The organism is Pseudomonas sp. MPR-R2A5 (assembly GCF_058793055.1).
Window position 1 is genome coordinate 163012 of the sequence record NZ_JBXAFK010000005.1, and the last position, 53791, is coordinate 216802.

62 protein-coding genes and 1 tRNA gene (2 of these 63 running past the window's edge) are annotated in these 53791 nt (G+C 56.9%); 45 read left to right on the plus strand and 18 right to left on the minus strand.

What is annotated here, in order from left to right; translation table 11 throughout:
* From dapA to AC1Q6I_RS06125, 6 genes are all read left to right on the plus strand, one after another.
* Positions 1 to 524 carry the 3' portion of a 4-hydroxy-tetrahydrodipicolinate synthase gene (gene dapA, locus AC1Q6I_RS06100; RefSeq protein ID WP_024074000.1) on the plus strand. Its footprint begins 355 nt before the window's first position, so only the last 524 of its 879 coding nucleotides appear in the window; its start codon lies off the left edge, out of view; the stop codon is at positions 522 to 524.
* Between the two features lie 17 nt (positions 525 to 541).
* The gene (bamC, locus tag AC1Q6I_RS06105) at positions 542 to 1657 is read left to right on the plus strand and encodes an NlpB/DapX family lipoprotein (RefSeq protein WP_024074001.1); all 1116 of its coding nucleotides are present in this window, start codon (positions 542 to 544) and stop codon (positions 1655 to 1657) included.
* Positions 1658 to 1661: 4 nt separating this feature from the next.
* Positions 1662 to 2420 (plus strand): MBL fold metallo-hydrolase, encoded by a 759-nt coding sequence (locus AC1Q6I_RS06110; RefSeq protein ID WP_024074002.1) that lies wholly within the window; start codon positions 1662 to 1664, stop codon positions 2418 to 2420.
* Between the two features lie 27 nt (positions 2421 to 2447).
* A complete protein-coding gene (gene purC, locus AC1Q6I_RS06115; RefSeq protein ID WP_024074003.1) occupies positions 2448 to 3161 on the plus strand; it encodes a phosphoribosylaminoimidazolesuccinocarboxamide synthase in 714 nt (237 codons plus the stop codon).
* An 84-nt stretch (positions 3162 to 3245) separates the two neighbouring features.
* A tRNA-Ser gene (locus AC1Q6I_RS06120) sits at positions 3246 to 3335 on the plus strand.
* A 250-nt stretch (positions 3336 to 3585) separates the two neighbouring features.
* Entirely contained in the window at positions 3586 to 4137 is a 552-nt protein-coding gene (locus tag AC1Q6I_RS06125) for a YfbU family protein (RefSeq protein WP_102624467.1), read from the plus strand.
* A 40-nt stretch (positions 4138 to 4177) separates the two neighbouring features.
* On the opposite strand, the gene AC1Q6I_RS06130 is transcribed toward AC1Q6I_RS06125, so the two are convergent.
* The 12 genes from AC1Q6I_RS06130 to AC1Q6I_RS06185 form a co-directional block, all read right to left on the minus strand.
* A complete protein-coding gene (locus AC1Q6I_RS06130) occupies positions 4178 to 5395 on the minus strand; it encodes an Arm DNA-binding domain-containing protein (protein ID WP_102624466.1) in 1218 nt (405 codons plus the stop codon).
* Positions 5392 to 5607: an excisionase family protein gene (xisR, locus tag AC1Q6I_RS06135; RefSeq protein ID WP_102624465.1), complete on the minus strand. Its 216-nt coding sequence runs from the start codon at positions 5605 to 5607 to the stop codon at positions 5392 to 5394. Before xisR ends, AC1Q6I_RS06130 begins: the two co-directional genes overlap by 4 nt.
* A gap of 305 nt (positions 5608 to 5912) precedes the next feature.
* The gene (locus tag AC1Q6I_RS06140; protein WP_102624463.1) at positions 5913 to 7904 is read right to left on the minus strand and encodes a DNA cytosine methyltransferase; all 1992 of its coding nucleotides are present in this window, start codon (positions 7902 to 7904) and stop codon (positions 5913 to 5915) included.
* Complete coding sequence (locus AC1Q6I_RS06145) at positions 7904 to 8233, minus strand: hypothetical protein (RefSeq protein ID WP_256581201.1); 330 nt, start codon at positions 8231 to 8233, stop codon at positions 7904 to 7906. Before AC1Q6I_RS06145 ends, AC1Q6I_RS06140 begins: the two co-directional genes overlap by 1 nt.
* The gene (locus AC1Q6I_RS06150) at positions 8230 to 8772 is read right to left on the minus strand and encodes a phosphohydrolase (RefSeq protein ID WP_102624462.1); all 543 of its coding nucleotides are present in this window, start codon (positions 8770 to 8772) and stop codon (positions 8230 to 8232) included. The genes AC1Q6I_RS06145 and AC1Q6I_RS06150 overlap by 4 nt, the downstream gene beginning before the upstream one ends.
* Positions 8769 to 8990: a hypothetical protein gene (locus AC1Q6I_RS06155; protein ID WP_102624461.1), complete on the minus strand. Its 222-nt coding sequence runs from the start codon at positions 8988 to 8990 to the stop codon at positions 8769 to 8771. Before AC1Q6I_RS06155 ends, AC1Q6I_RS06150 begins: the two co-directional genes overlap by 4 nt.
* Positions 8987 to 9385 carry a FliH/SctL family protein gene (locus AC1Q6I_RS06160; protein WP_102624460.1) on the minus strand — a complete coding sequence of 133 codons (399 nt, stop codon included), beginning with the start codon at positions 9383 to 9385 and terminating at the stop codon, positions 8987 to 8989. Before AC1Q6I_RS06160 ends, AC1Q6I_RS06155 begins: the two co-directional genes overlap by 4 nt.
* Before the next feature lie 64 nt (positions 9386 to 9449).
* The gene (locus AC1Q6I_RS06165) at positions 9450 to 9794 is read right to left on the minus strand and encodes a pyocin activator PrtN family protein (RefSeq protein WP_102624459.1); all 345 of its coding nucleotides are present in this window, start codon (positions 9792 to 9794) and stop codon (positions 9450 to 9452) included.
* Entirely contained in the window at positions 9791 to 10258 is a 468-nt protein-coding gene (locus AC1Q6I_RS06170; protein WP_102624458.1) for a hypothetical protein, read from the minus strand. The genes AC1Q6I_RS06165 and AC1Q6I_RS06170 overlap by 4 nt, the downstream gene beginning before the upstream one ends.
* Positions 10259 to 10420: 162 nt before the next feature.
* Positions 10421 to 10711: a phage antirepressor KilAC domain-containing protein gene (locus AC1Q6I_RS06175; protein ID WP_102624456.1), complete on the minus strand. Its 291-nt coding sequence runs from the start codon at positions 10709 to 10711 to the stop codon at positions 10421 to 10423.
* Positions 10712 to 10720: 9 nt separating this feature from the next.
* The gene (locus AC1Q6I_RS06180; RefSeq protein WP_102624455.1) at positions 10721 to 11284 is read right to left on the minus strand and encodes a hypothetical protein; all 564 of its coding nucleotides are present in this window, start codon (positions 11282 to 11284) and stop codon (positions 10721 to 10723) included.
* A 265-nt stretch (positions 11285 to 11549) separates the two neighbouring features.
* The gene (locus AC1Q6I_RS06185) at positions 11550 to 12206 is read right to left on the minus strand and encodes a LexA family transcriptional regulator (protein WP_102624454.1); all 657 of its coding nucleotides are present in this window, start codon (positions 12204 to 12206) and stop codon (positions 11550 to 11552) included.
* Between the two features lie 98 nt (positions 12207 to 12304).
* Here AC1Q6I_RS06185 and AC1Q6I_RS06190 point away from each other — a divergent pair, with 98 nt between their 5' ends.
* The 21 genes from AC1Q6I_RS06190 (at position 12305) to AC1Q6I_RS06290 (ending at position 28241) form a co-directional block, all read left to right on the plus strand.
* Positions 12305 to 12493, plus strand: a complete 189-nt coding sequence (locus tag AC1Q6I_RS06190; RefSeq protein WP_102624453.1) for a Cro/CI family transcriptional regulator — start codon at positions 12305 to 12307, stop codon at positions 12491 to 12493.
* Positions 12494 to 12766: 273 nt separating this feature from the next.
* On the plus strand, positions 12767 to 13276 hold the full coding sequence (locus tag AC1Q6I_RS06195; protein ID WP_102624452.1) for a phage regulatory CII family protein: 510 nt from the start codon (positions 12767 to 12769) through the stop codon (positions 13274 to 13276).
* A gap of 207 nt (positions 13277 to 13483) precedes the next feature.
* Positions 13484 to 15706 (plus strand): VapE domain-containing protein, encoded by a 2223-nt coding sequence (locus AC1Q6I_RS06200; RefSeq protein ID WP_102624450.1) that lies wholly within the window; start codon positions 13484 to 13486, stop codon positions 15704 to 15706.
* Positions 15703 to 16062, plus strand: coding sequence for a PA0613 family protein (locus tag AC1Q6I_RS06205; RefSeq protein ID WP_256581202.1), 360 nt, complete (start codon positions 15703 to 15705; stop codon positions 16060 to 16062). Before AC1Q6I_RS06200 ends, AC1Q6I_RS06205 begins: the two co-directional genes overlap by 4 nt.
* A gap of 515 nt (positions 16063 to 16577) precedes the next feature.
* Positions 16578 to 16877: a hypothetical protein gene (locus tag AC1Q6I_RS06210; protein ID WP_102624449.1), complete on the plus strand. Its 300-nt coding sequence runs from the start codon at positions 16578 to 16580 to the stop codon at positions 16875 to 16877.
* A 241-nt stretch (positions 16878 to 17118) separates the two neighbouring features.
* Positions 17119 to 17343, plus strand: a complete 225-nt coding sequence (locus AC1Q6I_RS06215; RefSeq protein ID WP_102624448.1) for a hypothetical protein — start codon at positions 17119 to 17121, stop codon at positions 17341 to 17343.
* 63 nt (positions 17344 to 17406) lie between these two features.
* A complete protein-coding gene (locus AC1Q6I_RS06220; RefSeq protein WP_102624447.1) occupies positions 17407 to 17751 on the plus strand; it encodes a phage holin family protein in 345 nt (114 codons plus the stop codon).
* 19 nt (positions 17752 to 17770) lie between these two features.
* Entirely contained in the window at positions 17771 to 18502 is a 732-nt protein-coding gene (locus AC1Q6I_RS06225) for a hypothetical protein (protein ID WP_146015739.1), read from the plus strand.
* Between the two features lie 245 nt (positions 18503 to 18747).
* Positions 18748 to 19206 carry a hypothetical protein gene (locus AC1Q6I_RS06230; protein WP_126589380.1) on the plus strand — a complete coding sequence of 153 codons (459 nt, stop codon included), beginning with the start codon at positions 18748 to 18750 and terminating at the stop codon, positions 19204 to 19206.
* Positions 19169 to 21238, plus strand: coding sequence for a phage terminase large subunit family protein (locus AC1Q6I_RS06235; RefSeq protein WP_207238092.1), 2070 nt, complete (start codon positions 19169 to 19171; stop codon positions 21236 to 21238). The genes AC1Q6I_RS06230 and AC1Q6I_RS06235 overlap by 38 nt, the downstream gene beginning before the upstream one ends.
* 3 nt (positions 21239 to 21241) lie before the next feature.
* Positions 21242 to 21463 (plus strand): DUF6148 family protein, encoded by a 222-nt coding sequence (locus AC1Q6I_RS06240; protein ID WP_065899722.1) that lies wholly within the window; start codon positions 21242 to 21244, stop codon positions 21461 to 21463.
* Positions 21460 to 23070 carry a phage portal protein gene (locus AC1Q6I_RS06245; RefSeq protein ID WP_102624445.1) on the plus strand — a complete coding sequence of 537 codons (1611 nt, stop codon included), beginning with the start codon at positions 21460 to 21462 and terminating at the stop codon, positions 23068 to 23070. Before AC1Q6I_RS06240 ends, AC1Q6I_RS06245 begins: the two co-directional genes overlap by 4 nt.
* A gap of 2 nt (positions 23071 to 23072) precedes the next feature.
* Entirely contained in the window at positions 23073 to 24437 is a 1365-nt protein-coding gene (locus tag AC1Q6I_RS06250; RefSeq protein ID WP_102624444.1) for a S49 family peptidase, read from the plus strand.
* A gap of 42 nt (positions 24438 to 24479) precedes the next feature.
* A complete protein-coding gene (locus AC1Q6I_RS06255; RefSeq protein ID WP_102624443.1) occupies positions 24480 to 24896 on the plus strand; it encodes a cytoplasmic protein in 417 nt (138 codons plus the stop codon).
* A gap of 66 nt (positions 24897 to 24962) precedes the next feature.
* A complete protein-coding gene (locus tag AC1Q6I_RS06260; RefSeq protein WP_102624442.1) occupies positions 24963 to 25910 on the plus strand; it encodes a Mu-like prophage major head subunit gpT family protein in 948 nt (315 codons plus the stop codon).
* 35 nt (positions 25911 to 25945) lie between these two features.
* The gene (locus AC1Q6I_RS06265; protein WP_065927362.1) at positions 25946 to 26194 is read left to right on the plus strand and encodes a hypothetical protein; all 249 of its coding nucleotides are present in this window, start codon (positions 25946 to 25948) and stop codon (positions 26192 to 26194) included.
* On the plus strand, positions 26184 to 26393 hold the full coding sequence (locus AC1Q6I_RS06270; RefSeq protein WP_102624441.1) for a hypothetical protein: 210 nt from the start codon (positions 26184 to 26186) through the stop codon (positions 26391 to 26393). The genes AC1Q6I_RS06265 and AC1Q6I_RS06270 overlap by 11 nt, the downstream gene beginning before the upstream one ends.
* Positions 26386 to 26673, plus strand: a complete 288-nt coding sequence (locus tag AC1Q6I_RS06275; RefSeq protein ID WP_102624440.1) for a hypothetical protein — start codon at positions 26386 to 26388, stop codon at positions 26671 to 26673. The genes AC1Q6I_RS06270 and AC1Q6I_RS06275 overlap by 8 nt, the downstream gene beginning before the upstream one ends.
* Before the next feature lie 5 nt (positions 26674 to 26678).
* Positions 26679 to 27131: a hypothetical protein gene (locus tag AC1Q6I_RS06280; protein ID WP_102624439.1), complete on the plus strand. Its 453-nt coding sequence runs from the start codon at positions 26679 to 26681 to the stop codon at positions 27129 to 27131.
* Between the two features lie 10 nt (positions 27132 to 27141).
* On the plus strand, positions 27142 to 27897 hold the full coding sequence (locus AC1Q6I_RS06285) for a hypothetical protein (RefSeq protein WP_219730512.1): 756 nt from the start codon (positions 27142 to 27144) through the stop codon (positions 27895 to 27897).
* Positions 27894 to 28241, plus strand: coding sequence for a hypothetical protein (locus AC1Q6I_RS06290; protein WP_207238093.1), 348 nt, complete (start codon positions 27894 to 27896; stop codon positions 28239 to 28241). The genes AC1Q6I_RS06285 and AC1Q6I_RS06290 overlap by 4 nt, the downstream gene beginning before the upstream one ends.
* Before the next feature lie 302 nt (positions 28242 to 28543).
* On the opposite strand, the gene AC1Q6I_RS06295 is transcribed toward AC1Q6I_RS06290, so the two are convergent.
* Entirely contained in the window at positions 28544 to 29179 is a 636-nt protein-coding gene (locus AC1Q6I_RS06295; RefSeq protein WP_146015740.1) for a cysteine peptidase family C39 domain-containing protein, read from the minus strand.
* 17 nt (positions 29180 to 29196) lie between these two features.
* The gene (locus tag AC1Q6I_RS06300) at positions 29197 to 29889 is read right to left on the minus strand and encodes a DUF4019 domain-containing protein (RefSeq protein WP_102624437.1); all 693 of its coding nucleotides are present in this window, start codon (positions 29887 to 29889) and stop codon (positions 29197 to 29199) included.
* A 150-nt stretch (positions 29890 to 30039) separates the two neighbouring features.
* On the opposite strand from AC1Q6I_RS06300, the gene AC1Q6I_RS06305 reads away from it, so the two are divergent.
* The 9 genes from AC1Q6I_RS06305 to AC1Q6I_RS06345 all read left to right on the plus strand — a co-directional run bounded on the left by AC1Q6I_RS06305 (position 30040) and on the right by AC1Q6I_RS06345 (position 41227).
* Entirely contained in the window at positions 30040 to 32811 is a 2772-nt protein-coding gene (locus tag AC1Q6I_RS06305; protein ID WP_102624436.1) for a coiled-coil domain-containing protein, read from the plus strand.
* 8 nt (positions 32812 to 32819) lie between these two features.
* On the plus strand, positions 32820 to 33470 hold the full coding sequence (locus AC1Q6I_RS06310; RefSeq protein WP_102624435.1) for a DUF2460 domain-containing protein: 651 nt from the start codon (positions 32820 to 32822) through the stop codon (positions 33468 to 33470).
* Entirely contained in the window at positions 33467 to 34327 is an 861-nt protein-coding gene (locus AC1Q6I_RS06315; protein ID WP_102624434.1) for a phage/gene transfer agent baseplate hub protein, read from the plus strand. The genes AC1Q6I_RS06310 and AC1Q6I_RS06315 overlap by 4 nt, the downstream gene beginning before the upstream one ends.
* The gene (locus AC1Q6I_RS06320) at positions 34324 to 34782 is read left to right on the plus strand and encodes an NlpC/P60 family protein (protein ID WP_158244437.1); all 459 of its coding nucleotides are present in this window, start codon (positions 34324 to 34326) and stop codon (positions 34780 to 34782) included. Before AC1Q6I_RS06315 ends, AC1Q6I_RS06320 begins: the two co-directional genes overlap by 4 nt.
* Entirely contained in the window at positions 34766 to 37276 is a 2511-nt protein-coding gene (locus tag AC1Q6I_RS06325; RefSeq protein ID WP_158244436.1) for a phage tail protein, read from the plus strand. Before AC1Q6I_RS06320 ends, AC1Q6I_RS06325 begins: the two co-directional genes overlap by 17 nt.
* Before the next feature lie 12 nt (positions 37277 to 37288).
* Complete coding sequence (locus AC1Q6I_RS06330; RefSeq protein WP_102624432.1) at positions 37289 to 39613, plus strand: hypothetical protein; 2325 nt, start codon at positions 37289 to 37291, stop codon at positions 39611 to 39613.
* Positions 39614 to 39632: 19 nt separating this feature from the next.
* Positions 39633 to 39887: a hypothetical protein gene (locus tag AC1Q6I_RS06335; protein ID WP_102624431.1), complete on the plus strand. Its 255-nt coding sequence runs from the start codon at positions 39633 to 39635 to the stop codon at positions 39885 to 39887.
* A gap of 405 nt (positions 39888 to 40292) precedes the next feature.
* Positions 40293 to 40718, plus strand: a complete 426-nt coding sequence (locus tag AC1Q6I_RS06340; RefSeq protein WP_102624429.1) for a cell wall hydrolase — start codon at positions 40293 to 40295, stop codon at positions 40716 to 40718.
* The gene (locus tag AC1Q6I_RS06345) at positions 40718 to 41227 is read left to right on the plus strand and encodes a lysis system i-spanin subunit Rz (RefSeq protein ID WP_102624428.1); all 510 of its coding nucleotides are present in this window, start codon (positions 40718 to 40720) and stop codon (positions 41225 to 41227) included. Before AC1Q6I_RS06340 ends, AC1Q6I_RS06345 begins: the two co-directional genes overlap by 1 nt.
* A gap of 244 nt (positions 41228 to 41471) precedes the next feature.
* Here AC1Q6I_RS06345 and AC1Q6I_RS06350 read toward each other — a convergent pair whose 3' ends face one another.
* Positions 41472 to 41843: a winged helix-turn-helix domain-containing protein gene (locus tag AC1Q6I_RS06350; protein ID WP_102642553.1), complete on the minus strand. Its 372-nt coding sequence runs from the start codon at positions 41841 to 41843 to the stop codon at positions 41472 to 41474.
* Positions 41844 to 42079: 236 nt separating this feature from the next.
* Here AC1Q6I_RS06350 and AC1Q6I_RS06355 point away from each other — a divergent pair, with 236 nt between their 5' ends.
* Complete coding sequence (locus AC1Q6I_RS06355) at positions 42080 to 43213, plus strand: diguanylate cyclase (protein WP_102642554.1); 1134 nt, start codon at positions 42080 to 42082, stop codon at positions 43211 to 43213.
* A gap of 298 nt (positions 43214 to 43511) precedes the next feature.
* On the opposite strand, the gene AC1Q6I_RS06360 is transcribed toward AC1Q6I_RS06355, so the two are convergent.
* Positions 43512 to 44729, minus strand: coding sequence for an EAL domain-containing protein (locus AC1Q6I_RS06360; protein WP_102625542.1), 1218 nt, complete (start codon positions 44727 to 44729; stop codon positions 43512 to 43514).
* 333 nt (positions 44730 to 45062) lie between these two features.
* On the opposite strand from AC1Q6I_RS06360, the gene AC1Q6I_RS06365 reads away from it, so the two are divergent.
* Entirely contained in the window at positions 45063 to 45650 is a 588-nt protein-coding gene (locus AC1Q6I_RS06365; RefSeq protein WP_102625541.1) for a recombinase family protein, read from the plus strand.
* 170 nt (positions 45651 to 45820) lie between these two features.
* On the opposite strand, the gene AC1Q6I_RS06370 is transcribed toward AC1Q6I_RS06365, so the two are convergent.
* Complete coding sequence (locus AC1Q6I_RS06370) at positions 45821 to 46024, minus strand: hypothetical protein (protein ID WP_102625540.1); 204 nt, start codon at positions 46022 to 46024, stop codon at positions 45821 to 45823.
* Positions 46025 to 46570: 546 nt separating this feature from the next.
* Here AC1Q6I_RS06370 and AC1Q6I_RS06375 point away from each other — a divergent pair.
* Genes AC1Q6I_RS06375 through AC1Q6I_RS06390 form a run of 4 tightly spaced genes read left to right on the plus strand, consistent with a single transcriptional unit; the run spans position 46571 to position 49045 of the window.
* Positions 46571 to 47128: a cytochrome b gene (locus AC1Q6I_RS06375; protein WP_102625539.1), complete on the plus strand. Its 558-nt coding sequence runs from the start codon at positions 46571 to 46573 to the stop codon at positions 47126 to 47128.
* 43 nt (positions 47129 to 47171) lie between these two features.
* On the plus strand, positions 47172 to 47723 hold the full coding sequence (locus tag AC1Q6I_RS06380) for a tetratricopeptide repeat protein (protein ID WP_024074005.1): 552 nt from the start codon (positions 47172 to 47174) through the stop codon (positions 47721 to 47723).
* A gap of 60 nt (positions 47724 to 47783) precedes the next feature.
* Complete coding sequence (locus AC1Q6I_RS06385) at positions 47784 to 48281, plus strand: RNA polymerase sigma factor (RefSeq protein WP_041161116.1); 498 nt, start codon at positions 47784 to 47786, stop codon at positions 48279 to 48281.
* Entirely contained in the window at positions 48278 to 49045 is a 768-nt protein-coding gene (locus tag AC1Q6I_RS06390; protein WP_069075460.1) for an anti-sigma factor family protein, read from the plus strand. The genes AC1Q6I_RS06385 and AC1Q6I_RS06390 overlap by 4 nt, the downstream gene beginning before the upstream one ends.
* Here AC1Q6I_RS06390 and AC1Q6I_RS06395 read toward each other — a convergent pair.
* On the minus strand, positions 49034 to 50008 hold the full coding sequence (locus tag AC1Q6I_RS06395) for a LysR family transcriptional regulator (protein ID WP_069075459.1): 975 nt from the start codon (positions 50006 to 50008) through the stop codon (positions 49034 to 49036). The genes AC1Q6I_RS06390 and AC1Q6I_RS06395 overlap by 12 nt on opposite strands.
* A gap of 158 nt (positions 50009 to 50166) precedes the next feature.
* Between AC1Q6I_RS06395 and AC1Q6I_RS06400 the strand changes: the two genes are divergently transcribed.
* From AC1Q6I_RS06400 to AC1Q6I_RS06410, 3 genes are all read left to right on the plus strand, one after another.
* Positions 50167 to 51486, plus strand: coding sequence for an MFS transporter (locus tag AC1Q6I_RS06400; RefSeq protein ID WP_102625538.1), 1320 nt, complete (start codon positions 50167 to 50169; stop codon positions 51484 to 51486).
* A gap of 13 nt (positions 51487 to 51499) precedes the next feature.
* Entirely contained in the window at positions 51500 to 52729 is a 1230-nt protein-coding gene (locus tag AC1Q6I_RS06405; protein WP_102625537.1) for a Zn-dependent hydrolase, read from the plus strand.
* A 68-nt stretch (positions 52730 to 52797) separates the two neighbouring features.
* Positions 52798 to 53791 carry the 5' portion of a histone deacetylase family protein gene (locus AC1Q6I_RS06410; RefSeq protein WP_024074011.1) on the plus strand. 32 nt of this gene lie beyond the right edge of the window, so the window shows 994 of its 1026 coding nt (coding positions 1-994); it begins with the start codon at positions 52798 to 52800; the stop codon falls past the right edge of the window.

The following is a 53791-nucleotide window of genomic DNA, read 5'->3' on the forward strand; positions in this document are numbered from 1 at the left end:
TCCGTACCATTGCCGAAGCCGTCGATATTCCGCAGATCCTCTACAACGTACCGGGCCGCACCGCGTGCGACATGAAGGCTGAGACCGTGATCCGCCTGTCCACCGTGCCGAACATCATCGGCATCAAGGAAGCCACCGGCGACCTGCAACGTGCCAAGGACATCCTGGCCGGCGTGCGCAGCGACTTCCTGGTGTATTCCGGTGACGACGCCACTGCAGTCGAGCTGATCCTGCTGGGCGGCAAGGGCAACATTTCCGTGACCGCCAACGTGGCCCCCCGCGCCATGAGCGACATGTGCGCAGCCGCCCTTGCTGGCGATGCCGTGACTGCCCGTGCGATCCACGAGAAGCTGATGCCACTCAACAAGACACTGTTTATCGAATCCAACCCTATTCCCGTGAAATGGGCGCTGTTCGAGATGGGCATGATGCCGGACGGTATCCGTCTGCCGCTCACCCGTCTGAGCGAAGCCTTTCACGAACCGCTGCGACAGGCCCTGCGCCAGTCCGGCGTCCTGGTTTAATTGAGGAAGCACTACGCATGAAGCGATTGGCCGGACTTTCCGCACTTGCCTTGATTATCTCCAGCACCAGTGGCTGCGGTTGGATCTGGGGCCCGGAAGGCTACTTCCGTGACCGCGGCAGCGATTACCTGGAAGCACAAGCAACCAAACCGATGCAATTGCCACCGGACGTCAATGTTGCCAAGCGCCTTGACCCGTTGCTGCCGATCCCGCGTAACGTGGCCGACGACACCACCAAGGGTGAGTACGTAGTGCCACGTCCACAGCCGATCTCGGCCGTGGCGGATGCCAGCGACTACAGCTTGCAGAAGAGCGGTGACTCGCGTTGGATCGTGGCGCAGCGCCCACCTGCCGAAGTCTGGCCGGTGGCCGTGCAGTTCTTCCAGGACAACGGTTTCCGCATCGACGAGCAGCGCCCGCAGACCGGTGAGTTCACCACCGCATGGCAGCAAGGCAGCGAGCTGTCCGCCAACATGGCCAAGCGCCTGCAGGCCGGTGGCGTCGCGGCTGACAGCGAAGCCCGTGTGCGTGTGCGCATCGAGCCTGGCGTACAGCGCAATACCAGTGAAGTCTATGTGGTCAGCGCCGAGCGTCCTGCCGGCAGCACGTCCAACGTCGAGTTCACCAACCGCTCGGTCAACACCGGCGTCGATGCCGCCTTGGTCGACGAGATGCTGGCCAGCATGAGCCGTATTTCCGAGAAGGGCGGTTCCGTTTCCCTGCTCGCGGCGCGTGATTACGACACCCCTAGCCGCGTCAGCCTCACCGAGGACGGCAGCGGCAACGTGGTGCTGAACCTGGGTGAAGACCTGGACCGTGCCTGGGCCAGTGTGGGTCGTGCTTTGGAACAAGGCCCTTGGCGCGTTGAAGACATCAACCGCAGCCTCGGCCTGTACTACATCAACGTGGCTGAAAAAGCCGAGAAGAAAGACGACGAGCCTGGTTTCTTCGGCAAGTTGTTCGGCAGCAAGCCGACCAAGGAAGAGATCGAAACCCGCGCCGAGCGTTATCAGGTTCGCCTGAGCAAGGTTGGCGAAACCGTACAAGTCACCGTCGAGAAAAACATCAACACCGTTGCGCCCGCTGAAACAGCGCGCAAAGTGTTGGGCGTGATTCAAGACAACCTGGGCTGATCCGGTGCGTTTTGCCGTTCTCGGCAGCGGTAGCCAAGGGAACGGTACGCTGGTCGCCCACGACGACACGTATGTGCTGGTTGATTGTGGTTTCTCCTTGCGGGAAACCGAGCGGCGCCTGCTGCGCCTGGGGGTTCACCCCTCGCAGCTGAGCGCGATCCTGGTGACCCACGAACATGCCGACCACGTGCATGGCGTGGGTTTGCTGTCTCGGCGCTACAATCTTCCGGTGTACCTCAGTCGCGGTACGTTGCGCGGGATGCGCAAACCCGTTGAACCCGCAGGTTTCCTGGCGGGTGGCGAGCAACTGCAGATTGGCGCGTTGAGCATCAATGTGATTGCCGTGGCGCACGACGCCCAGGAACCTACGCAGTATGTATTCAGTGATGGGGAGCGGCGCTTCGGCGTGCTCACCGACCTGGGCTCCTACTGTGCCAAGGTGCTGGACGGTTACCGGAACCTCGATGCCTTGATGATCGAGTCCAACCACTGCCGAGACCTGCTGGCTCGCGGTCACTATCCGTACTTTCTCAAGCAGCGGGTGGGTGGCGAACTGGGACATTTGAACAACCACCAGGCGGCGTACCTGGTGTACGAGTTGGGCTGGCAAGACCTGCAACACCTGGTCCTGGCCCACTTGAGCAGCAAGAACAACCTGCCGACGCTTGCCCGGCAATGTTTTGTCGACACCCTTGGGTGCGACCCGGACTGGCTGCAACTGGCCGATCAAGATTCAGGGCTCGACTGGCGACACATCGCCTAGCCCACCTCACTCAAAGCGGAGCCCATCATGGAAAAACGTGAAGAACTCTACCGCGGCAAAGCCAAGTCGGTGTACAAGACCGACGACGCCAACCGCCTGATCCTGCTGTTTCGCAACGACACCTCGGCGTTCGACGGCAAGCGCATCGAGCAACTGGATCGCAAGGGCATGGTGAACAACAAGTTCAACGCCTTCATCATGCAGAAACTCGAAGCGGCCGGCATCCCGACCCAATTCGACAAACTGCTGAGCGACAACGAGTGCCTGGTCAAGAAGCTGGATATGATCCCGGTGGAATGCGTCGTGCGTAACTACGCCGCCGGCAGCCTGGTCAAGCGCCTGGGCGTGGAAGAGGGCCTCAAGCTCAACCCTTACACGTTCGAGCTGTTCCTGAAGGACGACGCCAAGGGCGATCCGTTCATCAACGAATCCCACGTCGTGGCGTTCGGTTGGGGCACCGCTGAGCAACTGGCGCGCATGAAGGAGTTGTCCCTCAAGGTCAACGACGTGCTGAGCAAGCTGTTCGACGACGCAGGCCTCCTGCTGGTGGACTTCAAGCTGGAATTCGGTGTGTTCCACGACGGCTCTATCGTCCTGGGCGACGAATTCAGCCCGGACGGCTGCCGCCTGTGGGACAAGGACACCAAGAAGAAGATGGACAAAGACCGCTTCCGCCAGGGCCTCGGTGATGTGATCGAAGCCTACGAAGAAGTCGCCCATCGTCTCGGCGTACCGCTGTAATCGACGCAAGCATCTGATAGCACGGAAAAAAATCTCTATTCGAGCTTTGCTTCCACGAAACAGGCTGTTATGATGCGCGCCGTTGGAGAGATGCCAGAGTGGCCGAATGGGACGGATTCGAAATCCGTTGTACCTTCACCGGTACCTAGGGTTCGAATCCCTATCTCTCCGCCATTATTGAACAAGATAAAGCCCCCGTAATCATTGATGATCACGGGGGCTTTTTCGTTTACGACGTTTAGGTTAGGGCATTTTTAGGGCAAGAAACGCGGCTGTTATACCGCTCAGAGCCAGCATTTTACGTCTCCGAGAGGTTGCGTCTGCATATGGAGCGGCACTGGTGGCCGTTTGTCACTATGCTTGTTTCGGATCCCTTTTCACTGAATGGGGTGTATCCGGCGCATCCACTCTCAGAGGCAATGAAATGCAACCTACAGTGATTGAACAGCTCACAGTGCAGATGCTATGCGCGATCTACAAGAAGCTCGGGATCAATGACGGCTTTGATCCCGAGCTCGTAAGCAGTGCCATTGCATCGAATGACTTATGGGTTCTCGATTGGGCATACGATATTAGAGACGAACAAGGCCATAACCCGCCTCATGTTACGGCAGTCGTTGATACCCTGGACATGTATTCGTTTCTAGGAGATAGCTTCGAAAGACTTTCTCCCGCTGAACGGGCGATAGTCGAAGGTGAGGTGCCTCACGCGTCTTCCCTGGTTCAATTCCGTGGCTATGACGGCAATAACGAACTTGACCACAGACGGGCTGTTCGTTACCTGGTGAATGATCTGGATCGCTTTGAATCGATGAAAGATGTCGCTACTTTGAACTCGCACTGCCCAGTAGTCGAAATGTACGCGCGGATGTATGAAGTGTTTGAACCGATACGAGCTCAACTCATAAACCGTCTGATGGGGCCGCATGAAATTGTTGCCGTATTACAGGCTGCAGTTCATCCAAGTAACCGCTGAAATCGAAAAGCGTCATGCCCACCTTTACGTGGGCATGTCGTTAGTTCTCACGAAATCCAAGCATCTTTGACACTATGCCAGCCATGCTCTTGGTGTCCTTCGGTATCCATCTCCCGTAATGCTTTCGCACCATGGTTGTATCGGCGTGCCCCAGTTGCCTGGCCACCCATTCGACCGGAACGTAACTCGACAGCATCTGGCTGGCAAACGTGTGGCGGCATTGGTTGGCGCCTCGGTGGCGGACCTCTGCTTTTTTCAGATGGGCGGTGAACCAGTTACTCAATGTCTTGCCGTTCCAGAGCAAACCGCTGGTCGAGCTGCGGAAAAGGAACCTGACTCTCATCTTCTTGGACGTGATGTTGTCGCGTTGTATAACGGTGATCTCTTCGGCTACTGCTTCCTTCGCGTCGGCAACTATCTCTCGCATCAGTTCGAGGGCTGGGTCTATGAGTTCGATGGCTCGGACCCTGGAGCGCTCTTTGGGGACTTTGAATTCTCCGACGACCAATGCGCGGCGGATGTGTACCAGGCCGGCTTCAAGATCTACATCTTCAACGGCGAGCCCGATGAGTTCGGAAAGGGACAATCCGGCCCAGCAGTTGAACTCAATCATTCGGGTATCAGGTCGACGGTCGGGATCTGCTTTGCCAATCGACTCAATCTCGTTGCGACTGAAGGGGTCGGCATGCTCCAGGTCGACGTCCGATCCGACGTTTCTGATCCTATCGAGCGGATTGGCTTTCAGGATGCCGTCACCAAACGCGTCAGCCCAGACACCGCGCACGACGGTGAAGATGTCATTTACCGTCTTTGGAGCCAGCCCTTGCTTGAGCAACTGCGCCTGGAACAGCTCGATGTCGCTTTTGCTGATGTCGACGATTCGGCGTTTGCCGAACTTGTTCTCTACGTGCACGGCCTTGCTCACGTAGTTGACCACCGTGCTTGATGCTTTGAGGGCGCGCTGGACCTCCAGCCACCGGTCAATGCCTTCCTTCACTGTGCGCTTGAGTGACGGGCCGCCTGTGCCCGTGAACATGGCAGCCCTGGGCGAGTTCGGAAAGTGGGCCGCATAATCGAAGCGGCCCTCCTTGATTTCCGCGAGAATGGTACGTCGTTTGTTGTCGGCGTAGGCGATCGCGGCCTTGTTTACCTTCGAGATCCCTTCCAGGGGTTCCCGGCACCGTTGACCGTTGAAGATGAACCAGATGCGGAGTTGCTTGCCGTTCATCTCCACGCCAGTTGGCATCTTGTCGATCATGGCTTTCCTTCCATCCAGCGCTCAATGGCCTCGCGGTTGTAGACGATCACGTTAGCGGGGTCGTAACGCCAGTGCTTGCCCTCAAGCCACAGACCGCGGGAACGGTACTTGCGAACCGCTTCGGTGCTTAGGCCGAAGACTGGGTACAGCAGATCCTGGCGAAACCAGGCGCCGGGGGTGATGTTGAAGTCGAGTTTTTCTGCTGCGCTCATGCTGCCTCCCGTGTTTTCACGGTTTCTTTCTGAGTATTCATTGATGCACCTCTCCTCTTACATCCGAAACGATTGATGTGCGCGCGACGGCAGTAGCTTCTGCTCTGCGGGTTGTGCGCCGTCGGATTGGATCTCACACGCGAATCTGTGTCGTTTCCGGTTGGGCGCAGTCAGCGCCTCGGTCAGATCAGGCAGAACGTCAAGGCATTGTTCGTAGGCGTGAGGTCCCTTCCAGCTATCAGCCTTCACCACCTGGCAGTCTGTACGGGTTGCGTCCGCGCACAGGTACAGCAATAGGAAAACGTTCATATGCCAACCTCCTGCTGCACCACACTTAGCGCAATCGCCACCGGCCGCACCCAAACCGAAATGTTGCTGAGCATGAACGTCTCTCCAGCCTCGGAAAGCAGCAGCGTCATGCCGAAAACATCCGCCATTGCTCGTGCGGCCGCACGTGGTACCGCGTTGCCAATCCGCTCCCGGTGCTGGCCGTCGTTGATTCCGTCCAGCCGGAAGACTCCCGCCTGTTCAATCTTCCGAACGCGCTGCATACGCTCGATCTCATGGGCGGTCTGTGGATCTGCTGACCAGTGGTCCTCTGGATCAAACAACGATTGCAGCGCGGCCAACTCCAGCGTGGTGAAAGGGCGGTGCCAGGTGCCGTCGAGGCTGGTGACCATGCAGGTCAGCCGGTCGTTCGGCGCCGGCATGCGCTGGTCTGCAACTGACCACCGGCCATTGTCGTGGCAAGCGCTGGCGGACACGGCGCCGGCCGGGGTGTTGTAGTCGACGACACCGTAATGTCCGCCGGTCAGGTAGGCGTCGCCCTTGGTGCGTGACATGCCCGGGCGAGGATCTGTGATCGATATAGCCCCACTTGCAACCTGTTGTGAGCCGGTCACGGTCTTGGCGTTTTTGCACCAGGGCGTGATCCGCAACTTTTGCGTGCTGGCATTCGGGTGCCTTTTTTTGTAGGCGGGATCTGCCACGGCGAAAGCGCCTTGCCCGGTGGTGCTGCCGGCGATGACGGTGCCGGCCGGCTTGCTGTAATCAGTGACCAGGTACTTGCCGAAGCCCTTCGACGGTTGTCGAGGGTCAGCCACTGCCTGCCCGCCGGAGCTGGGGCCGTGCCCTGCGGTAACAGTACCGGCGGCTTGGTCGTTGCGAACTACCCGGAAGACGTTGTTGTGCCGCTCGCCGCCCATGCGTGGGTCGGCAACGCTGAACGTTCCTTGTTCTGGGCTGCGTTGGCCGGTGACCACACCACAGTGACGGTCATAGGGCAGCACGCCGTATTGGGTGTATTCGAATTTGCTGGTCGGTCGAGGGGCGGCAACGGAGAACTTGCCGTTGGTTGGGCTCGACCGGCCGGCGACCGTGCCGGCAGTGTCCTGCCAGTCGTGTACGCCCATGTAACCGGCGCGGTATTCCGGCACGATCACAAAGTCGCGCAGGTACCCGTCCTCGATCGCAAACCGGCTCAGGCTGCGCCAATCCTTGCCGGCTTCAACCAGGGCTAGGCGGACCCACGTTTTCCACTGCAACGCTGGAACCCGATGCATCGGCCCCGCCTGATCGATATCGCCGGCCAGCGGCATGCGGCTTAACACGTCACCAACGGCGCGCAGGCTGCGCTTTTCCGGTTCGTATAGGAACGCAGGTACCTTTTCGACGTGCCTGGCCACCAGCAAGAAGCGCTTGCGGCTCTGGGCCAGCCCGCCGATTTCACCGCAGTCGTGGGTGGTTTCAGCCACCGCGTAACCGTAGTGCCTGAGCAGCTTGGTGATCTGATCCAGCAGGTAGCGGCCACGGGTGGCCAGGCGCGGGACGTTTTCAAAGACGATCAGCGATACCGGGTTGTGCTTCCAGGCTTCGCACATCAGCCAAACGCAGCGCAACGTCAGCTCGTTGAGTGCCCGGTATTTGGGCGTCTGGCTCATTCTCTCGGACAGCAGGCCCGAGGCCCCTTTGCAGGGGCTGCTGATGAATACCGCGTCAGGGTCTTCATTGCCGGCGGCGCGTCGTAGATCCTCGGCGGTCGCTTCCTTCCAACCGGTGGGAGGCTGCTGGCCGTGGAACGCCGTGAATTGCTCGCGGGTGAACAGGTCTATCAGCGTGCCAGGTACGCCGGTCATCATTTGGAAATCGCGCAACCCGGCAGGGTCGACGTCGACGCCACCCAGGCAGCGCCATTCAGCTTGCACTGGTCCTAGGACCGGTTTGGAGTCGCTGAAACCAGCAGCGCCGCTGCCGAGGCCGCAGCAGAGGTGGAAGTGGGTGAGGGTTCGCTTAAGCATTACCAAGTCCTCCCGGCGGCAATACATTCATCGCAGAAGCCCACAGGCCAATCGCGGCAGGTTGGACAATCTTGGTCAGCAGCATTCGAGACTTGCGTATACCCCAAAGCAGGCTGCGCGAGCGGGCGTCCCGAAGCGGTAAGCGTTGCATTACTGACCGCTGCCCCGCGCAGCTTTTCGTGGGGTATATGTGCCTCGGCAGTGGCGCTTGAAGGAGCAATAATGCCTGCTGCTGCGCAGCAGAGACTGTTTGTTTCTGACGTGTTGACACCACTGGTGCTGCGGAGCAAAGCGGCACCGGCGCTGATGTTTTCCTGTTGATTCTTCATGCCGCTTTCCTCCGATGTTCGACAGCGAGTTGGTCCATCAGGCGCTGGTGGTAGGTGAGTCGTGCTTCTGCGGCAGGCCATGGACGGATGATTTCAGCCATGGGTTGTATGCCGACCAAGCAATCCCAGATAGCCGGATCGGTTGGCATCAGGTCGCGGCGTTCGGTGGCCAGTGCAATTAAGTCGGCCTGGTGAACGCATGCAGGGAGTTCTGCCGCGATGTCGAAGCGCTGGCACACGCGTTGCCACACCCAGTCTTCGAAGTCCTGGTATGCATGTATCCACTGCTTAAGTGGCTTGGTCATGTCGCCCAGGTACGCCTCTGGCGCGTCGTGGAGTAAGGCAGCGAGCTTGTGTTCTTCCGGCACCAGCTCGGCGACGATGCAACTGTGTTGCGCCACGCTGTAGAACTCGCGGGTGTGCCCGTTGAAGCGGCAGAGGTGTGCCAGTGAATGGGAGATGTCCCGGGGATCAATCATGTCGGCGTCAGGCTCGAACAGATCAAAACGTCTGCCGGTGTGGGTGAGGATCCAGTTCATGCGGCCTCCTTCACGAGATCGGCCAGCAGCAGGGCGTTGTCAGTTGCCTTATGCAATTCGCGCAGTGCGTCGTAACCGATCAGCGCTTTCAGTTGCCGGTCGAACTCTTTGTTATGGCGAGTCATTGCGTTCAGTTCCTTCATAGCCTTGGTGTACTGCTGTTGCAGTGTTCCAGCGGCCTGGGGCGTCAGACGCAGCATTGGGATAGCGCGACTCATGCTGCATCCTCCTGATAGAAGGAATCCAACTCGGCTGCCATGCTCAAAGCGTGGTCGCGCAGAATGAGTGCTTGGGTTGCGTGGCCTTCCGATTTGATCGCTTGAAAGAAGTCGGCGGCGAGTTTGAGTTTTCCCGCGATGGCCGTCAGGATCTGACGGTCCTGGGGTTCCCTGATCAAAATCAGTTCCAGGCGTTCGCATCGGCGCGTGGCGTTTTCGAGAGCAGTAGCGCCCGACGACTCGCCTTCCTCAATACCCTCGATATAGCCCTTACCGTGGCCGTCGTCGTAACCATCGCTCCAGCCATCCTTCAATCCGCCTCGATACCCGACCCAGTACAGAATGGCGAGTGCAATTACGAAGCTGATCAACGCGAAAATTTCAAATGCAGTCATGTGGTTTGCTCCTGCTGTTGTGTTCCGCTTGGCTGGTGGTGCAGCGGTTGCGGTGGTTCAGCTGTTATCGAAGTGTGTTGGTTAAAGAGTCATCGCTCGTCTGACTGGGTTGATTGCTTGTCAGCTCCTCGTCTGCGGCATCGGCCTGCGTATCAATGAAGATGGCCAGATGGCGGATGTCGATAAACCGGGGGCGCTTGGCGCTGGTATCCAGAGTGGTGATGGGTAGCGCTACACGGCCGCTTGCCAGTGCGCGAGTGAAGTTGTCCTGGTTGAGATTGCTGAAGTAGCGTTCTCGTACCTGTTCTACGGGTACGAGCAGATCCCCGAGAGTTCGGTACAACAGGTCAACGGTCTGACTTCTGGGCGCTATCGGCAGGCGCAGTTCGCGTTGTACGGAGGCCGTCATGCTGCATTCGCCTTATCTACTTGCGCCTTGAGCGTGCCGAGCGTCAGCTTTCCCGATTTACGTTGCGTCGGTTCTTTAGTGTGGGGTTGGTGGCTCGCTCTAATGTCACGGTTGATGGCTGCCAGTGCTGTCCGTGCCGTGCTGCCAAATGCCACGAAACGCGGCAGTGGTGAGGTGCTGTCTAGCGGTTCGAGAACGCCACCCAGCTCAACGCCCTCAATGCCGTTGCCAAGGCGCAGCATGGCGCGAGCACGGTAGTTGGGGCCGAGATCGATCACGAGTTGGTCGAGAGCAGCCGCCAGTTGTAGGTGCTCGATTTGCAGCGGTGCGCCGGTGATGGCGAGGGAAGCGTCGGCGGCGGTGGCGGCCAGGGTGAGGTTGGCTAGAATTTTCTCAGCCGTACGACGTTCTTCAGGCAGGTTCAGTAGTTCGATTAGTAGGGTATCAATCAGTTTGCGGTCCATGTGTGTTCCCTCGGGGGTGGTTCCAGGCGATCTCAACGTGGGTACGTACCAGATCACGTAGGTGCTCCGGTACTTCTGCCAGCGCAGTGATGCGTTCCTCTCGGGATCGCATCGCCGTGATCTGGCGGGCGTACTGGCGCGGCCATGCTTCAGGCTGTCTCATTACGCGACTTCTCGCGGGTCAGGCACGGCGGGTGGGGCTGGGCGCTCAATACCGATCTGCCTGGCCAGCCAGGAAATGCCAACTTCGGTCACCCGCGTGGTGCGCTTGTATTGAATGCCAAGCTTCTCGTGAAACCAGCGACTCTCACGGGTGACCAAAAAGTCTTTGGTCAAGGCAGGGTTGCTTGGCAGGTTGTATTGATCCAGCAGGCCTTTGTCGCGCATGCGTTTCATCAGCTCGCGGTGACCCAAACCTAGGCGTCCGGCTACGCGTTTGAGGGATAGGCTCATGACGACACCTCACGCGACGGCTGCGAGGCTATTGCGGTAGCCCTGCAGGAATTGATTTAGGTTTTCAGCCAAGATTGCGTAGGCGCGCTGGTTGTCGGCGGGCAGGGTGAGTAGGCAGCCGGCGTCGTCGTCGATTTCGAGCTTGGCGATATAGCCGCCGCGTGGGTGGCGCTGGATCTGTACAGAGGGCTCCAGTTCGTCAGCGATCAGATGGTAAATGCCGCGCCCACGTCGGATGGCCAGACGCAGGGTGGCCTCTATATCGCTGACAGCTTCATGCTCATCTACGTCGGGTACACCGGTAGGGAGGCGGCCATTGGCGATACCTTCGATAAAGCTCGCAACGCGCGTGGCGTTGTTTTTGCGGTGCTTATCGAGGGTGATTGATGTATTGCGCGTCCCGCAGATGCGCACCATCACCGTGATGCCGGCGGTGCACTGTTCGATCTCGACCTGAGCCGCTACGGATTGGCAGCCATCACACGAATGCAGGGTGTGATTGAACGTGCCACTAAGGTTTACCTGGGCCTGTAGACGGATGTAGGCGCTGGCGTTGAGAGATAGTCTACTCATGCTGCACGCCCTCCATCATCTGGATTGAAGGGGGTAGGCGTTGGGCTGGTGGTTGATTTGCGTTTGGTGGGGGCAAAGGCGCAGCCGTGGATTATGGCTAGGCGGCGCACCTCGAAAACGCGGCTTTCTGGGCACGTTGGGAGTACGTGCAAGGTTGCTGGTTGCATGGGAATTGCCTCGCTCTGTGGTGGGAGAGTGAGGTAATTAAAGTTCTCTTAACTTTTTAAGTCAAGATTGCTTATGTTTTTTGTTAAGAGACCTACAATTAGAGGGCTCCGGCGTGCCATACGGCCCGCCCGATGATGAGTAGATGACCAATGCTTGTATCGGTAGCGTTCTCATCGGGATAAGCGCGTTTGTCCTCGTTGTCGCTGCGAATTATCCAACCGTTGGTGAGCGTGTGGACTAAGCGCTTGATGCTGACGTCTCCGTCTGGGCGCTGAATTGCATAGATTCTGCCGTTCAACGGCTCCCGCTGGCCTTCGTCAATCAGCAGCACATCATCATCAGCAATGGTCGGGAACATGCTCATTCCTGAGCTGTAGATGACCTTGAGGTTCTTTTCCTTCAAGCCCATTCTGGTAAGCCAGTCTCGCCTAAACATTAGGCCGCCGAGGTCTTCTATGTGGTGGTTTGTGTGTCCCGGGCCTGCACCCGCCTTGGCGGTGAATTGGGGGATCAGCACATGGACCTCTTCGAGGGTACCGGCGTCATATTTGTCCCCTATGCCTTCGGCAAGCCACTGGGCGGAGAACCCAGTAGCGCGTGCGAATAGAAAAAGATTTTCAGCCTTGAGACTCCCGTCTCCCTGGGCTAACTGGCTAATTCTGGCAGCACTCAGGTTGGACTCTATGGCCAAGACGCTGGCTTTCTTTCCGCACTTGGAAATGGCGTATGCGATTCTTTCTGCTGGAGTATTCATTAAGCTAGCTTAAGGCTTACTCTGTTTGGAGTCCTTCATTTGCTTGCCAAATAAATTAAGTGTACTTACTGTATTGGGCAGGCAAACAGGAGAGCACCATGCTCACGACAGAAGTAATCGCCTTCTTCGGAGGGAAATCTAAAGTGGCTGCGGCTCTGAAAGTATCCCCTGCTGCAGTATCGCAATGGGGCACTGAGCCGCCGCAGTCACGCCAGTACCAGGTTCAAGTGCTTACCAATGGAAAGCTCAGGGCGACAGATAAAGCGTCAAGCCAGCAGGCCGCTTAACGAAGTAAAAGGCAGAGCGGCGCGGAGCAAACCAATACAACGCGCCGTTCCACCACCCCCCAAGGCACGGATGCCTTGGGTTGTCTGCTAACCCACCACGGTCTGCAGGCTGTAACGGAAGGGCACATGCGGAGCGTGTGCCTTGCCATCGGGGTGCAGCCGGGTTTTCTACCACAGAGCAACCGGCTGCATGCGACCACCTGTAAGTGACCACAGCACAACTGTACCAAACAGGCATGCAGCGGTCACTGGCAGAGTTTTTGGAGTTTTGCCATGAACCGTAAACAGTTCAATTCCATTGAGCGCGCACGGCGTTCGCTGTTGACTCTACCGCAAGCTTTGCTCCACGCCGCACGTGATTATCCGGGCGGCGCCACTGCCATTGCCGCTATCGACGGCTGCAACGCTACTACCCTCAATCATAAGCTGAGCCTGACCAATACCAGCCACATGCCTAACATCGGCGATCTTGAATTGGTGCTGGATGCCACGCGCGACCCACGCATCGTAGATGCGTTGCTGCATCCCATCGGTTGGGTGGGAATCGACGTTTCCGAGTTGAGCGACACCGACACGGCGCAGTCGCTGATGGCAGGCATTGGCGAGTTGCTTTCTCGTGAGGGGGAGTTAGCTACGCATGTATCTACCTCATTGTCCGATGACAAATTGGACGATGACGAACTGGCTGAGTTTGAACTGCTGGCCGAGCGCATGGTGCAGGCAGTGTTCAAGTTGCGCGCGGTGCTCCGCAAGATGCATGCGGAGGACCTGAGCTATGTCTGACAACGCAGATGTTGCTGATAACGTCATTGCTCTTAATCTCGCGGTGGCCATGGCCGCGCGACCTACTGCCAATCCAGGCCAATGTACACTCGAGTGCGTGGACTGCGGGGATGTCATCCTAGAGGCTCGGCGGTTGGCAATGCTTGATCGCGGCTGTACGCGCTGCACTGACTGCCAGGACCTGGCAGACCGGCGTGGGGTACGGACATGACTAATCACGAACTACTTGATGATGTGTTGGCCCAGTTGCAGGACTACGGGCTTAAACCAGAAACTCCACTGGTGATTGGTAAGCGAACGCGTTGCGAGTGCGACGGTGATAAGGCCCCGGAGAAAACCGGTTGGTATGTGATCTATGAGCATCTGACTGGTGACGGCAAAACACTGTATTGCGGCGCATTTGGCGACTGGCGTCAGGGTGAAAAAGGCAGTTGGCAGAAGATCAAGCCTAAGGGCGGGCGGCTGAGCGCTGAAGATCGAGCGGTAATGCGTGCCAGGGCCGAGGAGGGCCAGCGTAAAGCCGCCTTGGCTGAGGATAGAAAGCACCGCACTGCCGCCCGGCGCGCTGCAGGTATGTGGAAGCACCTCTCTGAAAAGGGCAGTTCGCGTTACTTGGATGCCAAGCGGGTAGTTGGCGTTGGTCTGCGTTACAGGGCGAAGAGCGGTACGGCTTTCGTGCCTATGCGCAATGTTAAAGGCGATATTGTTGGGCTACAGGTGTTGTACCCGGAAAAGCAGGCTGCTACGGGTCGGAACAAAACCTACTGGCCGTACGGTTTGGCGAAGGAAGGCGCGTTTCATCTGATTGGCCCAGAGCCTGAGCCAGGCGATGTGATTTTGATTGCTGAGGGATACGCGACCGGCGCCAGCCTGCACATGGCGACCTCGCTGACGGTATGCATTTGCTTTGATGCCGGCAATCTGCTGCCGGTGGCACAAGCTATGCGCACAAAGTATCCCGGCCGGCAACTGGTGTTTTGCGCAGATGATGATTGGAAGACGGTTGTGAATGGGCACCCGTATAACGCGGGGGTAATCAAGGCTGGCAATGCGTCGGTTGTGGTCGGTGGGCAGGTGGTTACTCCGGTATTCGATAACGACCGGGAAGACGGCTGGACGGACTTTAACGACTTGCATTGTGCTGAGGGCATGGACACAGTGCGCCGCCAGGTGTTGGCGGTGGTTCGACCCTCTACCGATGAGGGGTGGCGTGAGAAGCTGCAGTACTCTGAAAAAGGAGGATTGATCGTACACCCATTCAACGTGGCATTGATTCTGGGTAACGATAAACGCTGGGCCGGGGTAATCGCCTGGGATTCGTTCAGTTCGAAGACGCGCAAGCTGCGTACGCCTCCGTATGGCGGGGGCAAGGGGGACTGGACCGATCTTGACGACATCAGGGTGGCGCTGTGGCTTGCTGATGTTTACGGGCTACGGGTGAAGACTGCCCACGTTGTTGAGGCTGTAAGTGCGGTGGCGAATGACAACGCCTACCACCCGGTGCGAGAGTATCTTGAAAGCCTTGAGTGGGATGGCGTGCGACGCCTTGAGCGTTGGTTGCAGGATCGGCTGGGTGTTATGGATAGTTCGTACACCCGCAAGGTGGGCAAGCGCTGGCTGATTTCTGCGGTGGCACGCGTGTGTCGACCTGGCTGCAAGGCTGACTCAATGTTGATTTTGGAAGGCTTGCAGGGCGAGGGGAAATCTACGGCTGCGCGAGTATTGGGCGGCGAGTGGTTCATGGATACATCGTTTGACCTGAGCAGCAAAGACGCCTATCAGGCGATCCGGGGCAAGTGGATTGTTGAGATGGCTGAGCTGGACTCACTGAACAAGGCAGAGTCGACCAAGGCCAAGCAATTCGTCTCATCGCCCATCGATACCTACCGCGAGAGCTATGGCCGGCGGATGCTGGATGTTCCCCGGCAGAGCGTTTTTATCGGCACGACCAACCAGGATGAGTACCTGAAGGACGATACGGGCAACCGCCGTTACTGGCCGGTAATGTGTACCAAAGTTGATCTTGAGGGACTGCGAGCCGACCGTGATCAACTCTGGGCCGAAGCGTTAGCCTGTTTTCGCGCAGGTGACATATGGTGGGTGGAGCGCGATGAGGCTGATGTTTTCGCAGCCGAGCAGGATCAGCGTTATCAGGCAGATATGTGGGAAGACCTGGTGGTCGGCTACCTGGCCGACAAGCATATTGGCGATACGGTGACGGGCGCGCACTTGCTTGAGCATGCGCTTAACATCGATCCAAGCCACTGGGGTAGACCCGAGCAAATGCGCATCGGCAAGATTATGCATCGGATGAATTGGCCCCGCCGGCGCAAGGGTAACTGTGTACGTGGTGTGCGCAGCTATGAGTATGTGAAACCGCCGGAGTGGAAGCGAGGGTCGGCGGTGTCCAGGCAGGAGACCGCATTTTGATCCCGGAAATGGATGAGATGTTGAAATTGTGGGCGCTCGACATGCACGGTGGCGGTGGCCCTGACAGATCTGCCAGCAGTATGTTGGGTCAATTGATCGATTGCCGGGGGGAATTGATTCGAGGCACACGCGGTGGTTCGAAGATGCTGCTGCCATGGAGTGCAGACATTGAGGTGATCGTAAACAAGCGTCTGTCCTGGCATCTGGCCCAAGTGGTGCAAGAGCATTACCTGAACCATGAAAGCGTAGAACGCCAGAAATGGGCGCACTGCGGGTGTGGTCGAACGCAGTTCTATGCGCGCTTGCATTCGGCACATCTGGAGATCGCAGGCATGCTGCTGGAGCGCGTAGCTTGATGGCGCGGCGCGTCCCTGTACGGCCTGCTAGTGTTTTGGCGGGTGGGTCATCTGCGCGCCGCGTGTTAATTGATGATGGCCCACCGTCCCACCTTTTTTGCATCTTTCCCGCATGTGGCGCACACACCCACATACGCGCGCGCGTACGCGCAGCGTTTATTAATTCTCCCTTTACATGGAAAAAGTAATAAATAGTAGGACGGAAGGGCGCCGCTTTGATTTATCGGTGTTTCAGACGTCGCGCCTCTCTTGAAATCAGTGGGACAAGAGGGTCCATGCTTGCGGCGCTAGAGCCAGTAACGTTATATGTCCGTTGATTGCTGGTGTATTGCCGTTGATTGCAGGGTGGCAGCGCTGAGCTCTTGCTGCCACCGGACTGGAGGGGTATAAATCAGTCATGTTCAAAGAGGTACGCAAACAGCGATCTCACCAAAAACCCGGCCTTTGCGTCGGGTTTTTTCATTTCTCCTCAGACGTACTACTTCGTACAGACAATTTTCCTTTGGAACTGAGAAATGGAACGAGATCAGAAGCTGTTGGTGAAAATCTTAGAGGTCTGCATCAAGGACTCCGATGACTGGAAGCTCGATTTATCGGCTAAGGATGTTCGTGGTCGCTTCTCCCCTGAGCAGCTAGGCCAATGGTCTGCCATTGTTGTGGATGGCCACATTGAACTGCTTGTTGATATGGGGTGTGTCAACGCTGAAGGGGAGTCGCCGGATATACGCATCCAGCGAGTTACCAACGCCGGATACAACTATCTCGACAGAAGCAAAAGGTTGAGTTTGCACGGCAATGTGCTTCCCATCCATTAGAATGACAATGCTTTGAGCCCTGCCTAGTGCAGGGCTTTTTGTTTGCGCGTCGACGCGATGATGAATTCTCAGCAAGCTCTGATATGATTGTGCCGCCATTCCTCAGTCCGCCCTCCATCCCTCTCATTTGGGGGCTGGACTGAGGAGTGGTCTTAACCCGACCATTGAGTCGGTTTTTTTTTGCGCTCACATTGTCGAAGGCCTGAAAATAGGGCCTTTGACTACACTCAGGGAGAGCGTCATGGTTTTGCGTGGCATGGCACAGATGCATGTCGACGACTTGGCTGAAAGATTCAAGACGTTGGTGGTTGGGCATTCTGGTGAAGCGGACATCCAATTTGTATGGGTTGTTTTTTATCAAGGGCGAATGTTTGGCGCGTATTCAACTGCTGAGCAAGCTCTCCAGAAAATCACGGATATTGAGCACTGCATTAGCGTTGATGAGGTCCCCGTTCCTCAAACCTAATCTGACTAACTTCTCATTCAAGCCCTGCCCAATGCAGGGCTTTTTCGTTTAAGGGGCAAGGCAATGACGAACGAACAGCAAGCGCTGGCAGAAATGCCGATCTGGTTAGTGATCGTCCTGGCCCTGGTGGGCGGTGTGTCGGGTGAGATGTGGCGGGCAGACAAGGAGGGGACGCGTGGCTGGGCCTTGATCCGACGATTGGCACTTCGGTCCGGCGCCTGCGTGGTGTGCGGAGTCTCGGCGATCATGCTGCTGTACGCCGCGGGTATGTCGATCTGGACGTCCGGTGCGCTGGGATGCCTAACAGCGATGGCAGGTGCAGACGTTGCCATCGGCTTATACGAGCGCTGGACCGCCAAGCGCCTGGGGCTGCAGGAGGCAGAAGCCAAGGGTGAGGCCGGACCTTAAACATCCAAGGGCAATGACCATGATGCGACTTGAGATGCGTGACAACATCGACAAGATCGTCAGAGAGATGCGTGGGCTCAGCAAGTCGAAGGTGCCGATAGCCGCAGCCAAAGCGCTGACCTTCACCGCTGAACGCGTACAGGCGGCAGAGAAGGCCGAGCTTGAGCGAGTGTTCGATAGGCCCACACGGTGGACGCTCAACTCGGTCTTCAAGCGCAGTGCCACGACCAGCCGCCTGTTTGCCCGTGTGTGGATCAAGGACGAAGCCAGCTCAGGCGTGCCCGCGTCCAAGTACCTGCCGGTCCACATTGACGGTGGCAACCGACCACACAAGCGATTTGAGAAAGCGCTGATCCACTACGGCTTGATGCCAGCGGACATGTATGCCGTCCCTGGTCGGCGCGCCAGGATGGATGGTAACGGCAACATCAGTCGCGGCCAGATCGTACAGATCCTGTCCGCACTCGGAGCAGCTGAGCGGGTGTCGGGCTTCATGGCCAACCGCACTAAGCGCAGCCGGCGCCGTAATCGCAATGCACCGGACTACTTCGTGGGCCGGCCTGGCAATGGCACCGGCCCCTTGGGTATCTGGCAGCGGGTCGGTAATGGGGCACGGCCCATCCTGATCTTCGTCAAGCGCCCGACGTATCGACGGCGCTTTGACTTCTACGGGGTAGCCAATCGCGTAGCCGAGGCTGAGTTCGAGCCGCTGTTCCGACGCGCCCTGGCAAGGGAGATGGAGCGAGGCTGACCTCTTGGCGGTTTCGTGCAATTTCTTTTCAAAAAATGGCGATTTTTCAATGGTTTGTCGGGTTTTTGGCTTGACAGGTCTACCAGCGACCCAAAATCAATGGGTCCTTCCAGGCTGCGGGGCCATCGGGGTAATTCGAACCCCGACTTTTTTGCAGATTCAACCCGACATGGGGGGTTCCGCTTCCCTCCCAGCAACAGGGCCAGACCATGCCAACCCAACATGAAATCGCCGAGCATCTGGACATGAGCGAGCGTAATGCCCGCGACGTGCTCAAGGGCCTGACCCTTGATTGGCAAACGGCAAGCATGGACGAGATCCGAACGGCCTATATCCGCGATTTGCGCGCGAAAGCCGCTGGGCGCGGGGGCAGCCAGCTTGAGGAACTCAACAGAGCGCGGATCGATGATCTGCAGCAGAAGTCAGCCAACGGGCGGTTGGTGTATTACGAAAAACTGCGTTCATTGATTCCTTCCGGTGAGGCAGAGCGGGCGCTGTCTGACTGGGCCAGTTTCGCAAACCGGGAATACCTGGGCGGCCTTGAACGCATCATTCAGGAAATCGAGAACGTGCAGAAACTCACGGTTGATCGAACAGTGGTGGCCAAAGTTGCTGGACCTACGACCGAGCGAATTGCAGGCTACGCGCGAAAACTTGGCGCGGAGCTTGTCGGCAGCAGCGGGGAAATTCAACCCGCCGCGTGACATTCCGACCGCGCACTACCTGAGCACCGAGTTTTACCTACCCGCTGAAAGTGGCGTACTGCACGGCCTCTACGATTTCCAATACACACCTTACTTTCTCGGCGTTGCCGCCGCCTTGGACGATCCACGGGTGAGTGAGGTGGATCTGATGAAAGCGGCGCAGATCGGCTGGACGTGGTTCTTGATCGGCTACCTGTTCAAGTTCATCCATAACCTGCCGCGCCCAATCATGATCCTGTTCGCCAAGGAAAAGGACGGCAAAAACTTTCATGACGAAAAGCTCAAGTTCGGAGTGACGGCCAACACTGAAGTAGCCAAGTTGATGCCGGTCGACGTTAGTCGCACCTCGGGCAACCGTTGGGACCATAAGACATTCCCGGGCGGGTTCCTCAAACTGGTGGCGTCGAACTCTCCCGGCAACGTTAAGTCCACGTCCTCGGTGGGCTTGTCGGTGGTGGAAGAACCGGACGACACGAGCGACGACGTGAAGGGGCAGGGTGATGCGATCGCCCTGCTGGAGGAGCGCGGCAAGCGCTACCCCGGCTCCAAGATGCTGGTAGGCGGTACGCCGGCGATCAAGGGCGCGAGCAAGACCGAAGCGCGCCTGGCCCAGACCGATTGCCGCGTGTTGCCGATCATCTGCCACGCGTGCGACAAGTCGCATGTGTTGGACTTCGCCCATATCAAGTGGCTCGACATTGATGAGGACGCCCAGCCCCACGAGATCTACGGCCGAGCGGATCCTGAGACCGCAGGCTACGGGTGCCCGCACTGTGGCGAAATTTGGGACGACTACCAGCGCAAAGAGAACATCCGCAACACGGTGTTCAATGCGATTGATGCCGGCGACCCCTATTGCGGCTGGGTGCCCACCAAACCCTTTGCCGGTCGTGCTGGATTCATTGAGCTGAACGAATTGTACGCGTGCCTGCCCGGTACCAGCCTGGCCGACATCGTGCGGGAGAAACTCAACGCCGAACACCAGGCGTCGATTGGCAACCTGTCGTTGCTGATCAAGTTCGTCAACCAGAAGCAGGGGCGCGCCTACGAGTACAAATCCGATCTGCCTGAGGCCGATAAACTGGCTGAGCGAGCGGAGGACTACCCGGAAATGTTTGTGCCCATGGGGGGCCTGGTAATCACCGCCGGCGTCGACGTGCAGCACGATCGCCTGGCGGTGGTCATGCGGGCCTGGGGCCGAGGCGAGGAATCCTGGCTGATCTACTGGGGCGAGATCTACGGCGAGGTGGTGCTGCCTGACCAAGGCGTCTGGCTTGATCTGGAAAAACTGCTGTTTGCGCCGATTCCACACGCCTGCGGCGCCAAGCTGAGGGTGTTGGCTACTTCGCTGGATACCTCGGACGGCACCATCACCCAGGACGCGGCGTATGCGTTTTGCCGTAAGCATCAGCGCAACGGCGTGATGGCGATCAAGGGCGCGAGCGAACGTGGCAACACCCGCGACGATGAGCGCCGGGAAATCTTCAGTTCGCCTCGGCAAGGCGTCGACACTGACAAAGAGCAAAAGGCCTCGAAGTACGGTCTGCGCCCTTACATTGTCGGTACCTCGCGGGCCAAGGATCTGTGGATTGAGGGCCGTCTGCCATTGACCGGTGATGGCCCTGGTCGGATGCACTTTTACAAAACGGTGCGCCCGGATTATTTCCGGCAAATCACCGCCGAAGTGAAGGCGCCCAGCCGGCGACACCACTACCGCAAGGTCTGGCAGAAAAAGGCCGGCCAACCGAACGAAGGTACCGACTGCGAGACGTATGCGTTGCACGCGGCCCGTTCCTTGAAAACGCATTTGATGCGGGAGCAAGACTGGGCGGGGCTCGATGCACAGATCCGTCAGGGTGCGTTGTTTGACCCACCCGAGCTGGATCAATCCGAGGCTGAACCCGTTCCCGAATCGGATGGGGATAGTCCGGAACCGACACCAGTCGAACCACCTAATCTCCCGCCTTCTGGCGGGAGAGTTGTTTCTGGGCGCCGTAGTGCAATGCGTGTGCTCTCCCAACGCAGGAATTAATTCATGGCTATCACCCTGGAACAAGCGCAGGGCCAACTGCAAGCCTGGCTCGATGCGAGCATGAAGGTCAGCCAAAAGCAGAGTTATCGCATCGGCACCCGGCAATTGGAATACGCCGACCTTGCCGAAATCACCAAGACGATCGACTACTGGCAACAGCAAGTTGATCGCCTGGAAAGTGGCCGTCCCCGGGGGATCGTGCTGCGTGGGATTACGCCGCGATGAGCCGCGCACCGAAAGTGCCAGAGCCGACGCTGCTGGACAAGGCCATCACCTGGCTCAGCCCCGAGCGCGGGGCCAAGCGCATGCACGCCCGGTTGACCATGACCGCCTTGGGTGGGTACAGCGGCGCATCGAAGGCCAAGCGCACGCTAAGTGCATGGAACCCTGCGGCCGGCAGCGCAGCAGCAGATTTGCTGCCCGACTTGCCCACGCTTCGCGAACGCTGCCGAGATCTTGAACGCAACAATCCCATCGGCGGCGGTGCGATCAATACGGTGACGACGAAGACGGTCGGCACCGGCCTGGCGCTCAAATCGGTGGTCAATCGCTCGATTTTGGGCTGGGACGAAGGCCGGGCCAGGGAGTGGCAGCGCAAAACGGAGTCGCTGTTCAAGTCCTGGGCGGAAACCACCAGCTGCGACATCACCCGCGAGCAGAATTTCTATGGCCTGCAGGATCTGACCTGGCGGTCTGTGCTGAGCAGCGGTGACGTCTTTACGTTGCTCACGCACAAAGAACAACCGGGTCAGCACTACTCGGCGTGCGTCCAACTGATTGAGGCCGACCGGGTTTGTAACCCTAGCAACAAGGCCGACACGGAAGCCCTCACCGCTGGTATTGAACGTGACGCTGATGGGGCGCCGATCAAGGCTCACATTTTGCGCAGCCACCCAGGAGCGCTGGGCGTCAAAGATCGTGTCTGGGATGACCGTCCGTTCTTCAACGAGCGCGGCGGTCGGGTGCTGCTACATGTGTACCGGCGGCGTCGGGTGGGCCAGCCACGCGGTGTGCCGTACTTGGCGCCGGTGATCGAAAAGCTCAAGCAATTGGACCGCTACACCGATGCTGAACTGGAAGCGGCGGTGGTGTCTGCGTTCTTCGCCGTGTTCATCAAGCCGGGGCCGTCCGGCAATCTGAGCCCTCTGGCATCGGCCGTTAGCGGCAACACCCCGGTGGGTGGTGATAAATCCGCAGGGAGAGACCAGGGCGGCTGGGACGGCTCGCTCAGTGGAGGCATTGTCGCCGAGCTGGACGATGGTGCGTCGATCGATACCGCATCACCCGGTCGCCCGAACATGGCGTTCGATCCGTTCGTGCTCGCCATGCTCCGGCAGATCGGCATGGCCCTGGAGCTGCCCTATGAGGTGTTGATCAAGCACTTTACCGCCAGTTACACCGCCGCGCGTGCAGCGGTGATGGAGGCTTGGCAGTTCGTTCGCGGTTGCCGTGACTTCCTGGGCCAGCATTTCTGTCAGCCCGTGTACGAGCATTGGCTTGAAGAGGCTGTGGCACAGGGAGACATCGACGCTCCCGGGTTTTTCGACCACCCGTTGCTGCGCTATGCGTACAGCGGGTCGCTGTGGGTGGGTGATGGTCCTGGCACCGTTGATCCGCTCAAAGACATCAATGCCGCCGAAAAGCGCGTCGATATTGGCGTCAGCACGCTCGCCAAGGAATCCATGCTTTACGACGGCAGCGACTGGGAAGAGAACCACGAACAGCGTGCGCTTGAAGTGAAGCGTAGGCGCGATGACGGCCTATCCGTGTCACCAACGGCTCGCCCCGAGGATGAGCCTGCGGCCAATCCTGATCTTCCTGAACGGACCTAACTATGAGCGACAACCCAACCGATGCACCTCCCGTGCACCGGGTGACGGCGTTCGACCTGGTATCACGCGAACCCTGGGCCATCACCCCGGACATGCTGCAGACCATCACCGCCATCGCCCGCCGGGAGCATGAAGGCCCGGAAGCCTTGGAGGCCAGGCAGGGCAAACCCCTGCAGAACAGCCGCGCGGTGACCCAGCGGGGCAATGTGGCGTTGCTGCCCGTCACCGGCCCGGTGTTCCGCTACGCCAACTTGTTTACGGCGCTGTCCGGTGCGACCTCGCTGGATGTGCTGGCCAAGGAGTTCACCACCGCCGTCGACGATCCGCGCACCGACACCATCATCCTCGTGATGGACACGCCGGGTGGGATTGCCAGCGGCATCGCTGAGTTTGGCCAGATGATTCGTGCCTCCCCCAAACGGGTAGTGGCCTACGTATCCGGTAATGCGGCCAGTGCAGGCTACTGGATGGCAGCCGCAGCCCATGAAATTGTCATGAGCCGCACCGGCGCCGTGGGCTCCATAGGCACGGTGCTGACGGTGCGTAAAAGCGACGACGACGGCAGTTTTGAGATCGTCAGCAGCCAGAGCCCAAAAAAGCGTCCTGACTTCAGCACTGAATCAGGACGTGCTGTGGCCCAGGCCCATGTCGACCGGCTGACTGACATCTTTGTCGAGGACGTCGCCAATTACCGTGGCCTCAGCGTTGAAACCGTTCTGGCCGACTTCGGCCAGGGCGATATGCGTATTGGCTCCGATGCCGTGGCACTGGGTATGGCCGACCGTGAATCCACCCTTGAACAACTCATCGCTGAGTTCAACAGCAGTTCTTCTGGAGAAAGACCTATGGCAAACACCACCAGCAGTAACGCCCCCGCGCCGACTGCAGACAAACCCGTTATCAACCGCGAATACCTGGCCGCGAATCATGCCGAGCTGCTCGCCAGCCTGGAACATGACGCACACGCCGCTGGTGTCGCTTCCGGTGCCCGCGCCGAATGCGAACGCATCCAGGCGGTGGAAGCCGCCGCGCTGCCCGGGCACGAAGAGTTGATCGCTACGCTCAAGTTCGACGGCAAAACCAGCGGTGCCGAAGCGGCGGCGCAGGTTATCGGCGCCGAAAAAACCAAGCGCGCCAGTGCGCTGGCCGACATTCGTACCCAGGCGCCTGCGCCAGTGCCCAACGTGCTGACGCCACCGGCAGCGCCTGAGGCTGTGAAGGAGGATCCAGAGGCGCCGCTGGAGGAGCGCGCCAAGGCTACCTGGGACGGTGACAAGGAGCTGCGCGCCGAGTTTGGCACCTTCGAGGCCTATCACGGTTACCGCAAGGCTACCGAGCGGGGCCTAGTCAAGGTCCTGAAAAAGTAAGTACCGGGTAAACCCTTTCCACCCATGGCTCTGGAGAATCCTATGCCTCTCACACTTGATACCCCCCGCGCATACGAGATCGGGGGCATTAACGATTTGTCGGTTGCGGCCGGCGTGCAAATTTTCGAAGGTTCGGCGGTCGGCATTGTCGCGGCCAATGGCCTTGCGCGACCTCTGGCGGCAGGCGATCTGTTCGTGGGCTTCGCCGATCGCGGCGTCGACAATCGAATCGGTGCCGCTGCCGCAGCGCGTGTGCGTCTTCGCGAAGCCGGCAAAGTTGAACTGCCCGTCACTGCGCTGGCGATCACGGACATCGGCAAACCGGTGTATGCCAGCGACAGCGGCACGTTTCTGCTCACCGCCGCCGGTAACAGCCTGATCGGGCATGTTCACCGGTTCGTGCGCGCCGGCGTCGGCATCGTCAAGTTCACCGCCCAGGCCGTCCCCGTAGCAGCCTAACGTATCACTCAACCCTTTTTTTCAGACTGTTTTTTCTGACCGTATCCTTCTTCAGGAGAATCACCTATGGGTGCTGAAGTACTTTCCAGCCGCGCCATCATCGGCATGTTTTACGAGCTGCTCGAGCAGAATGTGGGGGCGAACTGGATCGACGCCGTGTCCAACCTGTTCGACTCCGACCAGGCCAAAGAAACCTATCCATGGATCGGCATGGTGCCGACCTTGCGTGAATGGATTGGTGGTCGCCACGCCAAGGGCTTTATCAGCGCTGATCTCGAAATCGAAAACCTGCATTTTGAGGCCACCCTCGAAGTGCTGGTCACCGAGCTGCGCCGCGACAAAACCGGACAGTTGCGCATCCGCCTGGGCGAACTGGCCGACCGCACCAATGCCCACTGGGCGCGACTGCTGTCGGTGCTGTTGCTCAACGGTGAAAGCCAGACCTGCTATGACGGCCAGTACTTCTTCGATACCGACCACGAAGAAGGCCAGAGCGGCGTGCAGTCCAACAAGATCACCACCGACATCTCCGAACTGCCAGCGACACTTCACGGGACGCCCAGCCGGCCGAGCGTTGAGGAGTTTCAGCAGGCGGTTGCCCGATCGGTCACCCAATTGACCAGCTTCAAGGATGACCAGGGCGAACCCATCAACGAACTGGCACGCGAGTTTCTGGTGATGGTGCCGTTCAACCTGCTGAGCGTTGCGCAGACGGCGCTCAGCGTGCCGCGCGGTACCAACATCAGCGAGATCGTCATGCCGGACAACGTGGTTGTCCGCGTGGTGGGTAACGTGCGCCTCAACGCCTGGGTCGACAAGTTCGTGACCTTCCGCACAGACGGCCGTTTGAAAGCGTTCATCCGTCAGCAGGAAACCGACGTGGCCATGAAGGCCAAGGCCGAAGGCTCTGAGTTCGAGTTCGACAACGATGCCCATCAATACGGAGTCGACACCTGGCGCAACGTGGGTTTTGGGCGCTGGCAGTACGCCGTTCTTAACCAACTGGTGGCGTAAGCCTTTCGGCCTGACACCTCACTGAGGGCATTGATATGCCGAAATACCGCGTGGAACAGACGATCACCCTTTATGGAGGGGAACTGATCCTGAATGCGGCCCAGGCCAGTGCGCGTGCGCATAACCTGGAGCCGGTCGCAAACAAGAAGGGCCGCTACACCATTGTGTCGCCTGTTCAGTTCAAAGCCGGGGAGGTGATTGTGATCCCCGGTGAGCCGGACAAGGCGTTGGGGCAGCGGTTGTCGAAACTGGACAAGGTCGCAGGAGAGCGTAATGCCGAATAAATCCTACACGTTGCTATCCGGCTCGTTTCGCGGGCCAGATGACAAACTGACCGGTCCGGGCGGCGTGATCGAGTTGCCTGACGATGTGGCCGAGCGCTTTCGCCACCAGTTGGAAGTATTGGAGGTCGTGCCAGCGCCGGCACTTTCCGCTGCGGGTGAGGGCGGACGCAAGCCCGTCAAGGTGAGCCCTGATGCTTGATGAAGATCTCAGGGGCTTCCTTGAGGACTTCGACGTTGGCGGGGTGGTTGATGGTCAGCCGTTTCTGGCCGCGCGGGATATGCCGGACGAGATCCACGGTATGGGCGGCACCAACAGCCAATCGACCGGCTACGAGATCCTGGTCATCACCGCCGAGGCCGAGCGCCTCGGCATCGACAACCCCAAACTGATCACCGTCGGCGGCGTGATTTTTCGCGTCCGTGACCGCCGAATGATCGATGACGGCGCCCTTAGCCTGGCCTCCCTCACCAAGGTTTAACCCTCATGCCCTCGATTCAAGAACGCATCGTCGCAAAGGCGCAGGCGCTGATTCTGGCCGCCGGTACGTTGGCGGCAGACCGGGTGTATCGCAGTCGTACTGAGGCGATCAAACGGGACATGACGCCCGCGATCGTGCTGCGCCCTGACCTTGAAACGTGTGAGCGCGAAAGCGCTGCAGTGGATCGCAACCAGTTCGAGCTGACGGTGGAAATCATCGCCCGGGAGGACACCGACACAGGTGCTGCCTGGGACCAGGTGGCCGACTTGGTCAAGGTTGCCGTGCATGCGGTCCTGATGGCAGAGGACGCCTTTGAGGAGGCGGATCGGGTGCAGCGCTTCTACATCGACTGGATCGAGGACGAAGGCGACAACACCGCCGGCAACTGCATGGTGCGTTACCGATTCACCTACCTGTGCAACACCGGCGACATGACGGCCGGACCTACTTTTTACTGAGGAACACATTATGCAAATCGCATTCGGCAGCGGGTTGTTTTACGCCACTCCGCTGATGGACGCCTATGGCAATGCTATTTCCGCGCCGACCCCCATTTTGTTGGGCATCATGCAAGAAGCATCGGTGGACCTGTCGTTCGATTCCAAAGAGTTGTTCGGCAGCGAGCAGTTTGCGGTCGACGCGGCACGGGGCCAGGGCAAGCTGACGGGCAAGGCCAAGTCCGCCCAGATCAGCCTGCTGCAGTGGAATCAGTTGGTGTTCGGACAGACCCTTACGACAGGCCAGGTGCTAGTCCATCACTCCACGGCACCCACGGTGATCCCTGCTGGGGCCAAGATTACCGTGGAGCCTCCAGTGGGCGGGACGCTTTCTGGTGATCTTGGGGTACGGGGCGCCGGTGCGATCCCTTACGTTCGGGTACTGAGCGCGCCGACAGTGGGACAGTACACCTTTGATGCTGCGACGGGGGAATATGCATTTGCCGCTGCAGACGTGGCCAAGTCGGTGTTCATTGATTACCGCTACACCGTCACGACGGGTAAAAGCCTGTCGGTGAAAAACCTGCCCATGGGTGACATGCCGGTATTCCAGGGCGAGCTGGTCTTGAAATACAAGGGCAAGACTGTGTACGTGCGAGTGCCGAACTTTGTCAGCAACAAGCTGGGGATCGCCACCAAACAGGACGACTACACCATCCCGGACTTTGAATTCACCGGCTACGCGGATGAGTTCGGCGAGGTGTGCTACTGGAGTGCCAACGAATGACGGTCGTGAATGTTCCCGGCGTTTCGTTCCCGTTTCCGGGGAAAAGGCTCGTCATCCCGCCCCTCGCGCTGGGGGATCTGGAGCAACTGCTGGAGCGGATCAACGCGGTGATGGCCGGCAACATGGACCGGGACAGCATCGCGACGGTGATTGATGCCACTCACGCAGCATTACGTCGCAACTACCCAGACATTGAGCGTGCAGAGGTGGCAGCGCTACTGGACCTTCGCAATATGCGTGAAGCGTTGGATGCTGTTATGAGTGCCTCGGGCTTGGAGGTCACAGAGTCGGCGCCGGGGGAAGGATTGGCCCCTTCGACTGGGGCCAACTCTACGCTCACCTGATCGCCAGTACGGGCCAAAGCCCGGTCACGCTTCGGCGTGATTGGGACATGGTCATGGTGGGGCATATGACTAAGTACTGGCATCACCATCCCCCGGCTCACATCCTTGTGGCCGGCTACATGGGGTATACACCGAGGCAGGACGCTACAGACGCTCCCGATCTAGCGAGCAACCTTGCCAGCTTGGCTGGTGAGCTACGTGATGAATTACCTGATCATCTGCGCAGCGCTTTAGATGCATTCTCAGCATCAAATTAGTACAAGTAATGGAGGGAAAAGAGGCTTGCGGTATTAACATCAGAGTTATGCCGGCGTGATAATAGGAAGCGCAAGGTATCGTAGATGTCCACCTGTATGCATAGTTTGGAGCTCTAGTGGGTCGTTCAAGCCGCGTATCCCATTACCTGGCCAGGGGTCCATAAAACCAAGATTGAATATTTGAGGCCCCATGGGAGTATTCTGGAAACTAGCAGCTGTTAATACCATTGCATGAGAAAGGTTGCAAAATACTAATGGAAGCTCTCTCGCCAGACTTTGTAGTATGAGCTGATTGTTTATTGCGTGAACTCCCGCGTCTGCGTCATATGCTGCGCGCAGTCTAACGCGGAATTGTCTACCGTTTTCATCAGTCCAGCGTCGTGCCAGTGCCTGGGAAATTACGCGTCCTGACAGTGCTGGAATATTTTGTATGCTTCCATATGCTTGAAGAACAATTTCAGCCTGACTTACATAATATCCATAGTAGGAAAATATCATCTGTATCGAAGCGGCCCAGCACCACTGGGACATTTTTTGATCTGCGTATGTCTGCTGAAGTCTTGGCATTGATATTCCCACTTCACACACGCCATAGTTATTGCACTGTTGATATGCCAATGTTTTCAGAGGGATTCCGGCTGCTGCAATCGTCAATCCTTTAAGTAATTGTCGACGGTTCATGGCTATGCCTCATGGCTTTATTGGCAGGGTATTTGTGTTGGGGAAATAGTGTATCCAAAAACTTTCCAAGTTATATCTTGGGTCGCTCGAAGAACGACGTTTTCTTCTCTGCAGGTTTCATCATTTGAGAAGTGAGTTCGAAAGGTGAGAAATCTATATAGTCCTATAGGATATCCAGGCGGTGACTGAATTGAATTCATTCTCATCGGGGCGCGCGATTTTACTTCGCCTAATGGTCGGCGAACTGTATTGATCAGGCTTGTTAGTGACTCAATGCTGTCAACTGAATACCCTATGCTTTCGGGGTCCAGTAGATTCCATGTGGTTACATATTGAAAGCTATCAATAGACTTTAAATACTCCAAAGCGACAGGTCCGGCAGGCTGGGGAGGTTCCACAATTCTGACTACTTTTTTATTTATCTCTGGTTGAAAAAAAAGAACAATTATTACGAGTCCCATTGCCCCGCCAGCCCGCCAGAGGCCTTTGTGTTGTATTGCAAGTCCTCCAGGTATTATGGCTCCGAATCCTCCTGCGGCTAGCGCTAGGGTTGTTGTGAATATCTTAAGTTGGATGCCTTCTGCGTTTGGGTAATAAGTAGACATGACTAACATTGCAGACAAGAATATAACCCCGAGTATGCATGCTAATAGAGTGTTTATATTTAGTTGTCCATTTATGTAGTTGTGTGCTTCGTTTGACCTCTTCATGGTGAGTGCTCCTATTTTTTATAAGGCCAGCTATATCTGTATAGATGCGGTGTGGAGTCGATGCAAGCAATAAACGCAGACTTTTTTTCGCATTTTTTTTGCGGTTTTTTCAGCGGATTAACGTAATTTTTTAAAAACTTAGGAGGAGGCATGGATAGAAATATTGCTTATCAATTCACTGCCGGTACCCAAGGTTTCGACCGTGCGGTTGAAAGTATTGAACGCAACATGCGTGACGCACGGACGACGTTTAGTCGCGAGCTGAGGGCGATCAACACCGAGATGGTCGGCAGTCAAGCCCGGCTTGCTCGCTTTGGCCCGGCCGTTAATGAAGCGTTTTCTGGCGTCAGTGCCATCATGCGCTCGGGCCTCGGTGGTGTGGCGGCTGGCATTGCGGGTGTGTTTGGTCTGGGTGCTTTCAAGCTCGGGCAGATCGTTAGCGATAGTAAGGACGCGGCGATCCAACAGGAGTCTGCTTATCGTGGCTTGGAAGCGGTGGCCAATCATGCCGGCGTCGGCATTGGCCGAGCCATGGATGAGGCCAACAAGCTCGCCTCCGACGGCTTGCTCAGCGTTGGTGACGCGGCCAAGGCCCTGCAAAACCTGCTCAGTCGTGGTTACAACGTCGACCAGGCCGTTGCGGTGATCAACCGCCTGAAAGACGCTGCAGCGTTCAACCGGCAAGCCAATCTCAGCATGTCGGAAGCTGTGGTGTCGGCCACCGAGGGCTTGAAAAACGAAAACTCGGTGCTGGTAGATAACGCCGGTGTTACGAAAAACGTCGCCAAAATGTGGGACGAGTATGCCAAGAGCATCGGCACCAGTCGTGACAAGTTGTCGGACTCGCAAAAGATCACGGCCGAATACAACGGCATCATGAAAGAGACCGAGGCCCAGGTCGGTAATGCTGCCAAGGCGGCAGATGGGTTGACCGGCAGCCAGGCCGAGCTCGACTCCAAAAGCAACCAGCTGCAAGTCACCATCGGCACCATTCTTGAGCCTGTCTTCATCAGCCTGAACAAGCGGCTGTCGGAGACTGCCAGTTGGTTCAACAACCTATTGAAAGGCATGACGGGAGTAGGTCTTACCGTTGATGAGGTGGCGGCGAACGTTGCGCGCTACGAAGCGATGTTAGGGACCGTCATTGCCGGTCCGCGCGGTGGGGGTGGCAAGGCCCAGCTGGAAGCCACGCTGGTCGAAGAGCGCCTGCTGCTAGAGAACATGCAGTTGGTGTCCAATAAACTGGAGGAGGTCGACGCGGGTATGCGCTCCCGTTCCGCTCGCATCGAAGAGCAGCGACGTAAAGTGGCCGAGATGGCCGCGACCGGCAATACAGCCCTGACCAAATCACCACAGCAGGGCAGGACAAGTCCGACCGCTTACGGCGTTGAAGTCGCCCGGTTGACCAAGCTGGAGCAGGCATACGCTGCAGCTGTCGAGCATCGGAAAAAAGTCGTTGAGTCCACAACTCCCCCTAAAAAAGCGGATGACCCAGTAAGTGCGCCGGCGAAGACCAAGTCACGGGTCAGTGAGTGGGCAGAAGTACTAGACGCGCAGAAGGTCGCTCACGCCCAGCAGCAGGCCGAGCAGGGCACCTTCCTGCAGTTCTCCCAACAACAGGAAATGCAGTACTGGCAGGGCATCCTCAAACGTACGGATTTGAGCGCGGCCGAACGCTTGAGTGTTCAGCGCAATTACCTGGCGTCATTGAATGCGTTGCGCCGGCAGGACGAAGGCCAAGCTTTTGCCGATCTGCAGGCCCAGGCGCAGGAGTACCGCAACAACATGGATGCGCGCCTGCAGATCGCTCAGCAGACCCTGGAGCGCAGCCGTCAACTCTATGGCCAGGACAGCCAGGAATACCGCAAGGCTGCGGCTGAGGTGGTTGCTGTCGAGCGCGAAAAGCAACAGCAAATCACCAACATGAAACAGCAGCAGTTGGCTGCCGATCAGCAGGCGCGTCTTACCGATGTCGCACATGCCGAGCAGATGGCCCAGCTGGATCTGCAGGCCAACCTGATCACTCAAGGCCAACTGCTACAGGCCCAGGTCGAGTTCGAAAAGCAACGGTATGCGATCGAAGCCCAGGCATTGGCCGAGCGTAAAGCGCTGCTGGAGCAGGATCCTGACCGCAACCCGGTCGCTCTGCAGCAGGTCCAGCAGCAGATCCTGGCGCTGGAACAAACGCACCGCAACAGCATGGCGGTGATTGGCAGGCAGCAAACCTTTGAGTCGCAAAGTAACTGGACGGGCATGGTCGACAGTCTGCGGACCAGTTGGTCGAGCGGGCTGAGCGGGATCTTGAGTGGCACCATGAGCACCCAGGGCCTGCTTCGTGGGATCTTCACTAGCATCGGGGCGGCATTCGTTGAAAACATGGTCACCAAACCGCTGATGGCCTGGATCTTCGGTGAGACGGCTAAAACCGGTGCAACGGTAGTCGGTGTCGGCGTTCGAACTGCAGCTGAGGCGGGCGGTGCTGCCATGTCCGTAGCGATCTGGGGGGCTGCCACTATCAAGAACATCATTGCCAGTGCATGGCAGGCCATGGCCGGCGCTTTTGCAGCGATGTCGGCCATTCCGATCATTGGGCCGATCTTAGGCGCCGCGGCTGCCGTTGCTGCCGGTGCTTTCGTGTTTGGTCTGGTAAAAAACGTGGCCTCGGCCGAGGGAGGGTACGACATCCCAGCAGGCACGAACCCCATGACTCAGCTGCATGAGCAGGAGATGGTGCTGCCCAAACAATATGCCAATGTCATTCGCCAAGCCGCGAGTGGGGAAGGGCAACTGGGTGGCGCTGGCAACAGCTATCACTACCACGACAGCAGTGGTCGGATGTCACCCGCTGATATTCGGCGTGGTGCGCGGGTGCTGGCAGAGGAAATGCAAAAAATGCGGCGCAACGGCGCTATCAAAACTTAGGGGGCGAGATGTCGTTAGGACCTTTTTGGCCGGCGCGTTGGATCGCCAGTTATCCCGACGTCGGCGTGGTGGCTGAAGGTGTTCTGCCACGCCTGCCTGGGCAAACGTTGCTTTCAAAAAAGGCGCCAGAGTGGAGTACTGGTGTGCAGAAAGCCGTCAGTGGTCGCCGCCGTACAACAGCTTACTACCCGGCGCCGCTGTGGTCTTTCCAGCTGAGTTACAACGCCGTGCGCAAGCGTCCCGGGTTGGATGAATGGTCGATGCTGGTTGAGTTCTTTAATCAGCGCAAAGGGCAATTCGGCGAGTTCCTATTTTTTGATCGTAGCGATCACCTGGTAACGCTTCAGCGCTTTGGCACCGGTGATGGCACTACGCGAACGTTCCAGCTGTCCAGGGAAATCGGTCACTGGGTGGAACCGGTCTATGGCGTCGTCAATGTGGATGTGGTGACTGTAAGTGGTGCTCCCACTTTAGCCTTCACTGTGGATGAGCTGGGGCGCATCACCTTTACGGTGGCCCCGCCGATGAACGCGGCGTTGGTGTGGAGCGGGGCGTTCTATTTTCGCTGTGCTTTCGAGGCGGACTCGCTCGACGTAGCTCAGCCTTATCGCGCGATCTGGGAACTCAAAAACATCGCGTTCACGAGTATCAAACCATGATCGATGCCACACCTGAATTGAAAGCCTTTCTGGCCACGGCGCGCAGTTTCGTCATGGCGGATCTGTACACGATTGCCCTGGCCAGCGGCCAGGTGCTGCGTTACACCGATGCGGGTTTGCAGATCTTCTATGCGGGACAGAACTATTCGGCCAGCGGGCCTCTGATCAAGCGCACCGGCGTGCGTGCGGTGCGCGGGATTGAGGTCGACACGTTGAACGTGACCTTTACCGCGGGCATGGACGACACCGTGTTCGGCGAGCCCTTGCTTCCATTCATTGCCGGCGGCGGGTTTGACGGGGCCACCCTGAACCTTGTCCGAGCGTTTATGGCAGATTGGCGCTCGCCGGTCGTGGGTACGGTCACACGCTTCATCGGTAGGGTTGCGGAGGTGGATCCTGCTGATCGCGAGCAGGCGACGGTGACAGTGAAGTCGCCGATCGAGCTGCTGGATACCAAGGTGCCCCGGGGAGTCTATCAGCCCTCGTGCCTGCGCACGGTGTACAGCGCCGATTGCGGGGTGAATCGCGCCCTGTTTGAAACCGTGGGTGTGGTCCAAGACGGCAGCACGGCCCTGCGTGTGAACTCCAATGTGCCCGCCCCTCAGGGCTGGTTCGACCAGGGCGTGATTCGGTTTGTGAACGGTGCCAATGCAGGTGTGACAAGAACCGTACGCAGATTCACTGCAGATGGCGCCGTGACGATGATCCTCGGGCTGCCAGGCTTGCCAGTGGCGGGTGATCAGTTTCTGATTTACCCGGGTTGCCCACGGACGCTGGATGCCTGCACCAACAAATTCGGCAACCGAGCGCGGTACCGGGGTATGCCGTTCATTCCCGTTGCGGAGACATCGGTATGAGTCCGTTCGAAGTGCTGCAGCGTGATGCTGTGATCGCGCAGGCCGAGCGTTGGTTGTGCACGCCGTACCAGCACCGGCAGCACCTGCTGGGTGTTGGTGTCGACTGCGCCTGGTTGCTGATTGAGGTGTATCACGCCGCCGGCTTGATTCCCTCGATTGATCCAGGCGCGTACGCCCAGGACTGGCACCTGCACCGCAGTGAGGAACGCTACCTGTGGTGGCTGGAGCTGTACGGCCGGCAGATCGATGTCCCGCAGCATGGCGATGTCGCTGTCTGGAAATTCGGCCGCACCTTCAGCCACGGCGCGGTGGTGGTCGATGAGCACCGCATTATTCACGCCTATCGGGACATCGGCGTCGAGTTTGCAGATATGCGTGAGGAGCGGCTATCCAGCCACACCGTGCGTTATTACACACTTAACCGATATGGAGTCAGCGATGGGGGGCAGCAGTAGTACGATTTCTACCAGCGCGACGCGCATCAATGCGCTACAGATTCAAAGCAGCGCTAGTGGCAAGCCGATCGCCTGGATCGCTGGCCGCAACCGCGTCAGTCCAAACCTTATCTACTACAGCGATTTTGAAGCGGTCGCGAAAACCACGACTAAAAAGTCGGGGGGGAAAGGTGGGGGCGGCGCTACTCAAAAAGACACGACCTATACCTATTATGCGGCGCTGATCCTTGCTGTCGGGCGTGGACCGCTGGGTAATATTCACCGTGTCTTCCGCGACAAGGAAGTGTTCACATCGCTGGCTCAAGTAGGCTTGAACTACGCCAATGGCACTCATGATCAGGCTGTGTGGGGTTTTCTTCAGACTCGCCACCCGGCTGAGGCCATCGCCTATTCCGATACGGCCTACGTGTTTTCCAGCAGGTACCTGCTCAACGATAACGCGGGCGTCCAGAATCATACGTTTGAGGTGGACGGGCGTTATCAAGTACCTGGCCTACCGGATGCTAACCCGGGCGACTTCCTGCCCGGGCTGTTGCTCGATCCGTTGGACGGCATTGGTTTTACCCCCGCATGGGTCGCGGACATGTCGAACTACCGCAACTATTGCTTGGCGGAAAACTTACTCTTGAGTCCGGTACTCGACGAGCAGTCGCCGGCGAATGAGGCCATCGCGCGCTGGTTGCAACTGACCAACAGCGAGCTGGTGTGGTCTGCCGGTCAACTCAAGGTGATCCCCTACGGTGACCAGGCTGTCACGGGCAACGGTGTGACGTGGTTTCCGAACATCACTCCAGTGGCGGACCTGACCGATGACGATTTTCTTTCTGAGGACGGTGAGCCTCCCGTCTCGCTCAAGATCAAGAGCCAGGCCGACAGCTACAACGAAGTGTCGCTGGAGATCCTCGATCGCGACCATGAGTACAACACTGACGTGGTGCGTGCGCCTGATCAGGCTGCCATTGAGCAGTTCGGCTCCAAGCCAATGGATACCATCAAAGCGTACGAAATCTGCGATATAGCCATCGGTGCCCATGCGGCGCAGTTGCTGGTGCAGCGCAAGCTGTATGTGCGCAATGAATATGAGTTCTCCCTCGGCTGGCAGCATGTGCTCCTTGAACCCATGGACCTGGTGACGATCACTGAGCCAGGATTAAACCTGCACCAGCGCCTGGTCCGGCTGATTTCGGTCGAGGAGGACGAGCAGGGTAAGTTGGTAATCGTGGCCGAGGATGCGTTGCTGGGCGTCGGCAGCGCCCCCAACTATCCCGTGCAGAGCAAAAGTGGTTATCAGGGCAATCAGAACGTCTCACCTGGCCCCGTCCTGGCGCCCATCATGTTCAACCCACCCGAGAGCTTGCTGCCCGCCGGCGTGTTGCAGATCTGGGGAGGTGTTGCCGGCACGGGGGAAGCCTGGGGCGGGTGCGAGATCTGGATCAGTGCTGATGGAGACAGCTACCGGTTAGCGGAGACGATTTACGGCAGGGCGCGCATGGGGCAACTGACGACGGCGCTGGCCGCTGGAAGCGATCCCGATACGGTCAACACCTTGTCGGTGCAACTGGCAGCAGCGACCGAACTGGCAGCCGCCACGACCGCCGAGGCGGACAGTGGCGCCACGCTTTGCTGGGTAGCCGGTGAGCTGCTGAGTTACCGCGACGCGGTGCTCACCGGCGTCGGGGGCTACGAGCTGGGGTATCTGCGACGCGGGCGTCTGAGCACGGCCATCTCCAGTCACTCGGCCGGTTCACCCTTTGTGCGGTTGGATGATGCGGTCTGGAAGTACAGCTACACATCCGACCAGGTCGGCAAGACCGTCTGGGTCAAGTTCCGCTCTTTTAACGTGTTTGGTCGAGCGCTTGAGGATCTGGCGGATGTCACTGCCTACAGCATCACGTTATCGCCCGCCCGGGTGGCCCCTGATGCTGCGCAGAATCTTGCCCTGGTCGGTGCCTTTGAGGCGCCGTATTTCACTGTGAGTTGGATGGGCGGTGCTCGGGCCGAGGATCGCTTTGTGCGCATCCGTCACGCGGGCAGCAATGCTCTCCTTCGAGAGGTGGCTACCACCAGCACGGCGCTCACGTACCAACGTGAAGATGCGCTACTGGACGGCGCGCTTATTCGCAGCTATCGCGTGGAGGTTATCGAGCGCAATGCTGCAGGCCAGGCACAGTTGGTGTCGTTGTTGGTCACGAATAGGGCGCCTGCGCCCGTTACTGGAGCCTCCGCCACGGTTACTGGCACCACCACTGCGGACGTCAGTTGCGCAGCCAGTGTTGAGCCAGACGCGGCCGGCTATGTGTTTGTGTATTCAACAGAGGAAGACTTTGATCCAGCAACTGCAGGAACTGTTGGCTATCAAGGCGTAACGCGTACGGGGCAGATCACTGGACTGACGCCAGACACCACGTATTACCTCTGTGCTGCCGCGTACGACACCTGGAGCAGTGTACGTAGCCAACTCAACTTCGCTCCGGCGATCATCTTTAACACTTGATAGAGAGCCACCATGCAGCCCATCCAATTCTTCGCCGCCAGGTCTGAGGACGGTGCCCTGTTGCCCGGTGCAACGGTAGATGTGTTTGTAAGCGGCACCCAGACGCGGGCGGCGCTTTTTCTGGACTCATTGGGGAGTGTTCCTCTGGGTAATCCGTTTTTAGCGGATAAGAATGCCCGAGTCTTTTTTTACACCAGTAGCAACCGAATTGATGTGCAACTTCATCGAGGTGGATATTCCGCACCTCTGGTCCGCGATATAGTTGTAACCGACCCTGACGATGTTCTCGCTCTGACTAACGGTGTATACAGAACCATTCCATTAGGGCTTGCAGCCACTGCAAACGGTAAGATTTTTCAGGTGGTCGCACCTGAAGATGAAGCCGCCTATGCGATCTATCTCAATGACAATGGAACGGCTTTTGATACAGGAAAGCGCATTCCAACCCGGTACTTGCTCGATAAGGTTGAAAGTGCGTCGCGCCAATATGCGGATGTTGCTAAATCCTATGCTGATGTCGCCAAGGAATACGCAGGACGTAACTTTGGTCCGCTGGCGTCTGACCCTGTTACAAACCCTTTGGGTCAACCATTAGTGGCTGGAGATCGATATTTCAATACCTCTGAAGGTATCGAGCGTGTTTACACGGGATTCGCTTGGTATACCCCGAATGCGGACGGGCAGGCGATCCAGTTAGCACTTGCTAACCCTACCGATCCGGGTAAAGGGGCTAGCTTGATCGGCGATAAGGGCACTACAGTCAGTGCGGCCCTTGAGCTGAGTCTGCGAAAACCGAGGAAAGTGTTCAGCAAGCTTTTTGCGGCCGCATCGGCTATCACCCATCTGCGGGTCGTCATTCTAGGTGACAGTTTGGCCGGGGCAAAAATGCTTCAGCTCAACGCATCACTGGATCGCCGGATGGGCGGGGTTAACATGAGTGGCGTCAACAGCGCTGGCACAGGCTCTGGTGAAGGGACGCCCACTGGAGGGTATGACCTATCGCTCAACAACGCTTCGCTGGTAACTGCTGAAACCCTCCAGTACCAGTATTGGCCTACTGGGCTCGTCAGTCGTCTTAATGATGGCGCATCAGCGCTTTGGGTTCGTTCGGGATCTTCGCCAACCTTTACTGAGGTGAAGGTGTACTACATCAAAGAGCCCTCCGCCGGCACGCTGAACCTTTCCGTCGGCGGTACCGTCGTGGCAACCGTCTCCGCTGCCGCCGATGTCACTGGTCTTGGCGTTTTGTCCTACACACAAGCAGTGGCTACTGCTGCCGTGTTGACCGCCGTTTCTGGCGGTTCGGTACGCATACTCTTTGTGCATACCCGCAACACCACCGTGTCCGGTCTCGACCTGTATCAGACCATGAACCGTGGAGGCCTTTTGTTGGCTGATGCAACAGCATCCGCACAGGGGCGATCGATCTGGCAGTCGGCACTGACTGACATAAACCCGGACCTCATCACCTTTGAGATGGACGACGACTTCGGGGATGGGGCGACCGCTGATGCATCGTTCAACTACCTGATAGGTATTCTTGATGCGTCTAGTCCATATGCCGACAAGCTGTTCATCGGGTCGACACCGAGAACCCTAAACGACTCATTCAAGATGAGGTCCGGGCACTACCTGAAGGGCTTTTGCGGCAACAAAGGTGCGTCGTATCTGTACTTCGACAGCTATCACCTCTTGGGCACGCATGCCGATATGAACACCATCTTCGGGACTGACGATGGCATCCATCCGGTGGCAGCCGCACAGGCCTATGCCGCCGAGATGCTATGGGAATTTCTGGGGCTTAACGGATTCAACTTAGGGTTCGTTTCTCGTGCGGTCAATGACCGTGGCACCCCATCCAGGCTCGCTCGCGGTACAACCATTGGCGATCGCCCAGGCCGGGAAATTTCGATCACGGGGGACGCCTCCTCGGGGTCGGACTTTACGCTGACCATGACTCGCTCTTTTGCATTTGCCAGCTCTACCGGGGTGGTTCTTCGCAGGACATCGTCGCAACCCGGTGTGGTCTCCAACGTCGAGCCCATGGCCACTGACTTCGACACACCCGCTAACGTGCGCAAGCGCAATGTGGTCACGTCGACAGGGATCGAGATAACTCAGCTCGTAAAAACCGACAACCCCGGCGGCATGCAGCATCTACGTGCAGGGCTGTACTTCAACAGCTTTACGCGCGCACAGCTGCTGGCTCTCAGTGCGGCGAGCAACATTGGGGCGCTGGCGTTTTGCTCGGACTGTACCGGTGGAGCTCAATGGGTCTATGCGAGAGGCCTCGTCGCCACCGATTGGCTCACTGTGAACGGCAATGCCGCAATCTAAACCTCCAGAGGCTACTAGCATGGCACTTGCACTAGATGTGATTTACAAAAACGTAAAGGTCACAGGAGCCTATGTCACTGTTGCAGTGGCTACCTTAGGTGCGGATAAGGCAGAAATGACCTTCAGCGTTCAGACCTGCGCCCAGGCTAACGGCGACCCTTTGACGTATGTGTACTACACGACACGCTACGACATGGACGGCGAGAACCCATTCAAGCAGGCATACGAGTACCTGAAAACACTGCCTGAGTTTGAAGGCGCTACAGATTGCTGAAGACAACTAACGTCGGAAGCGGAACTTGGTCCAGCCATTTTTTAATCTGAAAGTCCCTGTATCTCCACGTAAAATATAGAGGGTTACTCTGTAAAAAGCTGTAAATCGAGAGAATCCAAATTGCCTTATTTTTTTATAGACCCAAATCCATCCCTGGTTATTGGGAGTTTTAGGAGGGCTCAACACCATTAACGCATTCCTCGTCTCAGTGCACGAAATATGGCGTGGATGATAGCAATGTGCTTCCTCTAAATGCTGACAAGTAATAACGGTTCGGGAACTCCTTGTCGCAATAGTTATCCCACCCTAATTCAGCTTGGCTTTGTACCGTGTATCCATCTTTACTAAGTTGGTTTTCAATTCTAATTTCCGCCGTTGTGCGGTTTTTTTCGTCTGGAGAAAAGTATGACTGCAACCGAGAAAGACCGGGAAATCTTGGCGCTTACACTTTGGGGGGAAGCTCGTGGCGAAGGTTTGGACGGACAGCTCGCTGTGGCCTGGACCATCCGTAACCGAGTGTTCGACGGCAAGGACAGATCTTGGTGGGGGGAGGGGTATGCAGGGGTGTGTCTGAAGTCCAGGCAGTTTAGTTGCTGGAATCAGAATGACCCGAACTATGCATATATGAGTGGCTCCAAGGTAATTCCAGCCGCGCATTTTGCCCAGGCTCAGCGTGCAGCTGACGATGTGATTGCAGGCACCGTGGCTGATCCTACTGGCGGTGCTACACATTACTACGCAAATAATTTGCCTTCTCCACCTGACTGGGCGGCGAAGGCTAAACAGACGTTACACCTGGGACGTCATATATTTTTTAAGGATGTACCGTGATGACGCCCATGCAGATCCTCGTTACGGTACTGATGGCGATGGTTATCAGCGCTGCCGGTACATGGCAGGTCCAGTCCTGGCGTTTGGGCAGAGAGCTTGCAGAGCAAGCCGGACTCCATCATGCAGACCTGGCGGCGATCACCAATGCCGCCGCTACCCGAGCCCGCGCCGAACAGGACAAGCGCATGACCACAGAGCATCAGCTTGCCATCCAAGACCAAAAACACATACAGGAGCTTTCCGATGCTCAACACACTCAGGCTGTACTGCGTGATCGTCTTGCTACTTCTGATGTTCGGCTGTCAGTCCTCCTCGCCGAGGAACCAGCCAGTGTCTGCAGCGTGTCTTCCACCGCCAGCGCCGTCGGCGTGGTTCATGCAGCCCGTCGAGCCCACCTTGACTCTGCGCATGCTCAAAGAATTATCGGTATCACCGATGCAGGTGATCAAGGATTAATTGCTTTGAAGGCCTGCCAGGATTATGTGAAAGAAGTCTGCGCGCCTAATTAACAGAACGGTTGGTCGTGGTCTCATCTTGGTAAGGTTTTAGGTCTATGTGATTTAGCATGAAAGATGTTTGAAAGTTAATATCGGTGGAGTGACTAAATAATAATATTATTTTGGTTGTCGGAGGTTTTTGTTGAAATCTCGCTTTTTCTTGAGAGGGTGAATATATGGTTTCTTTAAAAGAAAATGATATATTTGCCTTCCTTGGCTTTTTGTTTTTTATTGTGATTCTTCGTTATGTTTGGTTCTATAAGTTTAGTTGATTTTCGATAGTTTCTATTAGTGGCTCTATATTTTGTATGAGGTAGTATCCGCGATTTCTAACCGCGCGGAACAATTTTTCTCCATGCGAATATTTTTCAAATTTTTTTTGAAATCTGCTAAAGCACATGCAGAGACCCTTGTAGTTTTCAGAGTCTTTCTCAAGGTGCTTTATTAGTTCTTGGTTGGTTATGAATCTTCTGTGCTCTATTATGAATAACTCAAGTATTTTGCATTCTGTCTTAGTTAATGAAATCTTTACGCATTGATTTTTATTGGTTAATGTTCGATTTTTTCTTTTAAAAAAGTATGTAGTTAACGGATTTTCAATGTGGTTAAGGTGAGTAGTTTTGTCCATTGCACTTTCTTTTTGTGTGGGAATTTAGCAAAATTATTTATGGGTGTTGACATCTACATGGTTTTATTTTATGTGTTAATTGGCGGAGGTTACTACTATAAAGTGATTTCGTTTCACTGTGCTCAAAGCTTCATTTGCTTCAGTTATTTTTTTAGATTTGTTATGAATTGTCAGTTTTGTTAATGATCTTGCGAAGTATATTTATTCCGTCCCTATGAGTTTTTGGCGTCAAAAAAATGTCTCTGGAAAGGGGGGGTGAAAATTATTATTTAATTCGACGCTTTAGGGGAAATCTAAATTTATTGATTTTTGTTTTCACTTGGAGTTGCGCTTTGTATAGTAAGGACGAGTTTTTTGAAGGTTGTGCTTTTGTAAATCGCATGTATGCCCCTCGAATTGTGGGGACTTGTCTGTGTGGTGCAGTCATCATTTCGACTAGCTATTCGAAGATGTCGCCTCTATTGCTCGTACTACTCGCTTTAAATAGTTTAATTTGGGCGCACGCGGCTAGGAAAATTGCCCTTTCTTCAAAGCGGCCTTTTAAATTTGAAAAAATAAATTTTTTATTTGATTCTCTATTTTGTGGCTTTTGGATCGCTGTAATTCAATTTAGGCCACTTCCATCTGTCTTTATTTTTTCGATGGTCGCAATGAATAATGTTGCTGTAGGGGGGGCAAAATTTTTTTTGCGTGGTTTACTTTTCAAAGTTCTTGGCGCTTTTGCAGCATTGATCTCTTTTGGGTTTTCTTATGGTGGGAATTCAGAATCAGATATTTTCGTCTGTCTTCCCGTATTAATAGTTTATCCAGTTACTCTCGGGTTGGCTTTTTATAAGGTTGCTTCTGAGTTAAAACAAAGTAAACATAAGCTTAGGGAATTGAGCAATGTTGATGCCCTAACAGGATTGCTTAATAGAAGATATTGGAATGAGCTAGTTTTTGCTAGTATGGGTCGACATGATCTGATAAGTGAGTCAGTATTGGTGATTTTGGATGTTGACAGATTTAAGTGTGTGAATGATATGTATGGTCATTCTTCTGGCGACAAGGTGCTATGTATTTTAGGCGATATTTTAAGTGCAAGGCTTCGAGCTGTAGATTTAATATGTCGATATGGCGGGGATGAGTTTTGTGTCTTGATGACTAAAGTTTCTATTGAAGAAGTGAATTCTAGAATGTTGCAAGTTTGTGATAATTTTGCAAGCAGAGTAGGCTCTGTCTTTCCGGAGGCAAAAACTACATTGAGTGTTGGAGTCGCACCCTGGAACCCGAGAGTAGTAAATGTTGAGTGTTGGCTTTCTCTGGCTGATGAGAATCTATATAAGGCGAAAAATAGTGGAAGAAATAAAGTTGTATATGGTGATTTTTGAATTTTTATTTACGAGAATTGATAATGCGAGTTTGCTCCATTGATTACAGATCGGCAAAAGTGCGTAGAATAATCTACCGCATGTTGCTCCTTGTTTTTTGAGAAGTATTTGGTGCATGGTTTTTCAGGTCCTACATTATGTATTGGCCGTTTTAAACTGTCGCTAGCAGAGTATCATATAAGTTATTCCTCATCCCGCTCAAGCCCAGATTTTGGTTTTGCAGATTCAGTTCCATTAGAACTGAGTCTGCCGGTCCGAATATCTTCGTAAATATTATATCCATCAGCTAATTTAGATTTTAGACGATACTGAGAATGTCGCTTACGACAGCTTGGTGTGGATTTAGCCAAGCCGGTTCTATGTCCGGGTGTTGAATCAGAAATCCTTGTATGCATTGCCCCCCGGCGTACTGAGCGGCTGCCAACTCTTCGGTGTTTTCAATGCCTTCGATAACCACACATGGAGTGTAATCATGGCATACTTTTGTGAAATTTCTTAAAAGATCTGGTGAGTAATGGGGGTCTCTAGAGCGTAAGAGTATAGATCGGTCAATTTTTATTATGTCGGGTCTAATTTTGGCTAGATAATGAATGGGAGTGTTACCAGATCCGAAGTCATCAATGGCTATTCCGACTCCGCATGCTTTTAAGTCTGAAATTATCATTAAAGATTTGTCGAAATCATAGAAGTTGCTGGTTTCTGTGATTTCAATTGTAAGTCTCTTTGCAATGTTTCGATGCTTGTCTAAAAACTCAATTATTGAGTTCCAATAGTGATCAGGGTTCATAGTTGAAGCTGAGACATTACAGCCAAGGTATTGGGTTGGGTGACTTTTTAGTAAAGATATAATTGACCAGATTACACTAAAATCTAAGCGCGAAATTAAACCGGTGCGCTCGAGTGCCTCAATTGCATTTGGCCAAGAGCATATGTCTTGCGTCTGTGGCGAGTACCTTCGTAGTAAGGCCTCACTATAAAGTATAATACTATCCTGTGGTGAGCTTATCATGACTATTGGCTGGAATGCTAATATGAGATTTCCACTCCGTAGCTCATCCAGTATTGATGAAGCCGCTAATATATCTATTTGTGATGAAGAGTTTTTTTGAGTGATTAGACTTAGAATGCTTGTGTCTGAGCTGTTATATGGTTCGAGAAGGTTGTTTTCTTTGAATGGATATTCTTTGAAGAGTAGTTTTAGATAGGCCCTGCCTGCTGAACAGTCAACTGGCTCACTTTCAATGCGCGAGCGTATGAGTTCAATAAGTTTTTTTAGTTCTAGGGGCGATGCTTCTGAATCTATCGGAGACCCAGATGTGCGAATTACAAAAGTACCCTCTGAATAAGCAGTGACTCCAGGGAGAACTCCTGATTTTAACAGGCGCGATATTACGCTATTTCTTAAGGAGTCAGAAAATTTTGGACCAAAGACTTCGCTCAGTTCATGATAATTTTTTACTTCTACTAAAATCGCACATGTCGTGTATGAGCTTGACGAAACCTGTGATTCGTACATATTCCCCCCTTGGAACCGATCGTGCAAAAGCTCGTCTGATGACGTCGTCGAAAGAAAATTTCCACTCGGAGCTACCGCGCGGAATCTCGTGCTTTGAGGCTGGAATAGCGGGACAAAAGGGGTCCTATCTGGGATGCTGCAAAAATCAAAAATGATGCTGCCAAGTAGCCATTACGAGGGGGAGTTGGAGGATGCAAGGAGGCTCACCTAAAGGGACCCCTTTTTGTCAAATCTGGAGAACGTCTCGACCAAGGCAAGCTATTTTTAGCTTCTACCTACCGTTTGGGGACCCGGTAGGCATTCGGCCAGAGCGCTCCTCCATTCGAGATCCTCATGGAATCCACAGTAATTGGTCGGAAGATCGGATACGCTCGTGTGTCAACCGACGAACAGAACCTTGACTTACAGATTCAGGCTTTGAAATGCGCAGGCTGTGAGCTGATTTACACAGATAGTGGGATCTCTGGAAGTGTCCGTGCTAGACCGGGCTTGGATAAAGCTTTGAGGCGGTTGAGCGCGGGGGATATGTTGGTTGTTTGGCGGCTGGACCGTTTAGGCAGGTCGCTAGTTCATCTGGTGCATCTGCTAGAAAATTTGGGGAATCGTCACATCCGTTTCAAGTCTATCTGTGAGTACATAGATACCTCCTCCTCGGGAGGGAGGCTTGTATTTCACATGATGGCTGCGCTAGCAGAATTTGAGCGTTCTTTGATTAGCGAGCGTACTCGAGCGGGTATGGCCGCGGCTCGGGCGCGAGGAAAACATTTAGGTAGGCAGCCATCTCTCAATGTCGATCAGTGTAGAGAAGCGAAATTACTTCTGAATCAGGGAGTCAATATTCGGAACGTTGCTGATCAATTCAAAGTTACACCTAGGACATTAATACGACTCGTTCAGAGATTCCACGAGACGTGCCAATGAGGCTAAATTCGGCAGAACATCCTCAAATTGAGAGGGGGGGGCGAATCCCTATCCTGGATCGTTGAACGGAAGGCTTGATAGGACGAGCCGAAGGGCTTGGTTATGGAGCCCGTTTTGAAGGTTGTCGTTTTCAAAGGTGGGTCGCTCTGAGGCGCTCCCACCCAATGAGATCATATAGCTGTGCTCGCTAGAAACTCACCCGCTTTGCGAACAAGCTTCCTCCACTCCTCCTCTGTTATAAGGCCGGCATACTCCATCTCATCGGCTCTCGTAAGCAATTCAAAATACTTGTCCTCGACGTCCTGTTCATTTACAGCCTGATATAGAAGATCCCTCCAGGCTTTTATAGCCGAAAGACGAATTTCGTCACGCATTTTAGCACCTGGTGATTTTCACTAGATGACGCCGGTGGCTCAACATACTCACTGAACCACGGTAGGTATGACGCATGATGGCTCAAGGCCATCACAGTGCGTGTCAAAATTTTTATGGGCGGGGGGGCGAGGCGAGGGGGGCGCAGGCTTGAATCGCCCCGGACTCTTTAGACACCTTGCAAGTAATCAGAAGGGATGGGGCCGAATCCTTTCGAGAAAACAACCAGAATAGAAGCGGCAGTGATGAGTGGTTTAGGGCAAAATTAGGGCAAATTGAGGACCGCCATATACCGCAGGACGCCATGAGCGAAGGACTGAAGCGCCGTATTCTCTAGCCAGAGGCGGCCTACTGGTATGCAAGAAGGGGTTCGAATCCCTATCTCTCCGCCATTACATAGAAAAAGCCCCGTAGCTGAATAAGCTACGGGGCTTTTTCGTTTCCGGGTATTCGCTTGGCAACGGCCGAAGCACATCTATTTTTTTTGCGCCTCACCGAATAACTTTCCCCGCTGCGGTGTTCACTACTCACACCATCAGGGAATGCCCATGAACATACCGACCGACCGCTACGACCGTTGGACCCGCATCTTCCACTGGCTCACCGCTGCCGTGGTGATCTTCATGTTTGCCAGTGCCCATCTCTGGGAAAACCTGGAGAAGGGCACGCCGCTGCGCAAAGGCCTGCAATCGCTGCATATCTCGCTCGGCATTGCGATGGCGCTGTTGATTATCGTGCGGATCGCCTGGCGATTGATTGCGGGTCATCATCCAAAGTCCGACAGTCCCCGGGCGCTTAACCTGCTGGCGAAAATGGCGCATGGTTGCCTGTACCTGTTGCTGTTGGCGCAGATCGTCCTGGGCTTTATGTTTCGCTGGGCTCAAGGCGAGCCGTTCAATTTCTTCGGGCTGTTCCCCATTCCTGCTCCCGTTGTGATTGATCACGAATGGAGGGGCGCCCTGGGTGGTCTGCATGACAATGTGGCATGGGCGATCATCCTGCTGGCGGGCCTGCATGCCGCGGCTGCGCTCTGGCATCACGTTGTCGTCGGCGACAACACGCTGCGCCGTATGTTGCCCGGTTCAGGTAATGCGCTTCAAAAGTGATGTTCGCTGTTGCACCTCCCCATCGTTACGGAGCATGACAACCATGAAAAACCGCCACGAACACCCCGTCACTTACCGCACCGCGCTGTTCTTCAGTGCTTGCCTGGCCGCCGCTTTACTCGCAGGCCCAGCTCACGCCTCCGGTGACGAATCGGCCCCGCCCAAGCCTAACTGCCCGAAAGGCCAGGTCTGGGATACCAAGAGCGGAAAGTGCGTGTTGCAAACCAGCAAAGCCACTTCGGACGCCGACCGTACCGATTACGCCTACCGCCTGGCCAAAGATGGGCGCTACGACGAAGCCCTGGCATTGCTCGATACCCTGCAAAACCCGAACACCGCCAAGGCTCTCAACTATCGCGGCTATGCCACGCGCAAACTGGGGCGCACCGATGAAGGTATCGGTTATTACCTGAAGTCCGTCGCGCTCGACCCCAACTACGCGCAGGTTCGCGAGTACCTGGGCGAGGCCTATGTGATCAAAGGGCGCGTCGACCTGGCGCAAGAGCAACTGGTGAAAATCAAAGCCTTGTGCAGCACCACCTGCGAAGAGTACCAAGACCTCGCCGAAGCTATCGCCGCCGCGCCACAGGCTTGAAACCGATGAGTGAACCGACAGGGGGCAGCCATCACCAGAGAGGCTGAGTTTCGTCGCGAGCTGGGCCTGTTGTTGCCGCGTTTATGGCGATATGGGTTGGTGTTGTCGCGGCAAAAGCATCTGGCCGAAGACTTGGTGCAGGCGACCTGTGTGCGGGCATTGGAGCGTGCCGGGCAGTTCGCGGCCGGCACGCGCCTGGACCGCTGGCTGCTGTCGATCATGCATTCCATCTGGCTCAACGAGGTGCGTTCGCAACGGGTACGCCAGGGGCAGGGGTTTGTCGAGGGGGAACAGGCGTTGTCCTTCGATGGCGAGAGCCAGGCTCAGGATCAGGTATTGGCCGCGCAAGTGATCAAGCTCGTTAACGGGTTGCCTGAAGCACAGCGGGAAACAGTGTTTCTGGCGTACGTCGAAGGGCTTTCCTACAAGGAAATTGCCGAGGTGCTGCATATTCCCGTCGGGACTGTGATGAGCCGGTTGGCCGCCGCCCGCTTGAAACTGGTGCAGACCACACCCTCTACGGCCCAGCAGGATAAATCCAGCGGAGAACGGCGATGACTCAGACTAACGTACCGTCCGATGAGTGGTTGGTGGCTTATCTGGATGGCGAGCTGGAGGTGGAGCAGCGGGCGTTCATCGCCGATCAGGTCCGCACGGACCCGGTGCTGGCCGCACGCCTGGAGGCTTTGCAGTGCGCTGACTTACCCTTCAAGGCCGCCTTCGACTCGGTGCTGGGTCAAGCACCTACCGCGCGGATGCAGGCAATGCTCAACGCCTTGCCAGCGGCACAAGCCCCAGCGCTGAGTCGACGTCGCTTCCTGGCCGTAGCCGCCGGTTTTGCCGTGGCAGGCGCAGTTGCCGACCGCCTGTTCATCAGTTGGCCTCGCGCGCAATCCGCTCAAGGCTGGCGTGCCTCGGTTGCCGAATACATGGCCCTGTACACACCGCAGACCCTGGAAAACCTCAGCGCTGATCGCGCCTCTCACATCGCCCAACTCAATGGCGTGGGGGCACAATTGGGGCTGCCGTTATCTCCAGAGGCGGTAACTCTGCCCGGCGCCGAGTTCCGGCGTGCGCAGATCCTCGACTATGAAGGCGTAGTGATCGGCCAATTGACCTACCTGGATCCGCGCCATGGTCCATTGGCACTGTGTATCACCGCCAGCCAAAAGGGCGCGCAGCCCGTCGCTACCGAGCAGCGCCGAGGCATGAATGTGGTGTATTGGGCCAGCCTGTCCCACGGCTTCATGTTGATCGGGAGAAACACATTCGAGGATTTGCAGAACATGGCCAGCCGCGTCGAACGGACGTTAATAGCTTGAACCCGGTGAGCCGGCATCGTCTGCTGCACTCGCCAACCGCCCCAACAGCGACTCAATGAACACCCTTTCCGCTCGACTCATCTTCTGCTCCCGATGCCACAGCAAGTGGATATCCACATCGGCAATCCCCTCATCCGGCGGCAGCCGCCACAGCAGCCCGTTCTTCACATCTTCCGCCACCACGTGAACCGGCAGGCAGCCCAAACCAAACCCGGCGATCACCAGGCGGCGTACCTCTTCCAGGCTGGACGACGACGCCACGATCCGCCCGCTGAAGCCCTGCTGATCACGAAAGATCGTCAGCGGCGATAGCATCCCGCCGATTTGATCACTGGTGAAACTCACGAAGTTCTCCGACTGCAAATCCCCCTCTGCCAATCCGCTGCGTCCGAACAGGGCATGGTGCTGTCCGCAAAAGAACGCGTAGCGCTGGCGCAGGAACAGATGCTGCTCCAGCCGTGGCTGTGGTCGACGGTTGAGGCTCAGGCCCAGGGTGGCGGTTTTTTCCAGCAGGGCGGCGACGATGTCGGAGCTGCGCATCACCTCGACTTCCAGGTCGACCCGTGGATGTTCACGATGAAAGTCCGCGAGAAACTCATCGAAAAGGTCCGAGTTGATCCGACTGATCATCAGCAAACGCACCTTGCCGATCACTTCATCGCCAGGTTTCTGCAGGGCGTTGCTCATCTGCGAGACCTGGCCGTACATCTCGCCGGCAATGGCGAAGATCTGTTCACCGGCCTCGGTCAGTACGAAGCGCGGGCCACGGCGGGCGATGAGTTGGCAGTCGAGTTGTTCTTCCAGGCGCTTGAGGGCCTGGCTGATCGCCGGTTGGGTCAAATGCAGGCGGGCGGCGGCGCGGCTGATGCTCAGTTCCTGGCCGATCACGCGGAAGGTGCGCAGCAGGTTCCAGTCCAGGCGGTCGTTGAGCAGGGGGTGAATATCGCGACGGGGTTCGGACATGGCGCGGCTCAATAATAAGCAGGATTTATAATTGGAATAATAAATAGAAAATTGACTAATCATAGCCCCGCGACGATAAATCACCCCTGACAAGCGCCATCAGAGCGCATGCGTTCGACCTTTCTCCTGCCAAAAAAATAACCAAAGGAGCCCGCCCCATGAAGCCTTCCGCTTCGCCCCAGCCTCGCCGTGCTGCGGCCGCCGCTTTTATCGGCACCATGATCGAGTGGTACGACTTCTACATCTATGCCACCGCCGCGGCGTTGGTGTTCGGTCAGCTGTTTTTCCCTTCCGAAGACAAATTGTTCAGCACCATGGCTGCGTTCGGCACTTTTGCCGTGGGCTTTTTCGCGCGGCCGTTGGGCGGCATCGTGTTCGGGCATATCGGCGACCGCATTGGCCGCAAGAAATCCCTGGTGATCACCCTGGTCATGATGGGCGTGGTCACCGTGTGTATCGGGCTGCTGCCAATTTACGCGCAGATCGGCGTCGCGGCGCCGGTCATGCTGGTCCTGCTGCGCATCGTGCAAGGTATTGCCGTCGGTGGCGAGTGGGGCGGTGCGGTGCTGATGGCCGGTGAGCATGCGCCCAAAGGGCGGCGGAACTTCTTCGCGTCCTTTGCCCAACTGGGCAGCCCGGCAGGGTTGATCCTGTCGCTGCTGGCGTTCAGCGCGGTGACGCGTTTGCCGGAAGAAGACCTGCTCAGTTGGGGCTGGCGCCTGCCGTTCCTGGCCAGTGCCTTGCTGCTGATCGTGGGCCTGGCGATTCGCCTGGGCGTAAACGAATCCCCTGAGTTCCTCGAAGACCAGGCGCTGGCGCAAAAGGCCCGGGCGATCAAGCCCGACCAGGCCCCGGTGATCGAAGTGCTGAAAACCGCGTGGCGCCCGTTGTTGCTGTGCATTGGCGCCAACACCCTGGGCATCGCCGGCGTGTATTTCACCAACACGTTCATGATTGCCTACAGCACTCAGCAACTGGGCTTACCGCGCTCGTTGATTCTGGAGTGTTTGTTCTTCGTTGCCATCATCCAGTTCTGTGTCCAGCCGCTGGCGGCCTGGGTGGCGGAGAAGGTCGGCGCCACGCGGTTTCTCTGCGCGATGACGGTACTGGCGATGGCTTCGCCGTACCCGATGTTCGTGCTGGTGAGCAGCGGCCAGGCGCCGTTGATCATCCTCGGCATCGCCCTGGCCGTGGTGTGCATGGCCTCGTTTTATGCGGTCATCGCCGGCTTTGTCAGCGGCCTGTTTGAAACCCGTGTGCGCTATACCGCGATTTCCCTGGCCTATCAGGTGTGCGGTGCGCTGGCCGGAGGTCTGACGCCATTGATCGGCACCTGGCTGGCCCATGCCTACCAGGGCCAATGGTGGCCGATGGCGGTGTTTTACAGCCTGATCGCGGCGGTCTCGCTGGTGTGCGTATTGGCGTTATCGCGCCGCCACGCCACCGCCCACCGTCTCGAAATGGCCCCAAGTGTCTGAGGGGAGATGGGTAATGTTGAAGATTAATGGCCCGCGCCTGTGGGCCAGCCTGATGGCCATGGCTGAAGTGGGTGCGACCGCACGCGGCGGCAGTTGCCGCCTGGCCTTGAGCGCTGAGGACCAGGCCGGTCGCGAGCTGTTCAGCCACTGGTGCACTGCGGCGGGGCTGACCTTGAGCGTGGATGCCATCGGCAACCTGTTCGCCCGCCGCGCCGGGACGGAGGAGGACGCCGCCCCGGTGATGATGGGCAGCCACCTCGACACTCAGCCGGAGGGCGGGCGTTTCGATGGTGTCTACGGTGTGCTGGCTGGCCTGGAAGTGATCCGCAGCCTTGACGACCACGGCATTCAAACGCGTAAACCGTTGGAAATCGCCGTATGGACCAACGAGGAGGGCGCCCGGTTTACCCCGGCGATGCTTGGCTCGGCGGTCTTCACTGGCGCCCTGGCGTTGGACAAGGCCCTGGCCAGTGTCGACGTGGACGGCATCAGCGTGGCCGAGGCCTTGCGCGCCATCGGCTACCACGGTGAGCGCGCGTCAGGTGGTGCGGTGGATGCGTATTTCGAAGCGCATATCGAGCAAGGCCCGATCCTGGAAGACAACGCCAAGAGCATCGGCGTGGTCACCGGTGGCCAGGCGATTCGCTGGCTCGACGTGCGCGTCACCGGCATGGCGGCGCACGCCGGTACGACGCCGATGCCGCTGCGCAAGGACGCGCTGTATGGCGCTGCGCAAATGATCCAGGCGCTGGAAAGCCTGGCCAAGGATTTCGCTCCCGAGGGCCTGACGACCGTTGGTGAATTGAGCATCGCCAAATCCTCCCGTAACACCATCCCCGGGCTGCTGCATTTTAGCGTCGATCTGCGCCATCACCGCGACACCGACCTTGATGCCATGGAACAGCAGGTGCGCAAACAGTTGCAGGCCATCGCCGCGCAACGTGGGCTGGACGTCACCATCAGCCCCCACTGGATCAGCCCGGCGACACCGTTCGATGCGCAATGCGTGGCCTGCGTGCAAGCCGCGGTGGACGCCTTGGGCTACAGCCAGCAGCGGATCGTCAGCGGCGCCGGTCACGACGCGATTCACCTGGCACGCTATTGCCCCACCGCAATGGTCTTCATCCCCTGCGTCGGCGGCCTCAGCCACAACGAAGCCGAAGATGTATTGCCCGAAGACGTGCGCCAGGGCACCGATGTATTGCTTAACGCCGTGTTGGCTCGCGCCGGCCAGGCCACATGACCACTCATACCTGAAGACTGGCGCCGTCCCGCTCAAACAGGGGCGCAGTGTTCATCCAGGAGACTCTTATGCGTACGTTTTTCCACCCCGAACAGCTGCTGCACCATCCGCGCAGCTACTATTCCCGCGGCCAGATGCGCACGCCGCAGGAAGTCCCCGAGCGTGCCCGCAACCTGCTGCTGGCCGCGCAAACCCTTGGCTTCGACATTCAACAACCGCAGGATTATGGACTTGAGCCCCTGCTGGCCGTCCACGGCGCGTCTTACCTGACTTTCCTCCAGCAAGCCCACGCGCTCTGGAAAGAAATCCCCGAGGACTGGGGCGACGAAGTCATGTCCAATATCTTCGTGCGCGAGCCCAACGCCCTGCGCGGCGTCCTGGCCCAGGCTGCGCGCTACCTGGCCGACGGCAGTTGCCCGGTGGGTGAACTCACCTGGCGCTCGGCGTATTGGTCAGCCCAAAGCGCCGTCGCCGCCGCCAGGGCCATCCTCGACGGGGCGCCCGCAGCCTATGCACTGTGTCGCCCGCCAGGTCATCACGCGCGCTTCGATGCGGCAGGCGGCTTCTGCTACATCAATAACGCGGCCGTCGCGGCACAGGCGTTGCGCGAAGGCTTCCAGCGCGTCGCCATCCTCGACACCGACATGCACCACGGCCAGGGCATCCAGGAGATTTTCTACGACCGCGACGACGTGCTCTATGTGTCGATCCACGGAGATCCCACCAACTTCTACCCCGGCGTCGCCGGCTTCGCCGAAGAGCGTGGCAACGCCGCCGGTGAAGGCTTCAACCTCAACCTGCCGATGGCGCACGGTGCCAGCGAGGCGGTGTTTTTTGCACAACTGGAGCGGGCACTCAAGGCAGTCAAAGACTTCTCGGCGCAGGTGCTGGTGTTGTCCCTGGGCTTCGATATCTACGAACTCGACCCGCAAAGCAAAGTCGCGGTGACGCGCCAGGGGTTTGCGCAGTTGGGAGCCTGCATCCGTGGGCTGGGGTTGCCCTGTGTGATCGTGCAGGAAGGGGGGTATCACCTGGAGACGCTGGACAGTAATGCCCAGGCGT

What these genes read in the sequence shown, in the direction of transcription:
- AC1Q6I_RS06180 (WP_102624455.1), bottom strand. Translation starts at nt 11,284, where the DNA reads ATGAGTAGACTATCTCTCAACGCCAGCGCCTACATCCGTCTACAGGCC.
- AC1Q6I_RS06380 (WP_024074005.1), top strand. Translation starts at nt 47,172, where the DNA reads ATGAAAAACCGCCACGAACACCCCGTCACTTACCGCACCGCGCTGTTC.
- AC1Q6I_RS06215 (WP_102624448.1), top strand. Translation starts at nt 17,119, where the DNA reads ATGGTTTTGCGTGGCATGGCACAGATGCATGTCGACGACTTGGCTGAA.
- AC1Q6I_RS06330 (WP_102624432.1), top strand. Translation starts at nt 37,289, where the DNA reads ATGCAGCCCATCCAATTCTTCGCCGCCAGGTCTGAGGACGGTGCCCTG.
- AC1Q6I_RS06290 (WP_207238093.1), top strand. Translation starts at nt 27,894, where the DNA reads ATGACGGTCGTGAATGTTCCCGGCGTTTCGTTCCCGTTTCCGGGGAAA.
- AC1Q6I_RS06255 (WP_102624443.1), top strand. Translation starts at nt 24,480, where the DNA reads ATGCCTCTCACACTTGATACCCCCCGCGCATACGAGATCGGGGGCATT.
- AC1Q6I_RS06155 (WP_102624461.1), bottom strand. Translation starts at nt 8,990, where the DNA reads ATGAGTCGCGCTATCCCAATGCTGCGTCTGACGCCCCAGGCCGCTGGA.
- AC1Q6I_RS06305 (WP_102624436.1), top strand. Translation starts at nt 30,040, where the DNA reads ATGGATAGAAATATTGCTTATCAATTCACTGCCGGTACCCAAGGTTTC.
- AC1Q6I_RS06355 (WP_102642554.1), top strand. Translation starts at nt 42,080, where the DNA reads ATGTCTCTGGAAAGGGGGGGTGAAAATTATTATTTAATTCGACGCTTT.
- xisR (WP_102624465.1), bottom strand. Translation starts at nt 5,607, where the DNA reads ATGAGCGCAGCAGAAAAACTCGACTTCAACATCACCCCCGGCGCCTGG.
- AC1Q6I_RS06375 (WP_102625539.1), top strand. Translation starts at nt 46,571, where the DNA reads ATGAACATACCGACCGACCGCTACGACCGTTGGACCCGCATCTTCCAC.
- AC1Q6I_RS06315 (WP_102624434.1), top strand. Translation starts at nt 33,467, where the DNA reads ATGATCGATGCCACACCTGAATTGAAAGCCTTTCTGGCCACGGCGCGC.
- AC1Q6I_RS06335 (WP_102624431.1), top strand. Translation starts at nt 39,633, where the DNA reads ATGGCACTTGCACTAGATGTGATTTACAAAAACGTAAAGGTCACAGGA.
- AC1Q6I_RS06300 (WP_102624437.1), bottom strand. Translation starts at nt 29,889, where the DNA reads ATGAAGAGGTCAAACGAAGCACACAACTACATAAATGGACAACTAAAT.
- AC1Q6I_RS06325 (WP_158244436.1), top strand. Translation starts at nt 34,766, where the DNA reads ATGGGGGGCAGCAGTAGTACGATTTCTACCAGCGCGACGCGCATCAAT.
- AC1Q6I_RS06225 (WP_146015739.1), top strand. Translation starts at nt 17,771, where the DNA reads ATGATGCGACTTGAGATGCGTGACAACATCGACAAGATCGTCAGAGAG.
- AC1Q6I_RS06220 (WP_102624447.1), top strand. Translation starts at nt 17,407, where the DNA reads ATGACGAACGAACAGCAAGCGCTGGCAGAAATGCCGATCTGGTTAGTG.
- AC1Q6I_RS06125 (WP_102624467.1), top strand. Translation starts at nt 3,586, where the DNA reads ATGCAACCTACAGTGATTGAACAGCTCACAGTGCAGATGCTATGCGCG.
- AC1Q6I_RS06400 (WP_102625538.1), top strand. Translation starts at nt 50,167, where the DNA reads ATGAAGCCTTCCGCTTCGCCCCAGCCTCGCCGTGCTGCGGCCGCCGCT.
- AC1Q6I_RS06370 (WP_102625540.1), bottom strand. Translation starts at nt 46,024, where the DNA reads ATGCGTGACGAAATTCGTCTTTCGGCTATAAAAGCCTGGAGGGATCTT.
- AC1Q6I_RS06210 (WP_102624449.1), top strand. Translation starts at nt 16,578, where the DNA reads ATGGAACGAGATCAGAAGCTGTTGGTGAAAATCTTAGAGGTCTGCATC.
- AC1Q6I_RS06365 (WP_102625541.1), top strand. Translation starts at nt 45,063, where the DNA reads ATGGAATCCACAGTAATTGGTCGGAAGATCGGATACGCTCGTGTGTCA.
- AC1Q6I_RS06240 (WP_065899722.1), top strand. Translation starts at nt 21,242, where the DNA reads ATGGCTATCACCCTGGAACAAGCGCAGGGCCAACTGCAAGCCTGGCTC.
- AC1Q6I_RS06200 (WP_102624450.1), top strand. Translation starts at nt 13,484, where the DNA reads ATGACTAATCACGAACTACTTGATGATGTGTTGGCCCAGTTGCAGGAC.
- AC1Q6I_RS06140 (WP_102624463.1), bottom strand. Translation starts at nt 7,904, where the DNA reads ATGCTTAAGCGAACCCTCACCCACTTCCACCTCTGCTGCGGCCTCGGC.
- AC1Q6I_RS06340 (WP_102624429.1), top strand. Translation starts at nt 40,293, where the DNA reads ATGACTGCAACCGAGAAAGACCGGGAAATCTTGGCGCTTACACTTTGG.
- AC1Q6I_RS06265 (WP_065927362.1), top strand. Translation starts at nt 25,946, where the DNA reads ATGCCGAAATACCGCGTGGAACAGACGATCACCCTTTATGGAGGGGAA.
- AC1Q6I_RS06175 (WP_102624456.1), bottom strand. Translation starts at nt 10,711, where the DNA reads ATGAGCCTATCCCTCAAACGCGTAGCCGGACGCCTAGGTTTGGGTCAC.
- AC1Q6I_RS06275 (WP_102624440.1), top strand. Translation starts at nt 26,386, where the DNA reads ATGCTTGATGAAGATCTCAGGGGCTTCCTTGAGGACTTCGACGTTGGC.
- AC1Q6I_RS06310 (WP_102624435.1), top strand. Translation starts at nt 32,820, where the DNA reads ATGTCGTTAGGACCTTTTTGGCCGGCGCGTTGGATCGCCAGTTATCCC.
- AC1Q6I_RS06295 (WP_146015740.1), bottom strand. Translation starts at nt 29,179, where the DNA reads ATGAACCGTCGACAATTACTTAAAGGATTGACGATTGCAGCAGCCGGA.
- AC1Q6I_RS06170 (WP_102624458.1), bottom strand. Translation starts at nt 10,258, where the DNA reads ATGGACCGCAAACTGATTGATACCCTACTAATCGAACTACTGAACCTG.
- AC1Q6I_RS06190 (WP_102624453.1), top strand. Translation starts at nt 12,305, where the DNA reads ATGCTCACGACAGAAGTAATCGCCTTCTTCGGAGGGAAATCTAAAGTG.
- AC1Q6I_RS06160 (WP_102624460.1), bottom strand. Translation starts at nt 9,385, where the DNA reads ATGACTGCATTTGAAATTTTCGCGTTGATCAGCTTCGTAATTGCACTC.
- AC1Q6I_RS06230 (WP_126589380.1), top strand. Translation starts at nt 18,748, where the DNA reads ATGAGCGAGCGTAATGCCCGCGACGTGCTCAAGGGCCTGACCCTTGAT.
- AC1Q6I_RS06285 (WP_219730512.1), top strand. Translation starts at nt 27,142, where the DNA reads ATGCAAATCGCATTCGGCAGCGGGTTGTTTTACGCCACTCCGCTGATG.
- bamC (WP_024074001.1), top strand. Translation starts at nt 542, where the DNA reads ATGAAGCGATTGGCCGGACTTTCCGCACTTGCCTTGATTATCTCCAGC.
- AC1Q6I_RS06390 (WP_069075460.1), top strand. Translation starts at nt 48,278, where the DNA reads ATGACTCAGACTAACGTACCGTCCGATGAGTGGTTGGTGGCTTATCTG.
- AC1Q6I_RS06395 (WP_069075459.1), bottom strand. Translation starts at nt 50,008, where the DNA reads ATGTCCGAACCCCGTCGCGATATTCACCCCCTGCTCAACGACCGCCTG.
- AC1Q6I_RS06250 (WP_102624444.1), top strand. Translation starts at nt 23,073, where the DNA reads ATGAGCGACAACCCAACCGATGCACCTCCCGTGCACCGGGTGACGGCG.
- AC1Q6I_RS06165 (WP_102624459.1), bottom strand. Translation starts at nt 9,794, where the DNA reads ATGACGGCCTCCGTACAACGCGAACTGCGCCTGCCGATAGCGCCCAGA.
- AC1Q6I_RS06145 (WP_256581201.1), bottom strand. Translation starts at nt 8,233, where the DNA reads ATGAAGAATCAACAGGAAAACATCAGCGCCGGTGCCGCTTTGCTCCGC.
- AC1Q6I_RS06195 (WP_102624452.1), top strand. Translation starts at nt 12,767, where the DNA reads ATGAACCGTAAACAGTTCAATTCCATTGAGCGCGCACGGCGTTCGCTG.
- AC1Q6I_RS06245 (WP_102624445.1), top strand. Translation starts at nt 21,460, where the DNA reads ATGAGCCGCGCACCGAAAGTGCCAGAGCCGACGCTGCTGGACAAGGCC.
- AC1Q6I_RS06130 (WP_102624466.1), bottom strand. Translation starts at nt 5,395, where the DNA reads ATGATCGACAAGATGCCAACTGGCGTGGAGATGAACGGCAAGCAACTC.
- AC1Q6I_RS06185 (WP_102624454.1), bottom strand. Translation starts at nt 12,206, where the DNA reads ATGAATACTCCAGCAGAAAGAATCGCATACGCCATTTCCAAGTGCGGA.
- AC1Q6I_RS06360 (WP_102625542.1), bottom strand. Translation starts at nt 44,729, where the DNA reads ATGTACGAATCACAGGTTTCGTCAAGCTCATACACGACATGTGCGATT.
- AC1Q6I_RS06405 (WP_102625537.1), top strand. Translation starts at nt 51,500, where the DNA reads ATGTTGAAGATTAATGGCCCGCGCCTGTGGGCCAGCCTGATGGCCATG.
- AC1Q6I_RS06345 (WP_102624428.1), top strand. Translation starts at nt 40,718, where the DNA reads ATGACGCCCATGCAGATCCTCGTTACGGTACTGATGGCGATGGTTATC.
- AC1Q6I_RS06350 (WP_102642553.1), bottom strand. Translation starts at nt 41,843, where the DNA reads ATGGACAAAACTACTCACCTTAACCACATTGAAAATCCGTTAACTACA.
- AC1Q6I_RS06150 (WP_102624462.1), bottom strand. Translation starts at nt 8,772, where the DNA reads ATGAACTGGATCCTCACCCACACCGGCAGACGTTTTGATCTGTTCGAG.
- AC1Q6I_RS06280 (WP_102624439.1), top strand. Translation starts at nt 26,679, where the DNA reads ATGCCCTCGATTCAAGAACGCATCGTCGCAAAGGCGCAGGCGCTGATT.
- AC1Q6I_RS06320 (WP_158244437.1), top strand. Translation starts at nt 34,324, where the DNA reads ATGAGTCCGTTCGAAGTGCTGCAGCGTGATGCTGTGATCGCGCAGGCC.
- purC (WP_024074003.1), top strand. Translation starts at nt 2,448, where the DNA reads ATGGAAAAACGTGAAGAACTCTACCGCGGCAAAGCCAAGTCGGTGTAC.
- AC1Q6I_RS06270 (WP_102624441.1), top strand. Translation starts at nt 26,184, where the DNA reads ATGCCGAATAAATCCTACACGTTGCTATCCGGCTCGTTTCGCGGGCCA.
- AC1Q6I_RS06260 (WP_102624442.1), top strand. Translation starts at nt 24,963, where the DNA reads ATGGGTGCTGAAGTACTTTCCAGCCGCGCCATCATCGGCATGTTTTAC.